This window comes from Streptomyces sp. 1331.2 (assembly GCF_900199205.1).
Lineage (GTDB): Bacteria > Actinomycetota > Actinomycetes > Streptomycetales > Streptomycetaceae > Kitasatospora.
In genome coordinates this window covers 4,063,957-4,121,627 of sequence record NZ_OBMJ01000001.1, presented here as the reverse complement: position 1 = coordinate 4,121,627, position 57,671 = coordinate 4,063,957, and the positions used below count along the sequence as shown (strand labels likewise).

Below are 57,671 nucleotides of genomic sequence, written 5' to 3'. Positions count from 1 at the left end.
GCGCTGGGCCTGGCCTGGTTCGCGGTGGCGGACCCGGGGCTGGCCCGGTTCGTGATCAGGGACCGGGGGCTGCGGTACTACCCGGCGTTCGTCGGCTACCACTTCCTGCTGCACAGCGCGCTGGTGGCGGGGGTCGCGCGGGGCGCGGTGCGGGCGCTCACCGACCGGGACTTCCGGCGACCGCGGCACGGGGCGTCATGACGGCTGCACCGGGGGCGGACGGTACGGAGGTGCCACCGGGTGTGCCCCAGGCGGCCCCACCGCGGCCCGCCCGGCCCGCCCGGCGTCGCCTGCTGACCGCCGTGCTCCTGCTGGCCGGCCTCGCGGGCCTGTTCGCGGTGGCCCGCAACGACGCCTGGAGCCTGCTGGCGACCATGGCCGACGGCCGCTCGCTGGCGCTGCTGGCGGTGGCCGTACTGGCGAACGTCGGCGGGCTGCTGCTCGGCCTGCTGTCCTGGCGGGCCGTCCTGGACGACCTCGGGCCGCCCGTCGGGCTGTTCGGCAGCGCCCGGATCTTCTTCTGCGGGCTGCTCGGCAAGTTCCTGCCGACCCCGGTCTTCGGGCTGCTCGCGCACATCCAGCTGGGCGCCGAGTACGGGGCCACGGCCGGGCGGATGGTCACCACCTACGTGGTCAGCCTGGGGATCACCCTGCTGACCGCCTGCCTGGCGGCGCTCGGCATCGCGCCCGCCGTGCTCGGCGGCAACACCTGGTGGCTCGCCCTGCCGGTGCTGGTGCTGCTCTGCTTCGTGGTCCGCCCCGGGCTGATCGGTGCGTCGGTGGAGTACGGTGCGCGGCTGTTCCGCCGCCCGCCGCCGACGGCCCGGGTCTCGGCCCGGGCGGTGCGGGTCTCGCTGGTCCTGGCGCTGCTGTCCTGGTTCTCGGCCGGGCTGCACCTGTGGCTGATCGTGCTGGCCCTGGACGGGCCGGCCGCCCGTTCGCTGCCGGCCTGTGTCGGGGGCTTCGCGCTCGCCACCGTCGCCGGGACCATGACGATCGTCCTGCCGGACGGCCTGGGGGCCCGGGAGATGGTGCTGGTGCTGTCGCTGTCCACGGTCGTCCCGGTCTCCACCGCGGGCGCCGCGGCGATCGTCTCCCGGCTGGTCTGCACGGTGGCCGAACTGGGCACCGCCGGGGTAATGATTCTGCTGACCCGGTCGCGGCGGGCCCGGCCCGCGGGCGCGGCCGGCTCCACCACCACCGATCCCCTGGGAGGGAAGACCGATGCACTACCGCAGCCTCGGCGTTGACGGACCGTCGGCGAGCGCGCTCTGTCTCGGCGCGATGACCTTCGGCACCACCGTCGACGAGGAGACCGCGACGGCGATCCTGGACCGGTTCACCGAGGCCGGCGGGACGTTCGTCGACACCTCGAACAACTACGCCTTCTGGGCGGACGGTGCGGACGGCTTCGAGAGCGAGGAACTGCTCGGGCGCTGGATCGCCCGCCGCGGCAACCGCGAGGAGCTGGTGCTCGCCACCAAGCTCGGCGCCCGCCCGGTGCCCGGACTCCCCTTCCCCGAGCACATGGAGGGCCTGTCCGCCCGCGCCGTGCGCGAGGCGGCTGAGGGCAGCCTGCGCCGGCTCGGCACCGACCGCCTGGACCTGTACTACGCGCACGTGACCGACCCGGCCACCCCGGTCGAGGAGACCATGGGCGCCTTCGCCGCCCTGGTGGCCGACGGCAAGGCCACCGCCCTCGGCTGCTCCAACCACAGCGCCGCCGAACTGGACGAGGCCAACCGCCTTGCCGCCGAGCGAGGTTGGCCCGGCTACCGGTGCATCCAGCAGCGCCACAGCTACCTGCGGCCGCGGCCCGGCGCGGACTTCGGCATCCAGAAGCACGCCGACGAGGCACTGCTGTCGCACCTCGCGCAGCGGCCGGAGCTGACGCTGCTCGCCTACTCGCCGCTGCTCGGCGGCTCGTACTGCCGCCCGGACCGGCCGCTGCGCGAGGAGTACGCGTGGCCGGAGGCGAAGGCCCGGCTGGCCGTGCTGGCGGAGGTGGCCGAGGAGAGCGGCGCCACCGTCAACCAGGTCGTGCTGGCCTGGCTGCTAGGGCACCCCGTCCCCACCGTCCCGGTGGTCGGGGCCAGTTCGGTGGCCCAGCTGGAGGAGAGCCTGGGGGCGCTGGACCTCGTGCTCGACGAGGAGCAGCGCCGACGGCTGGACGACGCGGCCTGACGAACCGCCCGACGAACCGCCCGACGAGCCGCCCGACGAGCGGCCTGACGAGCGGCCGGCCGTCGGGGCCTGTCGTGCGGGACAGGCCCCGGCCCACCGCGCACCCGCCTACCGGGGCCGGCTCACAGCCACCCCTCCTTCGCCGCCCGGACGCCCGCCTCGAAGCGGCTGCGCGCGCCCAGCCGGGTCATCAGCTGGGAGGCCATCCGGCGCACCGTACGAAGCGAGAGGCCGAGGCGCCGCGAGGCCACCTCGTCCGTGCAGCCGATGCCCAGCAGGAGCAGCAACTCCCGTTCCTGGGGCGTCAGATCGTTCTCGTCCCGGCGCGGGTCCTCGCCGAACGGCGTGCCCGCCGCCCAGAACTGCTCGAACAGCAGGGCCAGCGCGCTCACCACGCCCGGGGTCCTGACCTCCAGGGCGCCCGCCCGGGCGTCCGCCGGGTCGATCGGGACCAGCGCGGTCTCCCGGTCCACCACGACCAGCAGCAGCGGCAGGACGGGCACCGTCCGGGCCTCGCCGCCGAGCCGGGTGAACCAGCGGACGTACTCCAGCGTCGCCTGGTCGTTGCGGAAGCTCTCCTGGTAGATGCTCCTGATCCGCACGCCGCGCTCCAGCGCCTGCCGGTCCAGCGGCTCGCTGGCGTCCATGGTGTCCGGCAGCTGGGCGCCGCCCGGGACCAGGGACAGGCACTCCCGCTCGGCGGTCGAGGCCAGGTCCTCCAGCCGCTTGCGGACCATGTCCAGGCCGTCCAGCCGGTGGATGATCTCGTGCCGCGAGGCCCGGTTGGCGTTGAACCGGGCGCTCAGCGCGGTCACCGCCTGCTCGGCGGACTCGATCTGCCGCTGGCGCCGGCTGAGGTCCGCGGTGGCGCGGGAGAGCAGGAAGCCGAAGCCGACGTCCGGGTTGAACGGCACGACGTCCCGGCAACTGTCCTCCAGGTGCACCAGGTCGAGCTCGGCCAACCGGTTCAGTGCGGCCCGTACCCGCTCCTCGCTCCACCCCAGCCGCTCGGCCATGTCGCCGACCCGGAATCCCGGTTCGTCGACGAGCAGCCGGTACACGGCCTCGGCCTCCGGTTCGATGCCCAGAACTTCCAGCACAGCAATTCCCCCGTGTGATCACCGTCCGGTTCTCCATGGGAGGCTAGGCCAGGCTGCCAGGTAGGTCTATACCAATTCTCACGCCGGGCCCTCGGACCCGGCGGCTCCGACGGCCCCGGCTCCGTCAACAGGGTTGCCCACAGCCTGTGGACAACCCCGTCCCGTCAGTCGTCCGGGTTGTCCGCCGTCGCGTGGAGGGTGGTGAACAGGGCCGAGAGCCGGGCGTTCCAGTTGGCGTTGGTCAGCGGGTCGATGGAGTGCTTCTTCGCCAGGTCGCGGATCACCTTCTGGGCGCCCTTCAGGTCCTGCGCGGCCTCGTCCGGGTTGCCCTCGTTGAGGCGGGCGGCGCTGGTGTCGAGGATCCTCAGCAGCTCCGCCTGCTTGTCGCGGTCCTTGGCGACCTGGGCCTGGGCCACCGCCTGCCGGAAGGACTGCAGCTGCAGCGCGGCCGGCTGGTTGCGCGGGACGGCCTGGGTGGGCGCCGCCGGCCCGGACGGGGTGGCCGCGGTGGCGGCAGCGGTGGGCGTCGCGGCGTTGACGGAGGTCGCGCCCGGGGTGGCGGGCGCGCTGGCGGCCGGCTTGACGGGCTTGGCGGCGGCGTTGCCGGCCGGCTCGTCGAAGGCGGTGAGCGCCAGGGCGGTGACCCCGGCCAGCCCGGCCACCCCCAGCGCGCCGAGCACCAGGGGCTTGCGGCGGCTGCCCCGGGCCGGGGCAGGGACGGGCACGAACCCGGGCGCGGAGGTCGGCGCGAACCCGGACCCCGGCGCGGCGGGCACCGGCGCCATCACCGAGGTGGCGGCCGGGGGCTGCGGCGGGAGCAGCGTGGTGTGCTGCTGGTTCGGCGGCACGGCTCCGGGCTGCGCGGCGGACCCCGACGGCTGGACGGCGCCGGGCTGCGGAACCGGCGGCAGCAGCTGGGTGGCGGCCGCGGTGGCGAGCAGTTCGGCCGTCGGGTCGCCGACCACCAGCCCGGGGACGGTGGCGAGCAGTTCGGCCCGCGCGGCGGTGGCATCCGCCGGTCGGTCGGCCGGGTTCTTGGCGAGCAGCCGCAGCACCGCCGCGTCCAGGGCGGGCGGCAGGCCCGGGCGCCGCGCGGACGGCGGCAGGGGCTGCTCGCTGACGTGCTTGAAGGCGATCGCCACCGGCGTCTCGGCGGTGAACGGGGTCGCGCCGGTGAGCATCTCGGTCAGCACGCAGCCGACCGCGTACAGGTCGGTCCGGCCGTCCAGCTCCGAGGCGGTGGCCTGCTCGGGCGAGAGGTAGGCGGCCGTGCCGAGCACGCTCGCGGCCTGGGTCAGGTTGCTGGAGGAGCCGGCCCGGGCGATGCCGAAGTCGACGACCTTCACCCCGCCGTCGTCGGTGATCATGATGTTCCCGGGCTTGATGTCCCGGTGTACCAGCCCGGCCGCGTGCGCGACCGCCAGCGCCTCGCAGACCGCCGTCGCGACGCCCACGGCGCGCTCCACCGGCAGGGTCCGCTGCTCGGCCAGCAGGGCGGCCAGCGAACGGCCGTTGACCAGCTCCATCACGATGAACGGGGTGCCCTCGTCCACGCCCGAGTCGAAGACCATCACGATCCTCGGGTGCACCAGCATCGCCGCGTGCTGCGCCTCGCGGCTGAACCGCTCGGCGAAGCGCGGATCGTCGGCCAGACCCCCGTTGAGGACCTTCACGGCGACCTGACGGCCCAGCACCCGGTCCACCCCGCGCCAGACGGTGGCCATGCCGCCGACGCCGAGTATCCCGACGAGTTCGTAACGCCCGTTCAGCGCCCGTCCGATCACCTGGAGCTCCCCTCACGTGCCCTGCCCGGGGTTCCGGGCCGCCTCGTGCACCCGTGCACGATAGCCGTCGACGCCAACGGGCTCCGGCGGAGTTCCCGGCATCGCCGCGGGCTGCCCGCCGGCCGGCACCCGCAGGCTGCCGTAGCGCTGCATCCGCTGCCAGCGCAGCCGGGAGCCGGCCAGTGCGGTGAACACCGACTGGATCACCACCAGGTACATCAGCTGCCGGTACACGAACTGCTGCAGCGGCAGGCTCCACAGCGGCCCCGGCCGCTCCCTGTCCAGCCGGAACGCGTACGCCCCCATCAGCACCTGGACCAGCAGGAACGCCGCCCACAGGCCGACGATCCGGACCGGGTCGAGGAAGGCCAGCCCGTACAGCGCGAACACGTCCACGACCGGGGCGAGCAGCGGCAGCAGCACCTGGAACACCAGCAGGTAGAGCAGGCCGCGCCGGCCCAGCTTGCCCGCCTGCCCGCGCTGGGCGAGCGCCCCGCGGTGCTTCCACATCGCCTGCAGCGTGCCGTAGCACCAGCGGTAGCGCTGCCGCCACAGGGCGCTCAGCGAGGCGGGCGCCTCCGTCCAGGCCCTGGCCCGCTCCTCGTACACGACCCGCCAGCCGTCCCGGCACAGCGCCATGGTGAGGTCGGTGTCCTCGGCCAGGGTCTCCTCGCCGACGCCGCCGACGGCCAGCAGCGCGGAGCGGCGGAAGGCGCCGACCGCGCCGGGCACGGTGGGCATGCACTCGGCCAGGTCGAACAGCCGGCGGTCCAGGTTGAAGCCGACCACGTACTCGATGTGCTGCCAACGGCCCAGCAGACCACCGCGGTTGACCACCTTGGCGTTGCCGGATACGGCGCCGACGGCGGGGGCGGCGAACGGCTGCACCAGCATCCGGACGGCGTCCGGTTCGAAGACGGTGTCACCGTCGACCATCACCAGCAGTTCGGCCCGGGCGGCCGCGATGCCGGTGTTCAGCGCGGCCGGCTTGCCCGCGTTCTCCTGCCGGATCACCCGGACGTACGGCAGGTCCAGCGACTCCACCAGGTCGGCGGTGCCGTCCGTGGAGCCGTCGTCGACCACGATCACCTCGACCGGGTGGTCGGAGGCCAGCAGCGAGCGGACCGCCGCCTCGATCCCGGCGGACTCGTTGTACGCCGGGACGATCACGCTGACCGGCTCGGTGACCGGCGGGCCCCAGCCGCGGCGGCGCAGCCGCTTGTGCCGGCGGGCCGCGTACAGCACCACGACCGCGCGCAGCACGCTGACCGCGCCCGCCGCCCAGAGCAGCCAGCCCAGCACCGCGAGCACCAGGTCGCCGCCGCGCAGCAGCCAGACCAGGGCCAGGCCCTGCCAGTGGTCGCCGGCCCCGGCCGGGTGGACCGGATTCGGCAGGCCGACGGCCTCGCTGACGGTCGTGAAGCGCAAGCCCCGGCCCTTCAGGGCGGTCAGCACGCCGTCCAGGGCGGCGACGGTCTGCGAACGGTCACCGCCCGCGTCGTGCATCAGCAGGATCTGCCCCTGGTCGCCGGGCCCGGCGGTGGCCGCCTTGACGATCTCGGGCACGCCCGGGCGGCGCCAGTCCTCGCTGTCCCGGGTGGTGAGCACCGTCAGGTAGCCCTCCCGCCCGGCCTGCCGGACGGCGGACCAGCCCGGGTCGTCCACGGCCTCGGGGGTGGACGAGTACGGCGGCCGCAGCAGCGAACTGGTCACGTCGGCGGTGCCGGCCAGGGCCAGCTGGGCCTCGCGCAGCTCCAGGGTGCGGCGCCAGGCGGGCGCGGCACCGAGGTCGGTGTGGGTGAAGGTGTGGATGCCGATCTGGTGGCCCTCGGCGACGATCCGGCGGACCAGCTCGGGGTGGGCGGCGGCCTGGGTGCCGACCACGAAGAAGGTGGCGTGGACGCCGGCCCGGTGCAGCACGTCGAGGACCTGCGGGGTCCAGCGCGGGTCCGGGCCGTCGTCGAAGGTGAGCGCGATGGTGCCGGGCGCGGGCGCGGCCGTCCGGGGCTGCCCGCCCGCGCTGTCGATCACCGGGCCGCCGGTGCGGATCGCCTCCGGCACGGTGGCGGCGGAGGCCGGGGCGGCGGACTGGTCGGGACGGTCGTCGTACAGGTGCTGGGTGTAGCCCTGGAACAGCAGGGTGGCGGCCAGGGTGAGCAGCAGGGCGGTCAGCAGGAGCCAGTGTGTGCGCAACGGGCCCTGGCGGACCACGCCGCGCCGGCCCCGGCGGCTGTTCCGGACGGGCGGGGCGGCTCTTCGGCGGCGGGCGGTGCTCATGGGGGTGGCTTTCCGGGAGGCGGGCGAGAGGCGGCAGGGCACGGCGGAGGGACTCGGCGCGATCGGGTCGGCGGGTGCGTGACGGGCCCAGGGCGTCCGGCGGGGTCAGGGGGTCGGGGCGGGCTTGTTCGGCTTGTTGCCGGAGTTGCCCGGCGGCACGGTCGGGCGCCCGTGGCCGGGGGTCGGGGCGGCGGTGGGACCCCCGGCGCCGTTGCCGTTGCCGCCCGGGGACGGCGCGGACGCGGTGGGCTCGGGGGTCGGGGTGACGTTCACGGGGACGGGCGGAGCCGCCGTCCGGCCAGGGGCCGCCGAGGTGGCGGGGTGGGAGGCGGCCGTCGTCGGCTGGGCCCGGGCGGGCTGGACCGAGTCCGGGCGTTCCGTGCCCAGGTCCGAGGGTGTCGGCGCGGCCGGGGAGGGGGCCTGCGCGGGCGCGCCGGCCGCCGGGGCCTGCGGCAGCGGCAGGAACGGCGCGCTGACGGTGGGCCCGCCGAGCACGGTGCTCACCAGCAGGCAGAGGTAGCCGGCGGCGGGGACGGCGAGCAGCAGGCCGAGGTGGCGCACCCGCCGCTGGCGGCGGCCGGAAGAGTCCACGAACACGGGGGCGGCGGTGCTCCCGGCCGCTTCGGCGTGCTCCACGGGCACCTCAGCGGGCGCCAGGAGGCCGGGTGCGTCCACGGAGGTCTCGGGGTCCACGTACACCGGGAGGACGGCGGTCGCGGCCGTCGCGGCCGGCACCGCGTTCTCGGCCGGCGCGGCGGCCTCCGGGGCGCGGGGGCGGCCCACGGCCGCCATGTACGCCGGGACGAGGGCGGGCGCGGCGGCCTCCGGGGAAGGGGAGGCGGCCGGGGAACCGGGCAGCGGTTCCCCGACCGCCGGCTCGTGGTCGTGCAGATCGACGGTCACGATCGGGTCCACGTCCGTTCTGGTCGCACGGGGTGTGCGGCCCGCCCTGACTGCGGGCGGGCGGGCCGCACGGTTCCGGGCCCACCGGGCCGGCGGCGCGTCCGGGGTGACGCCTTGCCGGTCCGGCCGGGGCCGGCCGGGTGGACGGCGGGCACGGGGGAGCCGACCGGCCACCCGGAGTTTCGGGTGGTACTGCTTCCTGCTGTCCTGCTCCTGTCGTTCCTGCGTCCTGACAGGTCCTGCGGGTGGTCCGGTCCGGATGAGCGGCGAGCCCGGGGGGAGTCGCTCGCCGCCCATCCGGAGATCAGGGGGTTACCTCTCGGCGGCGGAACCGTCGGGATGGTCGGGCTTGCTCGGCCGTACGGCCGGCGGGGTGGGCACGGCCGGCACGGACGGGACCGTCACCCCGGGCTTGCCGGGCTTGGCGCCGCCGTTCGCGTTGCCGTCCCCGCCGCCCTTGGTGTCGTTCCCGGTGCCCTTGCCGTTGCCGGAGCCACTGCCGGAGCTGTTGCCGGAGCCGCTGCCCTGGGTGCTGCCGTCGGCCCGGCCGGGATCGTGCGACGGCGCGCCGGCGCCCGGACGGCTGTCGCCGCCCTGGGCGGCGAGCCCGTCGACGCAGTACCGCTCCACCTTGTCGGCGCCGCCCGCCGCGTCGACCAGCGGTCCGAACTGCGACTCGGCGGCCAGCTGGCCGGGGTGCTCGCCCTTGCCTTCCCGGTCGGTGAAACCGTGGCAGAGGGCGGCCAGTGCGGGCGCGAGCGGCTGACCGCCGTGCCCGTCCGCCGAGGGGGTGCCCTGCGTCGGGGACGCGGACGGTCCGACCGGCTGCGCACCGGCCCCGGACGGCTTGACGGAACCGTCCGGTGCGGCGCCTCCGGCCCGGAAGCCCGCGGTGGCACCGGGGCCCGAGGAACTGCCGAGGGCGCCGCCGGCCGAGAGCGTGTGCTCCGGCTCGGTGGAGCCGCCCACCGACAGGTTCCCCGTCCCGGCGGCGACCGCGACCCCGCACAGCGCCGTGGCCCCGAGCACGGCGGCAGCGGCCTTCGTGCTGAAGGCCCTGGCGAGGGCGGTGGTGGCCATCGGTCGTCTCCGGACGGGGTTGACATCGACTACGGGATCGGGCGTGAGACTCGCCTCCCGGAACGCGGCCAGGGCGGCCTCCTCCCCGGCCAGTTCCCCGGCCGTCGCGGGAGCGGCGGCCGCGGCCAGCACCCGGGCGAGCTGCCCGGGACCGTCCGGTCCGGTGAGCGAGGCGTCCTGCCCGGCCGACGTGCCGCCCACGGCACCGCCGAGCAGCTGCTCGGCAGTGTCACGGTCGATCCGACGGGATCGGTTGGTGCTCATCTCATGTCCTTCAGCGTCGCGGCCCGGCGTCCTGTCACACCTTGCGGAGAATTTTTTTTCGCGGACTTCCCCACGGGGTCCGCCGGGTCCGTCGCGGGGTCTCCGTCACCCGTCGCGGGGTTCCCCGCCGTGTCCGGGCCCGGCGCCCCGGCCCGGCGCGCGGCGGGGATCCCGACCGCGCCCGGCTGCTCCAGCAGCTTGGCCAGCCGCTTCAGCCCCCGGTGGGCGGCCATCCGGACGCTGCCCGCCCGTTTGCCGAGGACCCGGGCGGCGCTCTCCGCGTCCAGCTCCATGACCACCCGCAGCAGTACCGCCTCCGCCTGGTCGGGCGGCAGCCGGGAGATGAATGCCAGCGCGTCGGCGGTGCCGACCGCGGTCAGCGCCGCACCCGCGGTGTCGTCCCCGGCGGCCAGTTCGGCCAGGTACTCGAAGGGCAGGTCGGCCACCGGACGGCGACGGCGGGCCCGCAGGTGGTCGAGCGCCCGGTGGCGGGCGATCGTGGCCGCCCAGCCGCGGAAGCCGTCCCCGTCGCCGGAGAATCCGCGCAGGTCTCGGGCGATCTGCAGCCAGGTCTCGGAGGCGATGTCCTCGGCGTCCTGCATGTCCTCCGGCCGGCCGCCGACCAGCACCCGCAGGTAGCGCAGCAGCCCCGGCTGGACGGTCCGGAACAGCAGCCGGAACGCCTCCTCGTCCCCGCCCTGCGCGGCGCGGACCGCTTCGGCCAGGTCGGGGGGTGTGGGGGCCGGGCCCGGCGGCGGATCGGAGGGGGGTACTGGTCCGGGCCGTCCGACGGAACTGCCGGTGCCCGCTCCTGGGCGTTCTGCACTCTGCACCCGCCACATGATGCGCCATGCGGGGGCCCGGGTCGGCGCCCCCGGCAGCCGGTCGTACCCGTACGCGCCGCGCGCGCCGGGGCGCGAGCTGTCACCGCTCCCTCCGGAGCGCTGAAAGAAACCGCAGGTCAGAGGCGGTATCACGGCGCGCACCATGACAGCTGTCACACGGATCCCGCAACGGACGGCACTGCTCCGGCGCAGGGCCGGCCGGAAAAACTGGAGGCACGACGCGGGCAGGAGCCCGCGGCCACCAGCCGGGGAGGAACCCACCGTGAGCCAGACCGTCAGCGCCGCCGCCGTCACCGCCACCGCCGTCGCTCCCGTCACCGCTCCCGCGAAGGCCGCCGGCGCCGCCGCCCACGCCAAGTCCCCCAACCCGCTGGCCTCCGGTCTGCGCCCGCTGGCCCTGGACGTGGCCGCCCCGCTGGTCGGCTACTACCTGCTGCACTCGGCCTTCGGCCTGAGCGAGTTCGCCGCGCTGGCCTGGAGCAGCGCCTTCCCGGCCGGCCGGACCGTCCTCGGCCTGCTGCGCGAGCGCACGCTCAACCTGTGGGCCGCGCTGATGCTGACCGTCAACCTGGCGGGCCTGGCGCTGACCTTCGTCACCGGCGACGCCCGGCTGATGATCGCCAAGGACGGCGGGCTGAGCGGCACCGTCGCGATCGCGATCCTGGCCTCCGCACTGATCGGCCGTCCGGTGATGAGCCCGATGCTGATGCCCTTCGTCACCAAGGGCAAGCGGGACCGCGCCGCCGCCTGGCAGCGGCTGGCCGAGGGCCGAGCGGCGGGCTCGCGGGCCTTCCGCCGCCACGAGCGGATGTTCTCGGCGATCTGGGGCACCGCGCTGCTGACCGAGTGCGTGGCCCGGGTGGTCGGCGCCTTCACCCTGCCGGTCGCGACGATGGCCTGGCTGTCCACGGTCTTCCTGGTCGGCGCGATCGTGGCCGGTTCGATGCTCGGCCGGATCGCCGTCGAGCCGATGGAGAAGCTGGTCGGCGCCGAGGCCGAGGGCCCGACCGCCGCCTGAACACCGGTGGTCCACGGGTCGAACGGCCAGGAACCATCCCGATGCCCCGGGAGTCCTTACATAACGAGGGGGTAACGGGACTCCCTGCGAGGAAACGGGGAGCCCCATGAACCGGACGACGGACACGCTGACCGCCACCGAGGACCGCACGCTCGTCTGGGACGGCTGTCTCAACGTCCGCGACCTGGGCGGACTGCCCACCGCCTACGGCCGCCCCACCGCCCGCGGCGCGATAGTCCGGGCGGACAACCTGGACCGCCTCACCGCCGAGGGCTGGGACGCCCTCCTCGACCACGGCGTCCGCACCGTGGTCGACCTGCGCAACGCCGAGGAGTACAAGCCGCTCCTCCCGCTCCCCGAGGGCGTCGACCTGATCCGCGTCCCGCTGGACGAACTCGCCGGCCCCGCCTGGTGGGAGGCCCACGGCCACCTGGACGGCACCCCCTGGCGCTCCGCCCGTACCTGGACCACTGCCCGCACGCCGCCGCCGCGCTGATCGCCGCGATCGCCGGCGCCCGCCCCGGCGCAGTGGTGGTGCACTGCGGCGCCGGCCGTGACCGCACCGGCCTGGCCGCCCTGCTGCTGCTCGCCCTGGCCGGGGCCGACCGCGCCACGATCGCCGAGGACTACCTGCTGAGCGGCCCCAACGTCCGCCCGCTGTACGGGATGCTCGGCCTGCCGGACCCGTACCGCCGGATCGACGCGGTGCTCGCCGAGGCCGGGACCACCGCCGAGGCCGCCCTGGCCGCCGCGCTCGACGGGCTCGACCCGGTCGGCTACCTGCTCGGGGCCGGCGTGACGCCCGCCGTGATCACCGCCGTCCGGGACCGGCTGCTGACCGCCGCGTAGGACGGACCGGGCGCAGGAGCCCTCGAAGATCCACCGTCAACCGATGGTTGACGCCCCCCGGGGCGACAACCTACGGTTGACGCATGGAGAATCCCGTTGTTCCCAACAGCACTCCGCTGCGCCTCGACGACCTGATCGCGGCCATCAAGAAGGTCCACGCCGACGCGCTGGACCAGCTCTCCGACGCGGTCATCGCCGCCGACCACCTCGGCGACCTCGCCGACCACCTCATCGGCCACTTCGTCGACCAGGCCCGCCGCTCCGGCGCCTCCTGGACCGACATCGGCCGCAGCATGGGCGTCAGCAAGCAGGCCGCCCAGAAACGCTTCGTCCCCAAGGACCCGGGCACCCCGAACGACCTCGACCCCAGCCAGGGCTTCAGCCGGTTCACGCCCCGGGCCCGCAAGGTCGTGGTGGCCTCGCAGGAGGAGGCCCGCAAGGCGGGCAACGCCGAGATCAGCGCCCAACACATCCTGCTCGGCCTGCTCGCCGAGCCGGAGGGCATCGCGGTCAAGGCGCTCGCCGCCCAGGGCGTCACCCCGCACGCCGTCCGGACGGCGACCACCGCCGTCCTGCCGGCCGCCGTGGAGCAGACGCTGCCCGCGATGATCCCGTACGACGGGCTGGGCAAGAAGGTGCTGGAGCTGTCCTTCCGCGAGGCGCTCAAGCTCGGGCACAACTACGTCGGCACCGAACACATCCTGCTCGCCCTGCTGGAGCAGGAGCACGGCGAGGGCGTGCTCGCCGGGCTGAAGGTCGACAAGGCCGAGGCGGAGACCTTCATCTCGGAGGCCATCGCCGCCATCATCGCCGCCCGGAACACGGAGTCCGACCCGCAGCAGTGAAACCAGGCCGCCGTGCCCCGGGCGGAACTCCCGCCCGGGGCACGGCAGTCGGCCGCTAGAAGCCCGACACGTGGGTGGTGACGATCCGGACCCGGCCGTCCTCCGCCGCCTCCAGCGCCGCCCGCAGCCGGGCCGAACGGGCCGGGCCCAGCAGCTCCAGCGCCTCCTCGACGGGGGCCCAGCGGTAGTCGTCCAGCTCGCCGGCCGGGACGGTCACGGGGGTGCCGTCCGGGACGGTGCCGAAGTCGAACATGAAGTGCTCGGCCGGGTGGTCGAGTTCGCCCGACGGGTGGGTCCAGGAGATCGCCAGCAGCGCGCCGGCCGTGCCGACGAGACCGGTCTCCTCCGTCAACTCCCGTGCGGCGCACTCCACCGGGCCCTCGCCGAGGTCGATCGTGCCGCCCGGGAACTGCCAGTGCTCGCGGTACCCGGCCTTCACGATCAGCACCCGGCCGGACTCGTCCCGCAGCAGGCAGCCCGACGCCGCGTAGATCCTCGGCAGCGACGCCAACCATTCCTCGCGGGACTTCAAGGGCTCAGCCGTCACTGCGGTCCTCCTGGAGCAGGGTGGGGTTCGGTGGCCCCCACTCTGCCACCGCCGGCCCGGACCCGGCGCAGGCCACCGGCGGCCCGGCTCACCGCGCCCCGTACACCTGCCCGGAGCCGAAGGCGGTGGTCACCGTCTTCCACAGGGTGGGGAACTCCTCGCCGGAGATGCCGGTCGGGTTGAGCCCGACGACCAGGGTGCGGGACAGGTCGCGGGTGGCGAAGACGGCGCTGCTGTAGCCCGGCCGGGCACCGGTCTTGCCCCACACCTCGGTGCCGTTCGGCAGCACGGAGCGCAGCAGGCCGCCGGCGCTGAAGCAGGCGTGGCCGGTGGTCGGGCCGATGTCGCAGCTCCTGTTGTGGTCGTTCGGCAGGTCCGGGACGGCGAACACCTCGGCCTGCTGGGCGGGCGGCAGCAGCCGGCCGCGGAACAGGGCGTCGAAGAAGCGCTCCAGGTCGGCGGCGGAGGAGATCATGCCGCCCTCGGCCCACGGGTACGGGCTCTGCTCGGTGACGTCCACCCGGCCGGTGCTGCCGTCGGCGGCGCGGACGTCCACGTAGCCGTGCGCGTGCGGGCCGCGGATGGTCAGGTCGTCGGCGGCCGGGACGTAGGTGGCGTGCAGGCCGAGCGGGCCGGTGATCCGCCGGCGCACCTGGTCGGCGAAGGTGTCGCCGGTGACCTTCTCGATCACCATGGCGGCTACGAAGTAGTTGTTGCCGTTGTACTGCTGCGCGGTGCCGGGCGCGAAGCCCATCGGCTGGGTGAGCATGTCGGCGACGACCTGCTCGGGGCTGAAGTACTGCGCCTTGTGCGCGGCGAACCACGCGGTGCTGCCGTCCCCCGAGGTCATCCCGCCGCCGCCGGGCAGGCCGCTGGTGTGGTCCAGCAACTCCCGTACGGTGACCGGCGGGTAGCCGGCCGGCAGCAGCCCGGGCAGGTACTGCTGGACGGTGCCGTCCAGCTCGACCCTGCCCTCGGCGACGAGCTGCAGCATCACGGTCGCGGTGAAGACCTTGGAAATGCTGCCGATCCGGAACCGGCCGTTCGCCGGGACGTCCTCGCCGGAGGTGCCGCGCCAGCGCGCGCCCGGGCCGTCGACCCGGACCAGTGCGCCGGTGATGTCGGCGGGCAGGGTGTCGATGGTCTTCGCCAGCGCCGCCCGGTCCAGCGGGCCGGGCCGGGTGGTGGCGGCGGGGCTGCCCGTGGTGGCGGCGGTTCCGGTGCCGGCCTGCGGCGCATCGGCGGCCAGGGCCGGGGCCGCGCCGCCGACCGCGACGGCGGCGAGCAGCGCGCCGGCTGCCGCGAGCGTGGACCAACGACGGCTGCGCGTAAGGGTGTTCATGCGGCTTCTCTCCAACGGCGGTACTGACGGGAGAGAGTCTTCGGGAGTACGGTCCACCGCGGCATCCGGGAAGCCCCCGTAGGGGCCCGGAGATCGACCCCGAGCAACCCCGAGAACACCCGTGACCACACGTCAGGGGCGGGCACCCGCAGTTCGGTGCCCGCCCCCGGGGAGACGGCGCGGTGGACGGCCGCCCGGCGACAGCCGATCCGCCCGGTGGGGCCGCTCAGTGGGCGGAGTGCTTCTCCGCGCCGCGGTGCCGGTGCCCCTTGAGCTCGGCGTGCTGGGACGGTGCGGCGTGCAGCGCGGTGGTCGGCGCGTCGCGCCCGCCGTGCCGGAACGCCTCGCCCGCGCCGTACCCGGCCGCGGCGGAGGACGCCGTCGCGAAGCGCAGCTTCGGCCCGACCCGGGTCGGCGGGCTCGCCATGCCCCGGCGTTCCAGCAGCTCCTGGGTGCCCTGGCGGAGCTGGGCGGTACTGCCCGGTGTTCGCTTGGTCATCGTCGGCCTCCCTTCGGCGGCCGTCCGCCGACGGATGTCGGCCGGAGGGGCCGCACGGGCGTCATGTCCGGATTTTACCGGGATTGCGCCCCCGTGCCACAGCGCGGAGACCGGCTCCGGGGCCGCCGGACAGGCCCTGGCGGCTGCCGCTCAGCCCATGACCTCGTGGACGAAGCACCAGCGCCAGTCCTCCCCCGGCTCGTACGAGCGGATCACCGGGTGGGAGGTGTTGTGGAAGTGCGCGGTGGCGTGCCGCTGCGGCGAGAAGTCGCAGCAGCCGATGTGGCCGCAGTCCAGGCAGATCCGCAGGTGCACCCAGTCCCGGCGGCCCTGCGCCAGGCAGTCGGCGCAGCCGTCGGGAGGCGGAAGGGGCTCGATGTCCTGAGGGGCCAGAGCGAGGTCTTCGCAGGCACTCATGTCTGAAAGGCTATGCCGCCGCTGCCCCGCTCGCCCGCTCAGACCGCGCGGCGCCGCTCACGGCGCCTCCGGGGCTCCCGAGGCTTCCGCAGCCGCCTCGGGGGCCGCCCCCGGAGCCGTCCAACTCCCCAGCAGCGCCAGCTTCTGGGCCGTGGGCGAGCCCACCGGGGCGGTGTAGACGACCAGCAGCTGGTCCGGCGAGCCGTTGACGGCCAGGGTCTCGTAGCCGAGGTCGAGGTCGCCGACCAGCGGGTGCCGGACCTGCTTGGCCCCGTGGGTCTTCTCCCGCACCAGGTGGTCCGCCCAGAGCCGGCCGAACTCCTCGCTGCGCAGTGACAGTTCGCCCACCAGGGCGCCCAGCTCCGGATCTTCCGGGTGCAGCCCGGCGTCCCGGCGCAGATAGGAGACGGTCTCCGCGGCGACCGCGTCCCACTGCCGGTAGAACTCCCGGGCCGCCGGGTCCAGGAAGGCGTGCCGGGCCTGGTTGGGCAGGCCCTCCGGGCCGGCCGCGCGGCGCGCGGAGAAACCGTTCACCGCGTCGCCCAGCGCGTTCCAGGCCAGGACGTCCATCCGGCGGCCCAGCACGAAGGCCGGCACCCCGGTCATCAGGTCCAGCAGCAGCCGCGTCCCCGGGCGGACCGGCTGCCCGCCCCGGCCCCGGCCCCGCCCCTGCGCCCGGGCACCGGCGGCCGGCTCCTTCGGCGGACGGACCAGCGACCGCAGGTGCGCCGCCTCCACCTCGTCCAGCCGCAGCACCCGGGCCACCGCCGTCAGCACCGCGTCCGAGGCGCTGCCGCCCCGGCCCTGCTCCAGCCGGACGTAGTAGTCCACGCTGACGCCCGCGAGCTGCGCCACCTCCTCCCGGCGCAGGCCCTGCACCCGGCGGCGCCCGTGCGAGGGCAGGCCCACCTCCTCCGGCAGGATCCGGGCCCGACGCGAACGGAGGAAGTCCCCCAGGGTGTTCTCCATGCCCGGCAGGTTAACCGCGGGCCGGCCGTCCCAGGGTGGTACTGCCGTTCCCAGGAAACGCCGTCCCAGGATCGTCGTTCCCGGGAACGGCACAGCCCTGGGTCGGCGGTCGCGGACCGCGCACAGTGGTCGACGTCAGCCCGACCGGTCCGAACGGTCCGAGCCGTCCGACCGGTCCGAATCGTCCGACCGGTCCCGTCCGTCCCGACCCGGAACCCTGGAACCTGGAGCCCCCGATGAGCTACCCCGACCTCGCCACCCGCACCGCCGTCGTGACCGGAGCCGCCAGCGGCATGGGCGCCGCCACCGCCCGCGCCCTCGCCGCCCACGGCGCCCGGGTCGCCCTGCTCGCCCGCCGCACCGACCGGCTGGACGCCCTCGCCGCCGAGATCGCCGCCACCGGCGGGCAGGCACTGCCCGTCACCGCCGACATCACCGACCAGGCCTCCGTGGACGCCGCCGCGAAGACCGTCCACGACGCCTACGGCCGGGTCGACCTGGTGGTCAACAACGCCGGGGTGATGCTGCCCAACCCGCTCGCCGACGGCCGGATCGACGAGTGGACCCGCATGGTCGACACCAACCTCACCGGCGCACTGCGGATCGTGCGCGCCTTCACCGCCGACCTCACCTCGGCCGCCGCCGACGGCCGCACCGCCGACCTGGTCAACGTCTCCTCCATCGCCTCGCACGTCGTCTTCCCCGACTACGCCGTGTACGGCGCCACCAAGGCCGCGCTCACCCAGCTCTCCGCCGCCCTGCGCAGCGAACTGGGCCCGCGCGACGTCCGGGTCAGCGCGATCGAGCCCGGCCTGACCGACACCGAACTCGGCGAGCACATCGACAACCCGGTGCTGCGCGACCAGCTCGGCGGCATGTTCACCGCCATCCCGGCCCTCGGCGCCGAGGACGTCGCCGACCTGGTCGCGTACACCGTCAGCCGCCCCCGGCACGTCAACCTGCGCCACCTCGTCGTCCTCCCGACCCGCCAGGCGTAGGGCCTGTCCTCAAGCGCCCGACCCCCTGCCCGCGGGGTGGCATGGGAGCATGCCACCCGTGGCGATCGTGACGGGGAGAACGAGCGGCGACACCGACGGTGGCGACACCGGCGGTGTGCCCGCGCAGCGGGTGGGCGACGCGGGGGTGCCGGACAGCAGGGCAGCGGGCAGTGGCGGGCCGGGCGACACCGCCGGGATGCCGCCCCAGGCCCAGACCCAGGCCCAGACCCAGGCCCGGACCCAGGCCCGGACCCAGGCACCGGCCGGGCCCGGCCGGTTCCGGGCACGCCCGGTGCCCGCCGCCGGCCGGCTCCGGCAGCCCGTCGCCCTGATCCGGCTGCTCGGCGGCCTGTTCACCATCGCCCTCACCCTCCTGCTCGCCGACTACGCCCGGGCCACCACCAGCGGCATCGCCGCCGACGTCGCCGAGGCCGCCGCCCTGGTGCCGCGGCCGCTGGCGAGCCTCGCCGGAGGCCTCACCACCGCCGCCGTCCTGCTGCTGCCGGTCGCCCTCGCCGTGCGCCGCCTGCTCGGCCCCGACCGGCGACGCGCCCTCCAACAGGTCTCCGACGGGCTGCTCGCCGCCGTCCTCGCGTACGGGGCCACCCTCGGCGTCGACCTGTGGGCCGACAACCTCGCCCCCGGCTCGCTGCTCACCGCGCTCACCCAGCCCGTACCGGGCGACGTCCTCGGGCACACCGAGCCCGTCTACGGCTACCTCGCCCCCGTCCTCGCCTTCATGACCGCCTCCGGCAGCCGCGAACGCCGGCTGCCCTGGGCCGTCCTCGCGCTCTACGGCCTCGCCGGACTGGCCGGCGGCTTCGCCACCCCCACCGCACTGCTGCTCGGCCTGCTGCTCGGCTGGACCGGCGCCCACGGCACCCTGTACGCGGTCGGCACCCCCGACCCCTGCCCCCGACCCGGCGAGATCCTGCGCGCCCTGCGCGACAGCGGCCTGCGCCCCGTCGAGGCGCAGGCCGCCGGGCCCGAGCGCTACCGGGTCCGGCAGGCCGACGACCTCCCCGACCTGGACGTCCAACTGCTCGACCGGCAGGCCGTCACCGCCGCCGCGGTCCAGCGCGCCTGGCGCCGGCTGCGCCTGCGCACCGCCCCCGACCCCCGCGTCCTGCGCTCCCCGCGCACCGGGCTGGAACACGAGGCCCTGGTCACGTACGCGGCCCTGGCCGCCGGCGTCCGCACCCGCCGGATCGCCGCCACCGCCGGCGTCGGCCACGACACCGCCCTCATCGCGTACGAGCAGCTGGCCGGCCGCACCCTCGACCGGCTCGCCGACGAGGAGGTCACCGACGAACTGCTCACCGACGCGTGGCGCCAGCTCGCCCTCCTGCAGCGCCGCGAGATCGCCCACCGGGCCCTCGTCCCCTCCTCCCTGCTGATCGACGACTCGGGCGCGGTGCACCTGGTCGACTTCGCCGACGGCGACATCGCCGCCACCGAACTCGTCCTGCGCTGCGACATCGCCCAACTCCTCACCACCCTCGCCCTGCGCACCGGCGCCGCCCGCTCCGTCCGCACCGCCACCGCCGTCCTCGGCCCCGACCCCATCGGCGCCGCCCTCCCCCTCCTCCAACCCATCGCCCTCACCCACACCACCCGCCGCGCCCTCAGACTCCACGCCGAACCCGGCCGCACCACCCCCGACGCCCCCTCCCCCGGCGGGCTGCTGGAGGAGATCCGGGCCGAGGTGCTGCGGGCACGGCCGCAGGTGGTGGGGCGGCCGGTCCGGCTGGAGCGGCTGCGGCCGCGGACCCTGCTGGCCGTCGTGGGCGGGGTGGTGGCCGGGTGGCTGCTGATCCCGCAGTTGTTCGCGGCGGAGGACAATCCGGTCTCCGCCCTGGCGGACGCCGATCCGTGGTGGCTGCTGCTGGCGCTGGCCACCGCGGCGGCGAGCCACGTCGCGGCGGCGATGGGCTTCGTCGGCTTCGTGCCGGAGCGGTTGGACTTCCGCAACGCGGTGCTGGCGCAGGTGGCCGGATCGTTCGTGAAGCTGGTGTCGCCGGGCGGGGTCGGCGGGGTCGCGCTGAACACCCGCCTGTTGCAGCGGGCCGGGATCCCGACGGCGCAGGCGCTGTCCAGCGTCGGGGTCGGGACGATGATCGGTCTGGTGCTGCACCTGTTGCAGCTGGGGGCGTTCGTCTACCTGCTGGACATGCAGCCGGGTGGTTCCGAGCTGGACGCGCTGCCCGCCGTGGTGGGCGGGCTGGCGGGGGCGGCGGCGCTGCTGGCGGTGGTGTGGTCGGTCCCGGTGGCCCGGCGGTGGCTGGCGGCCCGGCTGCGGCCGTTGACGACCGAGGTGCTGCCGCGGCTGCTGGACCTGCTGCGCAGTCCGACCCGGCTGGCGGTGGGGGTGACGGGGCAGTTGCTGGTGTCGCTCTGCCTGATCGCCTGCCTGTACTGCTGTGCCCGGGCGATCGGCCGGGAGCCGTCCTTCGCCTCGGTCGCGGTGGTGTTCCTGGTGGGCAACGCGGCGGGCAGTGCGGCGCCGACCCCGGGCGGGGCCGGTGCGGTGGACGGGGCGCTGATCACGCTGCTGCAGCAGACCGCGTCGATGGAGAAGGGCGGTGCGCTGGCGGCGGTGGCGCTGTTCCGCCTGCTGACGCTGATCCTGCCGGTGCTGCCGGGCTGGGCGGCGCTGACCTGGCTGCAACGCCGTCGAGCGCTGTAGGCAGCGGCACCGCGTCCCCGCGGCGGCCCGGGCTACTGCTCCCGGTACTCGTCCTCGTCCAGCTGGACCACGCGGGTCTGCTCGGCGACGTCCGCGACGTCGGTGGCCGGGTCGGCGCCGAGGGCGCGGCGCTCGGCGACCTCGTCGTACTCGTCGTACTCGTCGGCCTCGGGCGTTTCCTCGCCGGGCTCGACGGTCTCGACGACCTCGTCGATCAGGTATTCCTCGTGATCCTGCGGCATGGCATCCGTCCTCACTGTTCGGAGGCTCCCACGGGCCCGGGTGGCGGTACTGCTGGCGGTACTGGCAGTATCCGCCGCCCGGCGTCCGGGCGCGACGTGCCGGGGCCGCCCCGGCGTGTTGCCCGGCCCCACCAAGACCCCCGGCAGCGCCCGACCCGGAACGCCGCGCAGGCCACCGGGGGTACGATCGGTGCCGAACAAGGGGCTTGCCCACACCCACCCGGTGGCCCCGCGGCCCGTCCGAACGACGGCCCACGACGAACGACGACCCTTACGAACGACGGGGATTCCATGTCCGGCTCGCACTACTTCAGCGGTGCACCCGAGGTCGCCAGCGAGCGTCGGCCGATCACGGTCTCCCTGCCGGACGTCACGTTGGAACTGACCACCGACACCGGGGTGTTCTCCCGCGGCCGGCTCGACCCGGGCACTCGGATCCTCCTGGAGCACGCCCCGCAGCCGCGGGTGCGCGGGCCGATCCTGGACGTCGGCTGCGGCTACGGCCCGATCGCGCTCACCTGGGCGACCCGACGCAAGCGCCTGCCGGTCTGGGCGGTGGACGTCAACGAGCGCGCCCTGGAGCTGGTCCGGCTGAACGCGCAGGCACTGGGGCTGGGCAACGTCCAGGCGGCGCTGCCCGACGACGTCCCCGAGGACCTCCGGTTCGCGACGATCTACTCCAACCCGCCGATCCGGATCGGCAAGGCGGCGCTGCGCCGTCTGCTGACGCACTGGCTCGGCCGGCTGACCCCGGACGGTTCGGCGTTCCTCGTGGTGCAGAAGCACCTGGGCTCGGACTCGCTGCAGAAGTGGCTGAACGACCAGGGCTACCCGACGACCCGGGTCACGTCGGTCAACGGGTTCCGGATTCTGGAAGCACGGCCCCGTCCCGAGGCGGGCGAGGGCTCGGAGAATGGACGAGGTACGACGTCGTGAAGCAGCTGCGCGGGACCGAACTGAAGCGTCTGCACCGCTCGTGGCGGCGCAGCAACGAGTTCCGGCTCGCGATGATCCTGGAGAACCTGCAGTCGCCGTTCAACGTCGGCTCGGTGGTCCGGACCGGTGCGGCGATGGGCGCCGAGAAGCTGTACCTGACCGGGGACACCCCGTCGGTGCGCTCCTCCGGCGCGCAGAAGGCCGCGATGGGCACCGACAAGTACCTGAAGGTGGAGCACTTCCCGACCGTCGCCGAGGCGGTGGCGGCGGCCAAGGCCGACGGCTTCAAGGTGGTCGGCCTGGAGCTGGCGGACGAGGCGGTGCCGATGTTCGCCGCCGACCTGACCCCGGCGGTGGCCTTCGTGCTCGGCCACGAGGACCGCGGGATCACGCCCGAGGCGCTGGCGCTCTGCGACCAGGTGGTGTTCGTGCCGCAGTTGGGCCGGGTCGGCTCGCTGAACGTGTCGGCGGCCGCGACGGTGGCCTGCTACGAGGCGCGCCGCCAGGGGTACGCGATCAGCGGCACCCCGGACGGTGCCCTCGCCGACGGCGACTTCGGGGCCGACGAGGACTGACCCGGGTCGGTGCCCGTCGCCGGGGAGGGTGTGCCGAAAGGCCCACCCCTCCCGGCATTTTCGCGCCTGCATATCTGCCGAACGGCAGATGTGGGAACGGCTTCCGCCCGGAAGCATTCGGTGCGTGACCGAACTCCGGATCCTCGACCTGACCAAGGAGTACCGCGGCGGCAAGCGCGCGGTGGACTCCTTCTCGCTGACCCTGCGGCCCGGCGTGCTCGGCCTGCTCGGTGCCAACGGCGCCGGCAAGTCGAGCCTGATGCGCATCCTGGCCACGGTGACCAGGCCCACCTCGGGGCGGGTGCTCTGGGAGGGCGAGGACGTCGCCCGCCGCCCCGGGCCGCTGCGCCGCGCCGTGGGGTACCTGCCACAGGACTTCGGCGTCTACCCGCAGCTCACGGCCCGTGAGTTCCTCGCCTACCTGGCCGCCGCCAAGGGGATGCGGCGGCGCGCCGCACGGGCCCGGATCGAGGAACTGCTCGACCTGGTCAACCTCTCGGGGGCGGGCGGGCAGCGGCTCGGTGCGATGTCCGGCGGGATGCGCCAGCGGGTCGGCATCGCCCAGGCGCTGCTCAACGACCCGGCGCTGCTGATCGTGGACGAGCCGACGGTCGGGCTGGATCCGGAGGAGCGGCTGCGCTTCGGCAGTCTGCTGAGCGGGCTCGGCGCGGACCGGATCGTCGTGCTGTCCACGCACATCGTCCCGGACGTCGCGGCCACCGCCGACCGGATCGCCGTCATGGGCGGCGGGCGGCTGCTGCACCACGGCAGCCCGGAGGAGTTGCTGCGCACGGCCGAGGGCGCGGTCTGGGAGCTGACCGTCGAGGCGGGGCAACTCGCCCTGCTGCGGTCGCGGTTCCTGCTCGGCGGCACCACCCGCACACCGCAGGGCGTCCGGGTGCGGGTGCTGTCCGGGCAGCGGCCGGCGCCGGAGGCACAGCCCGTCGCACCACGGCTGGACGACGCGTACCTGCTGCTCACCGCCCCCGCCCCGGCCGAGCGGGTGGCGGCATGGTGACGCGCATCGGGGCGCTCGCCCTGGCCGACTTCCGGGAGCGCCGGCGGCGGCCCGGCTACCTGGTCGTGCTGCTGGGCACGCTCGCCCTCGGGCTGCTGGCCGCGCCGGTCGGCGACTCCCGCTGGCAGGTGTTCCAGGTGACCGACCTGCACGGCCGCTACACCAGCGGGTACGTGGGGACGGTGACGGCGCTCGGCGGCGCGGTCTGGCTCTCGCTGGCGGGCTTCGGCATCGCGCGCGGGGCGATCGCCCGGGACGAGCAGGGCGGCGTCGGCCAGCTGCTCGCCGCCACGCCGCTCGGCCGGACGGCCTACCTGGCGGGCAAGTTCGTCAGCAACCTGCTGCTGTTCGGCTCGATGCTGCTCGCGCTGGCCGGGACGGCGCTCGCGGTGCAGCTGGTCAAGGGCGACTCGGGCCGGGTGGACGTGGTGCGGCTGCTGCTGCCGTACGTCCTGATCACGCTGCCGCTGCTGGCGGCGGTGGCCGGCTGCGCGGTGCTCTTCGACACCGTGCCCGGGTTGCGCGGCGGGGCGGGCACGATGGTCTGGTTCGCGGTCTGGCTGGTGCTGGTGCTGGGCGCGCAGACGGGCGGCGGGCTCGACCTGCTGGGCATGCGGCGGATCACGGCGTCGATCCGGGAGACGCTCGCGGCGGGCGGGCACCCGGTGGACGGCGTGGAGTTCGGGGTCGGGCTGACGGCGGACGACCGGGTGCTCGGCACCTTCGACTGGCCGGGCCTGGGGCCGGGCGAGGCGGGCGGGCCGGCCGCGACGGGGCTGCTGTCGGCCACGGCGGCGGTCGGGATCGCGACGCTCGGGGCGCTCTGGTTCCGGCGCTTCGACGGGGCGGAGCACCGCCCGGGCGTGACGGGGGTACGCCCGGGCGGACGGGCCCGCGGGGCCGGGCGCACGGAGCCCGGCGCGACGACGCCGGAGGCCGGGGCGGCCGTACCTGCCGGGCTTACCGGACCTGCCGGCTTCGACCTGGACCGGGCCCGGCTGACCCCGGCCCACCGGGGCGGCACGGTGCTCGCCGCGCTCACCGGTGAGCTGCGGATCCTGCTCCAGGGGCAGCGGTGGTGGTGGGCCGGGGCCGCCGTGTTCGCGGCGTCGGCGCTGAGCGTCGCACCGGACGGGCCGAGCCACGCGGTGCTGCCGTTCGCGATGCTCTGGCCGGTGCTGCTCTGGTCCCGGATGGGCCACCGAACCGGCGGCGGAAGCGTCGACGAACTGCTCGGCGCCTGCCCCTCCCCGCTGCGCCGGGGGCTGGCGGCCCTGCTCGCCGGGGTGATCCCGGCGCTGGCGGTGGTGGCCGGGTCGGTGGTCCGGCTGGTCGGCGCCGGGGAGCCCCGGGCGGCGGCGGGCGCCCTGGCCGGGGCGCTGCTGATCCCCGCCCTGGCCATGCTCTGCGGCACCGTCACGCGCGGTCCCCGACTGTTCCAGACCGTCTACCCGTTGCTCTGGTACGGGATGATCAACCACGTCGGCGGGCTGGACTTCCTAGGGGTCACCGGGGGCCGCGCCCCGGCCCCGGCGGCGGTCGCCGGCCTCGCCGCCGCCCTGGCCGTGGCCGCCCTCACCGTGGACGCGATACGCCACGCCACCCGCTGAGCCGCCCGGGTGCCGGGCCGCGGGGCCGGGGCCCGCCGGTGGCGCCAATCCGCCACGCTCCGGCGGCCTGGCAGGGCTGATGACCTGCTAGGAAATGGATCATCATGAATGACAACGATGTAGTACGCCTGGAACAGGTCACCCGTTCCTACGGATCCGGCCCGAACACCGTCACTGCCCTGGACTCGGTCACCGTCGGGTTCGCCCGCGGCAGCTTCACCGCAGTGATGGGCCCCTCCGGCTCCGGCAAGAGCACCCTGCTCCAGTGCGCCGCCGGGCTCGACCTCCCCGACTCCGGCAGCGTCGTCGTCGACGGCGTCGACCTCGGCGGCCTCGACGAGACCGCCCTGACCCGACTGCGCCGCGAGCGCCTGGGCTTCGTGTTCCAGGCCTTCAACCTGCTCGGCGCCCTGACCGCCGAGCAGAACGTCGGCCTGCCCCTGCGGCTGGCCGGCCGCAGACCCGACCCGGCCCGGGTCCGGGCCGCGCTGGCCCAGGTGGGCCTGGGCGAGCGGACCGGCCACCTGCCCTCGCAGATGTCCGGCGGCCAGCAGCAGCGGGTGGCGATCGCCCGGGCGCTGATCTCCGCCCCCCGGGTGCTCTTCGCGGACGAGCCCACCGGCGCCCTGGACAGCTCCAGCAGCCGCGAGGTGCTGACCCTGCTGCGCTCCCTGGTGGACGAGCAGGGCCAGAGCACCATCATGGTCACCCACGACCCGGTGGCCGCCTCCTACGCCGACACCGTCCTCTTCCTCGCCGACGGCCGGGTGGTCGACCAACTGGTCGAGCCCGACCCGCAGACCGTTGCCGGCCGGATGGCCGCACTGGAGGACGCCCGCGCGGGAGCCACCGCCCGTACGGCGCAGAGCACCCGCACAGCGCAGAGCACCCGCTCCGCGGAAGCCGCCCGCACGGACGGCGGCTCCCGATGAACGGCTTCCGGCTCCTGCTGCCGATCGCCGCCGTCTCGATGCGGCGGCGGTGGCCGGCCTTCGTCGGCTCCTTCGTCGCGCTCGCCCTCGGCGTCGCGGTGATGTCCGCCGCCGGCCTGCTGCTGAACACCACCATGGGCGAGGACTCGCTGCCCGGCGCGCCCTCGCTGCACAAGCTGGTGGGCTTCATGGCCGCGATGGCCGGCTTCGTCTCGGTGTTCGTGGTCTCCTCGACCTTCGCCTTCGCCGTCGCCCAGCGCCGCCAGGAGACGGCGATGCTGCGCGCCGTCGGCGCGACCCCGCGGCAGGTGCGCGCGCTGGTCCTCGGCGAGGCCCTGGTGGTGGCGCTGGCCGCCGCGGTCTCGGGCTGCGCGATCGGCCTGCTGGTCGCCCCGGCGATCGCCGCCTGGCTGGTCGACCAGGGCGCCGCGCCGAGCGGCTTCCACGCCGAGCCCGCCCCGCTGCCACTGCTGTTCGCCGCCTCGGGCGGCCTGGTGGTCGCCCTGCTCGGCGCCTACGCGGCCTCCCGCCGAGCGGGCCGGGTGCGGCCGGTGGAGGCGCTCAACGAGGTCGCCGTCGACAAGAAGGTGATGCCGGTCGCCCGTTGGGTGGCCGCGGTCCTCTTCCTCGGCGTCTTCGGCTACACCCTGTGGACCTTCATCGCGATGCCCGCGTCGATGCTGGCCGACCCGCAGTCCCGCGACCCGGAGACCACCCCGCAGTGGGCCCTGCTCTTCGACGTGATGGCGGTGCTCGCCATCGTGCTGATCGCCCCGGTGCTGGTGCCGCCGCTGGTGCGGCTGTTCACCGTGCTCGTCCCGCTGCTGCCCGGCGCCGCCGGGCTGATCGCCCGGCAGAACGCCCTCGCCGCGATCCGCCGCACCGTCTCCACGGCCACCCCGGTGTTCCTGGTGATCGGCCTGGCCGGCTCGGTGGTCGGCGGCACGGTGGCCTTCGCCGACGCGATGGCCGCTCAGGGCCGCGCCGCCCTCAAGGCCGGGTACGTGATCGAGCCCTCCGACGGCCGCGGCGTGCCCGCCGAGGCCCTGCGCGCCCTGGCCGCCCTGCCCGACGCCCGGCTGACCACGGCGACGACCGTACGGTTCGACGGACTGGCCACCCCGGACCAGCAGCCCGCCCCCGGCCGCCCGAACGACCTGCCGATCCCGGAGGACGGCCTGGCCGTCGACGGCGACCTGCGGACGGCCTGGAACCTCAGCACCGAGGGCGGCTCCCTGGAAGACCTGCACGGCCGGACGGTCGCCGTCTCCGACGACATGGCGCGGGTCTTCGGCTGGCACGTCGGCGACACCCTGAACGCCCGGCTCGCGGACGGCACCCAGGTGCAACTGCGGCTGGTCGCCCGGGTCCGCCACCTGCTGCCGCACCTGCCGGAGATCGTCGTCCCGCGCGAGGCCGTTCCCGGCCCGAGCACCGCCACCGGCCCGAGCGCCGTGTCGGTCGCCTACCTGGGCACCGGGGCGAGCCCCGAGCAGGTCACGGCCGCGCTGGGCGGCAGCGCGGCCCGGGCCACCACCGGCGCGCAGTGGATCGGGGCGCACAACGACCGGACCACGAAGAACGGCTGGATCGCGATGCTGGCGATCCTCGGCCCGGCCCTGCTCTACGCGCTGATCGCGATCGTCAACACGATGATGATGTCCACCGGGGACCGGCTGCGGGACTTCGCCACCCTGCGCCTGACCGGCGGCACCCGCCGCCAGGTCCTGCGGGTGGTCGCGGTCGAGACCCTGCTGGTGGTCGCCACCGCGGCGGCCCTCGGCCTGGTCGTCACCCTGCTGACCCAGTACGCGACCGTCCTGCTGATCGGGAACCGCATCCTCGACCCGGCGCAGTCCGCCGCCTTCGACCTGCCCTGGGGAGCGCTGGCCGGAGCCACCGCGGTCTGCCTGGTCCTCGCCATGGTCTCCAGCCTGGTCCCGGCCCGGCTGGCGCTGCGGATCCGCCCGCTCGACCTCGCGAGCGGCCGGCAGTAACGGCCCTGCGGCAGCGGCCCGAGCAGCTGCCGCACCGGCAACCGGCAGTGGCCGACCGGCCCGTCCGTCCTACCCGGCCTGCGCCCCCTGAGCGGGCGGCGCACCGGACAGGTCGGACGGGCCGAGCTGATGCAGCATCAGGTCGGTGGCCTTGCGGTTCATCGTGCGCTGCGAGACGCCGAGCGCCCGGGCGATCACCGGGCCAACCCGCTCCTTCCCCAAGTCCGGTGGTGCAGAAGGCTCAGAGCCAGCCGCGCCGGCCGGCCTGCAGGCCGGCCGCGAACCGGCTGCGGGCGTCGAGCCGCTCCATCAGATCGGCCATCATCCGGCGCACCGTGCGAAGCGAGAGCCCGAGCCGGGTGCTGGCGGCGGCGTCGGTGAGGCCGTCGGCGAGCAGGCGGAGCAGCTCCTGTTCCTGCGGGATCAGGCCGCGCTCGTCGCGCTCCGGGCAGACGCCGAACAAGGTGGCACTCTCCCAGACGTACTCGAAGAGCGAGACCAGGGCGGCCACCACACCGGCTCCGGTGAGCTGGACGGCGCCCTTGCGGGTGTTCTGTGGGTCGACCGGCACCAAGGCCACCCGGCGGTCGATGACGAGCATCCGTACGGGCAGGGCCGGCGCGGTGCGCACCTGGCCGCCGAGGTCGGTCAGCCAGCCCGCGTATTCGGCGGTGACCGAGTCGTTCCGGACGCTGTCGAGGTACACGGTACGCATCATGACGCCGCGTGAGATCACGGCCTGGTCCAGGGGCCGGCTCGCCTCCAGGCTGGTCGCCGACTGCGCGCCGCCGGGGTTGAGGGTGAGGCACTCGAAGGTCGCCTGGGCCGCCAGGTCCTCGATCCGGGCCTGGATGGCGTCGATGCCGATCAACTGCTCGGCCGGCTGCCTACTGCCGTCGGTGAAGAGGCTGCTGTACTCGTCCAGCACCGCGTTGGCGGCCATTCTGCACCGCTCGAACTCGTGCTGTCTTCGGTGGAGCGCGTCCTCTTCCCGGCGGAGCAGGGACTGCAGGCCGATCACCGGGTTCACCGGGGCCACTTCCCCCTGGGTCGACGAGTCGATCAGCAGCTTGAGGGAGGACAGTCGATCCAGGGCCGCCCGGAGCTCCTCCTCCGACATCTCCAGCTGGTGCGCCAGCTGCGCCACGCCCCAGCGGTGGTTGGTCAACATGACCCGGTAGACGGCCTCGGTGCGTTCATCGAGACCCAACATCTCCAACATGGTCTACCAGTCCCCCGTTCATGATCTGACCTGGCACATCATGCCGCGTTCCGGCCCCGGAGAGCTACACCTCGCCCCCCTCGGGGCCGTTTGGCACTGAGTTGCCAGTCAGCATTTGGTGCCAGGCTCACCCCCTTCCGTCCGGGGACGACGGTTGGCCAGACTGAGATCACCGCACTCCGGCGCCACGTAGTGATCCGGCGCCGATGAAAAGCAAACTCCGTCCAAAGTCAGTGTGAATCACATGGGGGAATTCATGTCTGCTTCCGCACGCCTCGTCAAGGTATCCGTCCTCTGTCTTCTGCTTTCCGTCGCCGCCCCGGCCGCGGTCGGGGCGGTCGACCTCCGGCTGCACAGCAGCGCGTCCGCCGAAACCCTGAACCTGGGCGGCGTGATGTCCACGGACAACCTGAATTGGGACATCGCCCCCGCCATCACGTCCAACCTCAACTGGGACTGAGGCCCGGCGGTGCAGATGACCACGGTAACGCTCCGGCCGCTGCGCGAAGGGTCCCAGGAGGAGCTCGACGGGCCCCTGCTGGCCGCCTGGCTCCGGGCGGTTGCCGCCGGCAGTGGCGGCATGGAGCACGTCAGCATCCAGTGCGAGCCGGGGCGCACCGAACTCGTCTTCTTCCACGCGGTGGAGAGTTCCGCCGAAGCCGCGGACGCCGGCCGGGCCCTCGGTCGACGGGCCCTCGACGAGGCTCGCCGGATCGGCGCCTGGACCGTCGCCACGCCCCTCCCGGAGCAGTCCGACAGGTGGCTCGGATGACCACTCGGTCCGTTGTCGAACATGTTCTGCGCACAACCGGTGAAATCCCCGTGGAGGAACTCGATGACCCTCGAAGACTCGCGGACGCCTACAACCTGCTGATCGGCCAACCCGGGCTCGGCCTGGAGGATTTCGCGGAAAGGCTCGGCTGCCCGCCCGAGGCGGCACGGGCCATTCTCAGCCGGCTCGGCGACCTCGGCCTGTTGTCTCGCTACGGCGCCGGAAACGACGCCCTGGTCGCCCTCGGCCCGCTCACCGCAATGCGGCAACTGCTCGTACGGGAACGGGATATTCTGCGCCAACGGCAGGAATTCCTGGAGGAGTCGGTCAGCACCTACTCCACCATCCTGTCCGCTTACGGAACCGGACCGGCCACCGCGGACGCCCAGGAGCGCACCGAGCTGCTTCCGGACGCGTCCGCCGTGTTCGCGCGGTTGTTGGAACTGACCGCGGCCGCCCGGAGCGAGGTGCTCACCTTCGACTCCGCGCCGGCCCCCTCGGGAGCCGCGCCCGCGGTCGGCCGCGCCCTCGGCCTCGACCCGCTCGACCCTGGGACACGGGTGCGGACGGTGTACCCGGAGGCGGTCCTCTTCGACGAGGATTGGCTGGGCCGTGCCCGGGCCGCCGCCGGGGCCGGGGCGGAGGTCCGACTGGTGCCGGACCTCCCGTTGAGCATGACCCTTGTCGACGGGCACACCGCCGTGCTGACGCACGACCCGTCCGGCACGGGCGGCGGTCTGATCGTCCGACAGCCCGCCGTGCTGCTGGCGCTGACCTCTCTGTTCGAGACGCGCTGGCAGCAGGGCCGGCGGCTGGAGTCGACCCGGCGGGAGGACGGCCGGACCCCGGCGGAGCTGGCGGTCCTGCGCGCACTCGCGACCGGCGCCAAGGACGACGCGGTTGCCCGTCAACTGGGCACCTCGGTACGGACGGTGCGCCGGATCGTGCACGCGCTGATGGAACAGGCGGGCACCGGCTCGCGGTTCGAGTTCGGCGCCTACGCCGCCAGCCGCGGCTGGGTGTGATCCCGGTCCAGCACCCGGGCGAGATCCTGCCGGACGGCGCCGAGCACGTCGTCGGGTTCGTCCTTGAGGTAGAAGTGGCCGCCGGACAGCACCCGCATGGTGAACTCGCCCGTGGTCTCCCCGCTCCAGGCCAGCAGTTCGGGTGCGCTCACCTCGGGGTCGTCGGCGCCCATGTACGCGGCGATCGGGCAGCGCAGCCGGGGCCCGGCCAGCGGCCGGTAGGTCTCGTTCAACTCGAAGTCGGCGCGCAGGGTCGGCAGCATCAGGTTCAGCAGCTGCGGCTCGCCGAGCACTTCGGGCGGCGTGCCGCCCAACCCGGCCATGGCGGCCAGGAATTCGGCGTCCGGGAGGGTGGAGAAGAGCCGCCGGTCGGTGGGCAGCCGAGGGGCCCGTCTCCCGGAGACCACCAACAGCTCCGGGCCGCGGCCCGGGCCGGCCGAGAACCGGCGGGCCACCTCGTAGGCCAGGAGCGAACCGAGGCTGTGCCCGAAGAAGGCGTACGGTCGGTCCAGGAAGGGCTCCAGCGCCTCGCAGAGCGGATCCAGCAGCTGTTCGACCCGGCGGAACGGCAGCTCCCGCACCCGCGACTCCCGCCCCGGCAGGACCACCGGGCGGACCTCGACTCCGGGCGGCGCCGCCGCGCGCCACGGCCGGTAGGCGGAGGCGCCGCCGCCCGCGTGCGCGAAGCAGAACAGCCGGACGGCCGCCCCCTCACCCGCCGCCCCGGCACCGCCGGGCAGCCAGGCCGACGCGACTGCTGAGTTCATCCCCGTGTTCTCCGTTCTCACCCGCGGTCCGGCGCCCCGAACACCACGCTGGTGCTGAAGCCGCCGAAACCGAAGCCGTTGGACATCGCATGGCCGATCGACGCGCTCTGCGCCCGCTCTCCCACCAGCCGGACGCCGGCGTCGAGCGGCCGGGCCAGGTTGGCGTTGGGGTGGACGAAACCGTCCCGCATCTGCAGCAGGCTCGCCACCGCCTCGACCACGCCGGCCGCGCACAGGCAGTGGCCGACCAGGCCCTTGGTGGAGTTGACCCACGGCTGCCCGGGACCCGACCCGAAGACGGTGCGCAGCGCCGTCAGCTCCACCTCGTCGCCCAGCGCCGAGCCGGTGCCGTGCGCGTTGACGTAGTCGATCCGGTCCGGGGTGAGCCCGGCGTGCCGGATCGCCCGGGCCATCACCTCGGCCTCGCCGGCCAGGCTGGGGTCGGCGAGGCCGTTCCCGTCCAACCGCAGCGCGTAGCCCGCCAGCCGGGCCCAGACCTCGGCCGCGCGGGCGCGCGCCGAGGCGGCCGACTCCAGGACCAGACAGGCCGCGCCCTGGCCCGGCACGAAGCCCTCCCGGTCGGCGTCGAACGGCCGGCTGGAGGCCTGCGGGGGCCTGCCCCGCGTCCCGGCCATCGCGCCGAGGTTGTAGAACGCCTGGCGTTCCATGTCGGACAGGTCCGTGAGCGCCCCCACCACCAGGCAGAGGTCCACCGCGCCGGTCTCGACCAGCCGGGCCGCGTTGATGATCGCGACGTTGCCGCTGGCCGACGCCCCGCCGACGGTGTAGCCCTCACCGGTGATGCCGAGCAGCTGGCTGACCGTGCCCACGTGGTCCGTGTCCATGAACTGGAGCGGGTAGCGGGCCGGCAGGTGGACCGGGCTGGTGGTGTAGCGCGGCCGCACCTCCTCGGCGTAGCGGCCGCCCAGGTTGTGGCCGGCCACGACCAGCCCGATCCGGTCGCCGGGCACCGCGGCCCCGGGCAGACCGGCCCGGCCCCACGCCTCCAGCGCCACCGTCACCGACGCCTGGACCGACAACGGCGAGCGGCCGGCGATCCGCAGCGCCGAGCGGCGCAGCGGCTGGTCGGCGTCGGCCACGACCGTCCGCAGGTCGAAGCCGGCCAGGTCGGCGCTGAGCCGCGGGCGCAGCTCGGAGTGGGCGCCGTCGACCGCGCGCGCCCCGATGCCGGACGCACCGGCGCGCAGCGCCCGGGCGAACGCCTCGGTGTCCGGGGCCGTGGCGCAGAGCACCCCGGCCCCGGTGACGACGACATCGGTCACCGGACGTGCTCGCGCAGCAGACGGGCCAGCGAGCCGATGTCGTGGACGTCCTGGAACTCGATCACGGACAGGCTGATGCCCAGCTCGTCCATGGTCATCGTGACCACGTCGATCCGGTCGATGCTGTTGGCGCCGAGATCGGTCAGCGAGACGTCCTCGGTGACCAGCCTGGGGTCGAGCTCCGGCAGCACCTCCGTGACGCTGCGCCGGATCGCGGTCAGCACCCTGTCGTCGGTCATGGTGTCTCCGTTCTGGTCATGGGTGGCCCGGTGTACGGGAATTCGGTGGACGGGGGCCCGGTGGACGGGGGCTCGGTGGCCGCGGACCCGGTAGCCGGGCGCGTGCACGGCGGCGCTCACGGCCGCGCTCCCTGCCACGCGTAGCCGCGGTGGTAGTCCTTGGTCCGGGTGTGCACCAGCAGGGGCCGATCGGTCGGCAGGTAGTCGGCCCAGCGGTCGAGGTCGATCTCCCGGTCGGCGACCGGTACGAGGGCGCGCAGGTTCTCCGGCAGCAGTCGGGCGTACTCGTCGAAGTCGAGCTCCCGCCGCCGGGCCAGCGCACCGCCGATGTCCATCGCCCGGACGGCCGCCGCCGAGCCATCGCCGACCACCCCGCTGAAGAACTCGGCCGAGCAGCCGGAGCCGTAGGAGTACAGGCCGACCCGGGCGGAGCCGGTGAGCGGCGCGGTGGACAGCAGGCTCGCCAGGGCCAGGTAGACCGAGCCCGAGCACAGGTTGCCGACCAGCGCGGGGTAGGTCAGGGACGGGCGCACCCGGCGGCCGAAGTCCGCGTCCGCCTCCGCGGCCGAGGCGCCCGACTCCCGCATCAGCTTGCGGTGCCCGGCGCGGACCAGACCGCTGAACGGCGTGTGCATCGCGAGCTGGTCGAAGGTCGAGCGGAAGTCGGCGCCCTCGACCCGGCTGCGGTAGTCGGCGAAACTCCCGCTCAGGCAGTCCAGGTAGGCGAACAGCGAGCGGTCGACGTCGGCGATGTCGAACTCGGGGGTGGGCCGGGCGGAGTCCAGCGTCTCGTAGCTGTAGAGCCCGAAGGCGCCGAGGTCCAGCTCCAGCACGGTCGGCCGGTCGCCGAGGAGGACGGCGGCCGCGCCGTGGCCGGTGGCCGGCTCCGCGTAGCCGGCCCGCTCGTCGACCAGCGCCACGTCGGTGGCGATGATCAGCGCCTTGGCGCCCGGTGAAGCGGCCGAGGCCAGATAGCCGGCGGCCAGCTGGACGGCTCCGGTCGCCGCGTAGCAGGCCTGTTTGACCTCCAGGAGGCGGCAGTTGCGGCTCAGCCCGAGGTACTCGTGGACGTAGGAGGCCACCGACTTGCTGAGGTCCAGGCCGGACTCGGTCGAGGTGATCAGCACCTCGATCGCGTCCCGGTCGGCCGGGTCGAGCGCGTCGATGATCGGCTTGGCCGCGTTGACCGCGTTGGTCACCGGATCCTCGAACGGCAGGCCGATCGAGCGGTTGTGCATGGCCAGGTTGTCCAGCCGTTCGATGTCCAGCCCGCGGCCCTCGAACAGGGTGGCCACCGGGATCTGCGCGATACCGGTGTAGACGTTGAGTGCCTCGATTCCCACGGCCATGTCAGCGCCCCCCGGCCCGGACGAGGAAGTCGATCAGCGCGTCGATGTCGCGCAGGTCGCTGAAGCTCGACATCGGCTCGTCCACGCGGAGTCGGTCCATCAGGCCGAGGATGATCTCGACCCGGTCCACCGAGTCGGCCCCGAGCTGCTTCAGGTGCTTGTCACCGGTGATCTCCTCCGGGCTCAGGCCCGGAAGGATCTGGCCGACCACCTCGCGGACGAGGGCGGCCGTACGAGCCCGGTTGTCGGTCGTTGTGGTCATTCGGAGGTCCCCGTTTCGAGTTGGAGCGAGCAGACGGCCAGGAGCCGGCCGGTGCCCTTGTCACGCAGCACCACGTCGAAGGCCTCGGAGCCGGCGTCGCCGGCCCGCAGCCACTGGCGCACGGTGAGGATGAGCGGGCTGCCCGCGTCGGCGTTGCCCAGGTAGCAGAGCTGCTGGTCGACCACCACGCGGTCGAGGAAGGAGCGGTCGTCCCGGCCCAGTCCGCGCCAGGCCAGCAGCAGTGCCCGGTCGACGATCGAGAAGTAGGACGCGAAGTAGAGCAGGCCGGCGCCGTTGAGGTCGCGGGACGGGTCCACCTCGTAGTCGACCGTCAGCTCGGCGCCGGGTCGGTCCCCGTGGTGGTCGAGGAAGGTCAGCTGCTGCCGGGCCCGGACGTAGGCGTGCCGGGGGAGTACTCCTCCGGCACGACCGGCAGGTGCCGGTACCGGAAGTCGGGCGGCGACGACCGGGCCAGGCCCTCGTTGGAACCCTCGGCCGTACGGGAGACCCAGCGGTTGAAGTTCTCCACGTAGAGGGAGTCCGGGTCGGCGAAGGCGTAGAACCCCTCGGGCTCGATCGGCTCCGCCGCCGCCTCGGGCGAGCGGGAGATCCGGTGCAGGGTGAGCACCGACTCGCTGCCGAAGCCGAACACCCGTGAGGCCACGTGGAGTTCGTCGCCGAAGGCGGGGCTGCGCAGGTGGAAGCGGCGGCTGCCGCGGACCCGGTAGTAGTAGAAGGACAGGTAGGCCGGGGTGCCCGCGGCGGAGCGGGCCCGCAGCACGTCGGTGCCGCAGGCCTCCCCGACCGCGTCCCAGGTCCAGTCACCGACCTGGCCGGCGAACAGCGAGTTGTGCCCGCACATGCCGGGGCGGATGAGTTCGGTGCGCACGGTCGTCGTCATCGCGCGTCCCCCGTGGCGCCGTGGGCGGCCAGGAACGGCAGCAGCAGCTCGTGCACCCGCCGGGGGTGGGTCAGGCACGGGAAGTGGCCGGCGTCCGCCAGCTCGGCGTACGTGACGTCCGGGATGGCCCCGTGCAGCAGGTGGGTGGCCTTCATCGGGATGACGGTGTCGTGCCGCCCCCAGATCACCAGCGTCGGAACGGCGATCTCCGGCAGCCGGGCGAACAGCGTCGGCTGGGCGGCGAACACGTCCAGGTAGCTCAGGCCGATCTGCGGGTCCATGCTCTCGCAGCGCAGCAGCAACCGCTCCAGCTCGGCCCGGCCCTCCTGGAGTTCCCCGCCGCCCGCCTCGATCCGGTCGAAGTCCTCGGCCGCCACGATCGACAGCCGGTTCACCTCGCCGCGGCGGTTGCCGACCTTGTACGAGCTGCCCACCAGGGTGAGCGAGGCGGTGTCCTGCGGGTGGCGCAGCGCGAAGCTCTGGGCCACCAGGCCGCCGAACGAGGAACCCAGGACGTGGACCGGGCCGGTGATCCCGAGCCGGTCGAGCACCGTCCGGTAGAGCGCGGCCAGACCGTCCAGGGTCAGGTCGGCGCTCACCGTGGTGGCCCCGACGCCGGGGTGGTGCACGGTGATCATCCGGTACCGGTCCGCCAGTTGGGCGAACTGACGGGCGAACACCCCGGCCCCGATGTTGAACGGGGTCATCAGCAGCAGGACCGGACCGCTCCCGGCGGTGAACACCTCGACCCGGCCCTCCGGCAGGTCGAGCAGCAGCCGCTCCACGCCCGGGGCGTGCTCGGCCAGCACCGCCGTGTTCTCGTCCACGGCCAGATGGCCCTCACGCATCGCGTCCTCGATGTCGGACGGCAGCTCGGCGCTCGGGTGGTAGCGGCGCGGGGCGGCCGCCGACCGGGCACCGCCGACCGGCAGGAGGTCCGGCACCGGACCGGCCGCCCGCCAGAGCGCGGCGAGGCGATCGGCCGCGGCGCCGGCGTGCTCCACGCCGAAGCCGACCGGGACGGCGAGCCGGATCAGGCGGTCGCCCGCCAGGTGCGGCGCGCCGCGCAGGCCGGTGCCGTGGTAGATCCAGGCCAGGCAGGACTCGACCGGCAGGTCCAGGCCGGCGAAGGCCGGCATCCGGGCCACGTCGAGCAGCACGCAGTGGGCACCGGCGGGAGCGGCGACCGGCAGGCCGGCCTCTTCGAGGCCGCCGTGCAGCGCCCGCACCGCGGCCATCCGCTCCTCGACCAGCGCGGCGACCTCGTCCCGGTCGGCCAGCGCCCGGGCCAGCAGGCGCCGGGTGGCGAGGCCGACTTCGGCGCCGCGCAGGGCGGTGTGCTCGGTCAGCCGGTCGACCAGACCGGGGTGCCGGGCGGCGACCAGGCCGCCGGAGGTGACCCCGAAGTCCTTGGAGAGGCTGAAGGTCACGGCGTCCGCCGCGACGAGCAGTTCCTCGACGGCCTTCCAGAGGTCCACGCCGCGCCAGCCGTCCTCGTGGGCGACGACGAAGGCGGCGTTCTCCACGATCCGGGTCGCGTCGAGCACCAGCGGCACCCCGTGGGCCCGGGTCACGTCCCGCACTGCACGCAGGTTGGCGACCGACACCGGCTGACCGCCGGAGGCGTTGCCGCTCAGCTCGACCGCGACGAAGCTCACCGGGGTGCGGGAGTCGGCGAGCCGGGCGCGCAGGGCGGCCAGGTCGAGGTCGCCGGCGAAGCCGGAGCCGCCGCCGGCGGCGGCCGTGGGGAGCTCGGCCGGGCCGAAGCCGGCGTCGGCCAGGCTCAGCATCCAGGTGAAGAACAGCCCGTTGTGGAGGACCGTGCCGCGCGGGCCGGGCCAGGCGCGGCAGAGCAGCGCCTCGGCCGCGCGCCCCGAGGCGGTGGGCACCGCGTGCGGGAAGGGCAGCCAGCCGGGCAGCTCGAAGTCGGCCGGCTCGCGGTCCCGTTCGACGAGGTCCTGGATCGCGCGGGTGCGGGCGGTGACCACCGGGCCGTCGACCTCGGCCCAGGAGTCGGTGACGAGGTCGAACTCGACGTCGGCGGGGCGCAGGGCGAGCGGGTTGTACCCGGCCTCGGCGAGCCGGGCGGCGCGCTCGGCCCGCCCCGGGACGGGGGCGGCCGCGGAGACGGGCACGGGCGCCGGTCGGACGGCGGCAGGCTGACGGGGCGCCGGGGCCGGGGCGACCGGGACGACGGGCGCCGCCTGGGCGACGGCCGGGAGGGCCTGGGCGACGCCGTCGACGGACATGTCCGGAACGTCGGCGTCGATGTCCGGGTTGGCGATCATCAGGATCACCTCCGACACCGGCGTCGGGTCCTGGTCCGCCGGCTGGCAGAGGTAGATCGGCCGGTTGACCGGGCGGAACTTGTTCTTGAACTGGAAGTTGCCCTCGCCGAAGACGCCGACCGAGCGCAGCTCGGCCATGCCCTGCTCGACCTCGGGCGAGGCGTTGGGCGAGTCGCCCAGCTTGATGCCGAAGCTGGCGCCGAAGCTGAACAGCTCGGAGCCCTCGTCACGGAGCTGACGCAGGATCTCGATGATCGCGTACTCCAGGCCGCCCCGGGGCGCCTCGGCCGGATAGAACTCCAGGTCCAGCAGGTAGCCGGGCTCGGACGGGATCCTGGTGACGATCACCGCGCTGGCCAGCTCGGAGTTGACCCGGGTGAGGAACATCCGGTGCCGCTCGGCCAGCCGGCCCTCCAGCAGCTCCTGACGGACGACGGCCACGTACGGGTTGACCATCTGCTTCTGGTCGCCCCAGCGGTCGATCATCCCGGCGATCTCGCGGTCGACGGCCCGGTCCGAGCCGACCCGGTACTCCTCGGTGGTGACCCGACCGGCCCGCTCGAACCGGGCGACCAGGTTGCGCAGCCGGCTCATCCGGCCCCCCGCGAGGCTGAACCCGGCAAGGTCCTCCAGCCGCTGCACCGCACCGAACGGCGTGGCGGTCAGCGGTCGGCCGCCGGCCTCCGCGAGCGGGATCATCGACAGGAAGTTCGGCCGCAGGCCGTGCCGGGCGCCGTAGGTCAGCCACTCGGCGGCCAGCGGTGCGAAGTCCTCCTCCGTGCCCGCGTAGCTCCAGGCGAAGAGGTGGTCGTCCCGCCGGGAGAAGTTGAAGTAGGCGCGGCCGGTCGAGCCGATGAAGGCCAGTGGCGCGATGTCGCGACCGGCCAGACCGCCCTCCTTGGCGTGCGCGCGGTCGATCTCGGCCAGCCGCGCGGCGATCTCCGGGAACTCGGCGAGACGGCGCTTGCGCACGATCAGCGGCCGCTCACCGGCCGCGACGGCAGCCGGGGCAGCAGCCGGGGCAGCAGCCGGGGCGGTGGCCCGGAACGTGGCCGCGGCGTCGGAGAGGACGACCGGACCCCCCTCCGCCGCCTCCGGCCCGGCGGCCAGCGCGGCGGCGAGCAGTCGCACGGTCGGCTCGGCGCCGAAGGCGTCGACCAGGTGACCGGCGAGCGCGTCCACCGTGGGGTGATCGAAGAGCAGCGTCTTGCGCAGGGCGCCGAACCCGCGCTCCAGCACGCTGACCGTGCGCAGCATGTCGAACGAGGTCAGGCCGTTGGCGGTGAAGTCGATCCGCCGGTCGACGGCGCGGTCGGTGATCCGCTCGATCAGGCGCGCCGTCAGGTCGGCGGCCGAGTCGCCGGTCGCGACGGCGGGCGCGGCGACGGGGGCGGCGACGGGCGCGGCGACGGGCGCGGCGACGGGGGTGACGGCCACCGCGACCGGGGCAGCCACCGCGACCGGCTCGACAGCCGGGACAGCGGCCGGAAGCGGGACCGCGGCGGCGGACGTCGGGGCGAGGCCCGCAATGTGGGCGGCCAGCCGTTCGACGCTGTCGTGGTCGTAGAGCTCGGCGGCCTGCAGTTCCAGGCCGAAGGTCGCGTTCAGCCGGCGGGCGAGGTCCATCCGGAAGATCGAGTCCAGGCCGAGGTCGGTGAACGCCTGCCCGGAGCCGACCTCGGCCGGCTCCAGCCCGAGGATGTCGGCCACCTGCGTGGTGATCTCGGCCGACGCCTCGCCCGGCGTGACGGTCACCGCGGTGACCGGCGACGGGGCGGCCGGGACCAGGGCGCCCGTCTCGCGCGGGGCGGGCGGCTCCGGGGTCACCGGTGCGGCCGGGGCCGGCGCGGCCGGGGCCGGCGCGGCCGGGGCCGGCGCGGCCGGGGCCGGTGCGGCCGGGGTGGGCGGGACCGACGCGCCGACCGGGGTCAGGCTGATCTTGGCGGCCTTGCGGCGCCTGGTGCCGGTCTCCCGCTCGCGCGGCTGCCGGGTGTCCTGGAGCACGTCTTCTTCCTTCCTGGATTGTGGCTTGCCGGGGTGGTCGGTCCGTCCGTCGAACCAGTGGGCGCGGCGGGTGAGCGGGGCGCCGGGCAGCGGCGTACGGCCCGGCTCGCGGCCGAGCCAGTGCCTGGTCCACGCGACCTCCGCGCCCTCGACCCAGTGCGCGGCGAGCTCGTCGAGCGTCAGGTCCGGCGTCACGGGCGGGAGACCGGCCGCGGCCAGTCCGCGGTACCCGGCGGGTTCACCGGCGGCCACCCGGCGCAGGACGGCCACCGCCTCGGCCACCGACTCGGCGGTCAGGGCCAGCCGGTGCGGGTAAGGCGTCCGGCCGACCTGGAGGGTGTAGGCGACCCGGGCCAGGTCGGGTTCCGGAGCGTCGGCCAGGGTGTCGGCCAGCCGTCCGGCGTACTCGTGCAGGGCCTCCTCGCTGCGGGCGGAGAGCACCAGCAGCTGCCGCCCGGTCGAGCGGACCGCCGGGCGCGGGTGCGAGGCCAGCACGACGTGGGCGTTGGTGCCCCCGAAGCCGAAGGAGCTGACCCCGGCCGTCCGCGGTCCGGACCACGGGCGGGCCGCGTCGTTGACGAAGAACGGGGTTCCGTCCAGCCGCAGGTACGGGTTGGGCTCGTCGAAGTGAATGCTCGGCGGCAGCACCTCGTGCCGCAGGGCGAGCAGCATCTTGAGCATCCCGGCGATCCCGGCGGCGGCCTCAAGGTGGCCGATGTTGGTCTTCACCGATCCGAGCGCCACCCGGGGATCGGACGGTACGGGCCGGCCGGCGTCGGCGTACAGCGCGGCGAACGCCTTCTTCAGGCCCTCGGCCTCGACCGGATCGCCGAGCCGGGTGCCGGTGCCGTGCAGCTCGACGGCGCCGACCTCGGCCGGGTCCACACCCGCGTCCCGGTAGGCGCGCAGCAGCACCTGGGCCTGGGCCTCCGGGTTGGGTGCGGTCAGCGACGTGGACCGGCCGCCGTGGTTGACCGCGCTGCCCCGGATGACGGCGTAGACGTGGTCGCCGTCGGCCTCGGCGGCGGCGAGCGGCTTGAGCACCAGCGCACCGACGCCCTCGCCACGGACGTAGCCGTCGGCCTTCCGGTCGAAGGTCCGGCAGGCGCCGTCCGGGCTGAGCATGCCCGACTGCTGGAAGGCGGTGAACAGGCCGGGGCTCAGCAGGACGTTGACCCCGCCGACCAGGGCGAGCGAGCAGTCGCCCGCCCGGATCGCCTGCACGGCCCGGTGGACCGCCACCAGCGAACTGGAGCAGGCGGTGTCCACCGCCTCGCTCGGCCCCCGCAGGTCCAGCACGTGCGAGACCCGGTTGGCCAGGATCGAGTGGGCGACGCCGCTGGCCGTGTGGGCCTGCACGGGCGTGCCGCTCAGCCGGAGCAGGTCGGCGTAGTCGGTGGTGGAGACGCCGACGAACAGACCGGTGTCGGTGCCCGCGAGGGAGTCCGGGCGGTGGCCGCTGTCCTCGACCGCCTGCCAGACGGCCTGGAGGAAGAGCCGCTGCTGCGGGTCCATCAGCGCAGCCTCGGCCGGCGAGATCCGGAACAGCTCGGCGTCGAACTCGCCGACGCCCTCGATGAAGCCGCCGCGCAGGGCAGCGGTGTCGGGGTGGGCGTGCAGTTCCCGCCGGTCGGCCGGGGCCGGGCCGACCAGGTCCTCGCCGGCCGCCAGGCGCCGCCAGAAACCGGCGAGGTCGCGGGCGCCGGGCAGGGTGCCGGCGATCCCGACGACGGCGACGGCGTCCTCGGCGGTCGTCGAAGGGCCCGCTGCCGTCGACGCCGCCGCCGCGGCGGTCGGTGCGGCCTGCTCGGCCACCGGCGCCACGGCCAGGACGGCCCCGTGCTCGCGCAGCAGGTACCGGGCGAACGCCTCCAGGCTGGCGCACTCGAACAGCACGGTGGGCAGCAGATCGAGGTCGTACTCCAGGTTGACCTGGTTGATCAGCTCGGTGAGCGAGATCGAGTCGAACCCGCTGTCCATCAGGTCCTCGTCGAGGTCGACCTCCGCCTCCTCGACGAGCAGGAAGCCCGAGGCCATCCGCCGCAGCCGGTCCCGCACGTCGGGCCGGACGGGTCCGCCGGCGGTGACCGCACGGTCGGCCGCGGGCTCCTCCGCCGAGGGCCGGTCGAGCAGCTGCTCGACCACGGTGAGGGACGGCGGCACGGACGGGCCGCCGGTGAGCACGCGCTCCAGGACGTCCAGCCCGGCCGCGGTCCGCATCGGCACCATCTGCCAGCGACGGGCGAACAGGGTGCGGGTGGCGTCGTCGACGGTCATCCCGCCGTCCGCCCAGAGCGGCCAGCCGATCGAGACCGAGCGGCCAGGGCGCTCACCGCGCTCCCGGCGCTCCTCGCGCTCGGCGGCGAAGGCGTCCAGGAAGGCGTTGGCGGCGGCGTAGTCGGCCTGACCCGGGTTCCCCGTCCCGCCGACCACCGAGGAGAACAGCACGAAGAAGTCCAGCGGCTGGTCCGCCGTGGCCACGTCGAGCAGCCGGGTGCCGGTCACCTTGGGGGCCAGCACCTCGGCCGTCTCGGCGCGGGTCTTGCGGACGGCCAGCGCGTCCCGGGTCACCCCGGCCGTGTGCACGACGCCGTGCACGGGCGCGGCCGCCGCGACCAGTCGCTCGACGTCGGCTGCCCGGGTCACGTCGGCCCGGTGGAACTCGACGGTGCTGCCGGCGGCGTTCAGCGCGGCGATCCGCGCCGCCGCCTGCGGGCCGGGCTCCGTCCGGCCGGCCAGCACCAGCCGGACCGGCCCCCGGGCCGCCAGGAACTCGGCGACGTGCAGCCCGAGGGCACCGGCGCCGCCGGTGACCAGGTAGCCGCCGCCGGGCCGGACCACGGCCGCCCCGCCCTCCGGCAGGGCGAACTCGACGGTTTCCCGGACCTCGCGCCGACCGTCCCGGTGGCGGACCTCCGGGTCGGCGCAGGCCAGCTCGTCCAGCAGGAGCACGGCCCGCAGCCGGGCGTCCGTGCCGGGCTCGAACTCCACCCGGGAGCCGGTGAAGCCGCTGTGCTCCAGGCCGATCGTGCGCAGCGCGCCGGTGACGGCGACCTGCTCGGGGTCGGGCGAGGCGTGGGTGTGGACCATCCGCAGCACCGCGCCGGGCCGGTCCCGGAGCAGGGCGGCCGCCAGTTCGACGGCGTCGGCGACGTCACCGGTGTGCACCACCGCGTCGGGCAGCACGGAGGGGGTCTCGCCGGGCCGGATCGCCACCGACCGGACGCCCTCGGCGCCGGCCGCGCGGCCGATCGCCGCGGCCAGCCCGGCCTCCTCGGTCACCACCAGCAGCAGCTTCGGCCGGACGCCGACGGGCTCGGCCGGGCGGTCCTGCCAGACCGGGCGGCGCTGGACCACCCGGGTGCGCGGCTCGGACGGGGTCGCCGCCGGGGCGGAGGGGGCCGCCGTGACGGCCGCCGTGCCCTCCGGCAGCCAGTACCGGCGGCGCTCGAAGGGGTAACCGGGCAGGGCGGCCCGGCGTGGGCGCGGGTGCGGCCAGCGGGCCTCCCAGTCGACGGCCGCGCCGCGCACCCAGCCGGCCGCGGGCTCGTCCGGGTCGACCGCGATCGCGCCGCCGCCCGCGGTGCCGAGCCGGACGCCGTCCGGCACGGTGCCCGCCGCCACCGCGGCCAGCCGGGCGGCCAGCTCGGCGACACCGGTGGCCGTGACGGCCAGGCGCTCGGTGAACTCCCGGCGGCCGACCTGGCTGGTGAAGCAGAGCGCGGCGAGGTCCGCGGCCGCCCCCGGACCGGTCAGGTGGTCCGCCACCAGGCCGGCGTAGCGGAGCAGCTGCTCGCGGGTCCGGGCGGAGAGGACGAAAAGCTGCTCGTCGGCCTGCCGGACGGGGCCCTGCGGCACCACGTGCCCGCGCGGGTCCCGGTACTCCTCCACCACCAGGTGGACGTTGGCACCGCCGGCGCCGAACGAGCTGACCCCGGCCCGGAGCGGGGCGGAGTCGACACCCTCCCACTGCTCCAGCGCGGTCGGCAGAGCGAACCGCTCCGGGTCGAGCGCGATCTTGGGGTTGACGGTCTCCAGGTTGGCGCAGGGCGCGATCCGCCGGTGCCTGAGCTGGAGCAGCACCTTGGTGAGCCCGGCGATGCCCGCCGCGCCCTCCAGGTGGCCGATGTTGGCCTTCACCGAGCCGATCCGGCACGGCACGCCGCCCGCGGCGACCGGCCCGAGCGCCCGGCCCAGCCCGGCGACCTCGATCGGGTCGCCCAGCTCGGTGCCGGTGCCGTGGGCCTCGACGTAGCCGATGGTGGCCGGGTCCACGCCCGCCCGGCGGACCGCCTCGGCGATCAGCGCCGCCTGCGCGTTCGGGTTCGGCACGGTGTACCCGCCGGTCTTGCCGCCGGCGTTGGCGAGGCCGGACTTGATGACACCCCAGATCTCGTCGCCGTCCGCGACGGCCTCGCGCAGCGGCTTCAGCAGCACCGCCCCCACGCCCTCCCCGGGCACGAAGCCGTCGGCCGCGGCGTCGAAGACCTTGCAGCGCTCGTCGGCGGAGAGCATGTTCATCGCGCTCAGCGACACGTGGTGGGCCGGGTGCAGGATCAGGTTGACCCCGCCGGCGATCGCGGTGCGGCACTCGCCGCGCCGGATGCTCTCGCAGGCCAGGTGGACGGCGAGCAGCGAGGACGAACAGGCCGAGTCCACGGCGAAGCTGGGCCCGTGCAGGTCCAGGAAGTAGGAGACCCGGTTGGCGATGGACCAGTACGCGGAGTGCGCGCCGGAAAGCCGGCCCTCGGCCCACCCGGTGGCGGCGAGCTGGCCGTACGAGCCGTACATGGTGCCGACGAAGACGCCGGTGTCGCGCTCGCGGGTGGTCTCGCCGAGTCGGCCGGTCCGCTCCAGCAGATTCCAGGCCGCCTCCAGGAAAAGCCGCTCCTGCGGATCGATGGCGGCGGCGTCGCGCGGGAGGATGCCGAAGAAGCCGGGGTCGAAGAGGTCGATGCCGTCCAGGAAGCCGCCCCAACGGCTGTAGGTGCGCTGCGGCCGCCCCTTCTCGGGGTCGAAGTGGGTGCGCCAGTCCCAGCGGTCGGCCGGCACCTCGGTGATACCGCTGCGGCCGTCGGCGAGCAGCTCCCAGAAGGCGTCCACGTCGGGCGCGCCGGGGTAGCGGCCGACCAAGCCGATCACCGCGATGTCCTGGTCGTCGACGGCCGCGGGGGTTACGGGCGGGGCGGTTACGGCCACGGCGGTGACGGGCGCGGCAGTGACGGGCGCGGCGGTGACGGGCGCCGCGGTGACCGGCTGCGCGGTGACCGGCTGCGCGGGCTGGGTCAGGGCGGCCAGCTGCTCCGGGAAGGTCTCGCCGAAGTGGTCCGCCAGGTCGGCGATGGTCAGGTACTCGAAGAGCAGCGTCGCCGGCAGGGTGCCGAGGTCGCGCTCGAAGCGGCCCAGGATGTCCAGGCTCACCAGCGAGTCCACGCCGTAGTTCTCGAAGGTCACCCGGTCGTCCAGGTCGGCCTCGGCGAAGCGAAGCACCTCGGCGAAGACGCCGCGGACGTAGTCGCGGACGGCGGGGCGGGTGGCCGGGGCGGCCGGGGCGGCGGCGGGGGCGGCGGACGACTCCGCCGCCCGCGCGACGAAGAGGCACTGCTCCAGCTCCTCCGGGGCGGTGTCCGCGAAACCGCGGACCCGCACCGGCCCGTAGCCGGCGTCGGCCAGCATCCGCTGCCAGCCGGCCGGGCCGATCAGCGGGGCGTTGGGCAGTCGCAGCCCGGCGTCCTCGTACCGCCACCAGCCCGGGGTGAGCCCGAAGGTGAGGGTGAGGAAGTTCGCCGCCCTGGTCACCTCGTTGACCAGCAGCAGGCCGCCGGGGCGCAGCAGGTCGCGGGTGTGGCCGAGGGTGCGGTCCATCCGGGCGGTGGCGTGCAGCACGTTGGTGGCGAGCAGCACGTCGAAGCCGTGCCGCTCGAAGCCCTGCCCGGTCGGGTCCTTCTCGATGTCCAGGGCCTCGAAGCGGACGAACGGGTAGCGGGCGCCGAAGGCGTCCTCGCCGCGGCGCAGGAACGCGGTGGAGATGTCGGTGTAGCGGTAGTCGACCGGCAGACCGGTGCGGGCGCAGGCCTCCAGGACGAAGGCGCTGCTGGAGCCGGTGCCGGCCCCGATCTCGGCGATCCGCACCGTCCGGCCGGTCTCCCGGTGGACGTCGGTCACCGCGCGGGCGACCTCCTCGGCGAGCAGCGCGTGGTAGTGGTCGGCCGAGGCCTGGCCGCGGTACACCCGCTCGACCAGGTCGGCGGAGCCGCCGGGGAACAGCACCTCCGTGGCGCTGCGCGTGCCGTCGAGCACCTGCGGCAGCGCCTCGACGCAGCGGTCGAGCAGTTCGACGTGCGGGGCGAGGTCCGGGTAGCGGGCGGTGAGCCCGCCGTCCGGCTCCGGGGCACCGGGGACGGACGCGACCGCGCCGTCGGCCGTCCGTCGGAGGCGACCGTCCGCGACCAGGAGGTCGAGCACCGCGTCGAGCAGCCGGCGCTGGCCGGGGCGGACACCCAGTCGGGTGGCCAGCTCGGCGGGGTGGCCGTCCAGGGTGCCGAGCTGCCGGCGCAGGCGGCGCTCCAGCAGGGCGGGGGCCAGCCGGTCCAGGGCCGCGAACGCCGCGCGGGCCCGGGTGACCGGGTCGGCCTGCTGGGCCTGTTCTGCACCGGCGGCACCGGCGGCACCGGCGGCACCGGCGGGACCGGCGGGCCGGGCGCCCGCGGCCGGGTGGCTGTCCGCGCCGAGCCGGGCCAGCCCGGCCCCGTCCGCGCGGACCACGACGGCCTGCGGCACTCCGTGCGCGAGCAGGGCGTCCAGGGCCGCCATGCCCTCGGCGGGCGCGATCGAGCCGACGCCGAAGGAGGCCAGCCGCTCGGCGTAGCGGTCGTCCGCCACCACACCGACGCTGCCCCAGTAGCCCCAGTTGACGACCGTCACCGGGAACCGGCAGCGCCGGCGCAGCTCGGCGGCGTAGGCGTCCTCGAAGGTGGAGGCCGCGGCGTAACCGCCCTGGCCGGCCGACTCGGTGAAGGAGACGGCGGAGGAGAAGAAGCTCAGGAAGTCCAGCCGCTCGGTGGCCAGCGCCTCGCCGAAGGCGACCGCCCCGGCCACCTTGGGCGCCAGCACCTCGGCCAGGTCGGTCTCGTCCATCCGGGCGAGGGTGCGGTCACGCAGCACCAGGGCGGCGTGGAAGGCGCCGTGCAGGGCGCCGAACTCGCGGCGGGTCTCCCGCACCGCGGCCCGCAGCGCCGCCGGGTCGGCCGCGTCGGCCTGCAGGTACCGGGCTCGGCCGCCGAGCCGCTCGACGTCGGCGATCAGCTCGGCCACCCGCTCGTCGGCCGGGCGCCGGCCCACGACGGCGATGTTGGCACCGACCGTGCGGGCGAGGTGCCGGGCGAGGACCTGGCCGATGCCGCCGGCGCCGCCGACGACCAGGTAGGTGCCGCCGGCGCGGTAGGGGTGGGCGGCCTCCGCCAGTTCGGCCGGGCAGATCGTGCGGGTCAGCCTCCGGTCGCCGCGCAGGGCGACCAGCCGGTCGGTGCCCGGCTCCCGGCGCAGCGCCGCAGCCAGCTCGGCGGCGGGGGTCGGGCGGGTGCCGACGTCGACGCAGCCGACGGTCCAGCCCGGGTACTCGGCGGCGACCGAGTTGGCCAGGCCGATCAGCCCGGCGGCGTGCGGGCGGACCGGGCCGCCGTCGGCGTCGACCGCGCCGGCCAGCACCACCTTGAGGGCGACCGGGCGACCGGCTGCGATCAGGGTCTGCACGGTGCGCAGCAGCTCGGCCGGGGCCGAGTCGCGGTCGGGGGCGCCGCCGCGGGTGTCGGTGGCGAGGACGTAGACCAGGTCGGGGGTGTCGCCGGGCACCAGGGTCTCGGCCGAGGCGACCGCGTCCCCGGCCGCCCGGTGCTCCGCGACCAGCGCGGCGGCCAGCTCGGCGGAGCCCGCCCGGTGCAGCACCCGGACGGTGGCGCCCGGGCGGTGGCCGTCGCCGGCGGCGGGCAGTGGCGCGTCCCGCCAGACCGGCAGGTGGATCAGCCCACCGGCCGCGGGCTCGGCGGCCGCGCTCGGGGCCGGTCGCTGCGCGGGGCGGGCGCCGGCCGCGGCGCGCAGCGCCAGGCCGGTGAACCGGACCGCGACCCGGCCGGCCCGGTCGGCGAGCCGGACGGTGATCCCGCCGTTCTCGCGCCGGACGTGGGTGTACCCCGTGGCCGGGACCGGCCCGTACACGGCGAGCTCGGCCAGGGCGAACGGCAGCTGCGGCCCGGTCCCGCCGTCGGCGGCGGCGAGCAGCGCCACGGCCTGCAGAGCGGCGTCCAGCGGCACGGGGTGCAGCGGGCGGTCGGCCAGCTCACCGGCCCGGTCGGCCGGCACGGTCAGCCGGGCGAGCACGTCGTCGGCGCCGTAGTGGACCTCGTCGAGGGCCCGGAAGGACGGCCCGTAGGCGATGCCGGCCGCCGCGAAGTCCGCGTACAGGTCGGCGGCGGGGCGCCGGGACGGGCAGCGGGCGGTGATCGCGTCCAGGTCGAGCAGTTCGGGCTCGTCGATGGGGCCGGCGGCCAGCCGGCCGCGGGCGCACACCGTGCCGTCCGGATCGGCGGCCAGGGTGAAGCGATCACCGTCCAGGGTCAGCCGGGGGCTGCACGGTCCGGTCACTGCGAACGGCCGCAGCCACTGGACCCCGCTGATCCGGAGCGGGCCCGAGCGTCCGGCCGCGGCGGCGGCCAGTTCGAACGCGGCGACTCCGGGGAGCAGCGGCGTGCCGCCGATCACGTGGTCGGCGACGACCCAGTCGGACCGGTCCAGGGCGGCCGCGCCGACCGGGGCGGCGGGGGAAGCCGGGGAAGCCGGGGCGGCGGGGGAAGCCGGGGCCGAGACGGGGGCCGGGGTGACCCAGTACGGCCGGTTGTCGAAGCGGTGGCGGGCCGCGCCGCGGACCGGGCCGGCCCCGGCGGCACGACGCGGCGGCTCCCCCACGATGAGGTGCGCGTTGGTCCCGCTGAACCCGAAGCTGCTGACCGCGCCGAGGAGTTCACCGGACGGGCCGGCCCGCCACGGCTCCAGCGCGGTGACCGGGCGCAGCCGGCTCCGCCCGAAGTCGATCTCCGGGTTCGGGTCCGAGAAGTTGATCGACGGCGGCAGCTGACGGTGCTTCAGTGCGAGCAGGACCTTGATCAGCCCGGCGACGCCCGCCGACATGGTGGTGTGGCCGATGTTGCCCTTCACCGATCCCAGACCGCAGGAGCCCACCGCCCCGGCGCCCCGGCCCAGCACCTGGTCGAGGGCCTTGACCTCGATCGGGTCGCCGAGCGGCGTGCCGGTCCCGTGCGCCTCGACGTACGTCACGTCCTCCGGGCGGACGCCCGCCTGGCGCTGGACCCGCTCGATCAGGTCGGCCTGGCTGGCCGCACTCGGCGCGGTGATGCCGTTGGTACGGCCGTCGCCGTTGATCCCGCCGGCCCGGATCACCCCGTGGATCGGGTCGCCGTCGGCCAGCGCCCGGTCCAGGCGCTTGAGCACGACCGCCCCGACGCCCTCGCCCAGCACGATCCCGTCGGCCGAGGCGTCGAACGGGGCGCTGCGCCCGGTCGGCGACAGCATCCCGGTCTTGCTGGTGAGCACGTGCATCCGCGGGGTCAGCATCAGCGCGACACCGCCGGCGACGGCACCGTCGCACTCGCCCGAGCGGATGCTCTCGCAGGCCAGGTGGACGGCGACCAGCGAGGAGGAACAGGCCGTGTCGATCGCCAGCGTCGGGCCGGTCAGGTCGAGGTGGTAAGCGATCCGGGCGGCCAGGACGGACCCGGAGTTGCCGAGGAAGGCGTGCGCCGTCTCGTCCAGGCCCTCCGCCCGCAGCAGGTCGAGGTACTCACCGGTGGCGCAGCCGACGAAGACGCCCCAGCGGCGCTTCTCCGCCCCGTCCGCGTAGCCGGCGTCGGCCAGGCCCTCCCAGGCGGTCTGCAGGAAGAGGCGCTGCTGCGGGTCCATCGACTCCGCCTCCAGCGGAGACATCCGGAAGAACTGCGGGTCGAACCCGTCGATGTCGTCGAGCAGCGCGGCCCACTTGCTGTAGGTGCGGCCGACGGCCCGGCGGTCGGGGTCGTAGAACCGGCCGGTGTCCCAGCGCTCGGCGGGCACCTCGCGGATGCTGTCGCGACCGGCGGCGAGGTTGGCCCAGAAGGCGTCGAGGTCCGGCGCGTCCGGGAAGCGGCCGGCCATGCCGATCACCGCGATGTCCCCGGCCCGCGGGTCCTCGGCCGGCGCCGGCTGCGCGGGGGCGGCCGGAGCGGGGGCGGCGGTCGGGACGACCGGGGGAAGGCTGACGTGCGCGGGCGCGGCCGGGGTCGGTACGACGGGGGCGGGTGCGACGGGCGCGAGCGTGACGGGCGCCGGGTCGGCCGGGGGCCCGACCACGGCGGACAGCGGACTCAGCACCACCTCGCCGGGAGCAGCCGGGGGTGCGGCCGGCGGCTCCGGCCGGACAACCGTCTCCGGCTGGGCGACCGGCTCCGGCTGGGCCGCCGGCTCGGCGGTGGCGGACGCGAGCAGGCTGACGTCCCGCTCGATCACCTCGCGGACGTACGCCACCAGCCTGGGCAGGGTGGGGTGGTCGTAGACCGCGACCGAGTCGATGTCCAGGTCGAACGCCTTGTTCAGCGCCCGGACCAGCTCCACCGCGCCGATCGAGTCGAGGCCCATGTCGCTGAAGCTGAGCGCCTCGTCGATCTCGCCGCGGGTCAGGTAGAGGCTCTCGCAGAGGACGTCCTGCACCACCTCGGTGATGCGGGAGGTGTCCGGTCCGACGACGGGAGCCGTCGGCGCGACTGCCACGACGGGGGCCGGAGCGCTCACCGGGGCCGGGGCCGGCACGACGGCCGGCGTCGGCGTCGGGGTCGGCACCGGGGCCGGAGTCGGCGCGGCCGCGACCGTCCCGGCGCGGTAGCCGTCCACCTTGGCGAAGTGCGCGCGGATCCGGCCCACCGACTCCGTGCCGAACACCCGGTCGTGCATGGCCGACTCCCGCTCGATCACCGGGGCGAGCCGGGCGAGCGCCCGGTCCGCGAGGTCCTGCTTGAGGACGCGGACGGCCTCGACCGGCTTCTCCGCGATCGACCGGGCCAGCCCGAGCGCGGTGGCGAGCACGTCCGCGCGGTCCGCGAAGCAGACGTTCGCGCCCCGGCGCTCCAGCTCCTCACCGCGGAAGGCCTTGCCCGTGTACATCAGTTCGGCGGCCAGCACGCGGCCGAGCCGTTCGTCGAGGATGTGTGTGGCGCCCATCCCCGGGGTGAAGCCGTACTTCAGGAAGTTGGCGCTGTAGACGCTCTCCCGGGCCATCACCACGAGGTCCGCGTACAGGCCGAAGGCCAGGCCGCCGCCGGAGGCGTGCCCGCGCAGCGCGCCGACCACCGGGCGGCTGCAGCGCAGCAGGCCCTCGTAGACGAAGGGGACGTCGGTGAACCGGCTGCCGCCGCCGGCCAGCGTCTCCAGGCCCTGCGGGGTCGCCCCCATGCTGAACACCGTCTCGGTGCCGGTCAGGACGACCGCGCGCACCGTGTCGTCGCGCTCGATGCGGTCGAAGGCCTCCTGGAGGCCACGCATCATGGCGTCGGTGAACATGTTGGTGCCGCCCTGGTCGCGCATCTCCAGCAGCGCGATGCCCGGTTCGAGTAGCCGGAACCTAACCTCCTCGCCGCCGGCCTCGACCGGCTCGGGAAGCAGCTCGGCCGGGTCGGGGAGCGCCACGGGCGCGGTCGGCACGGGCACCGACGCCGTCGGGACGGCCGCCGGCACTGCGGGGGCCGCGACCGGCGCCGGCTCCCCGGCACGGTTGCCGCCCTTCCAGCGGCCGACCCAGACGGCCTCCTCCTGGAACGGGTAGCCGGGCATCGGGCGGCGCCGCACCGAGGTGTCGCCGGCCCGGCAGGCCGCCCAGTCGACGTCGCCGCCGGCGGCCCAGTACCGCGCCACCTCGTCGAGTCGGCCGGCCCGGAACGCGGCGACCGCGTCCAGGGCGGCCGGCGCTCCGGGGCTCCCCCAGTGGCCCGCGCCGCCGGCCGGCCCGCCGTCCGCGTAGCGCCGCAGTTCCGCCCGCAGCACCGCCGGGTCGGAGGCGACCACCGCCAGCCGGTGGGCCATCGCGGCCCGGCCGGTCTGCGAGGTGTGGGCGAGGTCGGCGAGCAGGTACGGGTCGCCGGCACCGGCCAGCTCGGCGATGGTGGACTCCGGCGCGGGCCGGGTGCCCAGGGCTTCGCCCAGCTCCGCGAGGGAGAGGGCGTCGAAGCCGAGGTCGGCCAGCGAGTCGTCGGCGCCGATCGCCTCGGCCGGGATGCCGAGCAGTGCGGCGGCCTGTTCGGCCACGGCCTCGACCGACCGGCCGGCTCCGGCCAGGAAGTCCAGCTGGCGCAGGGCGTACTCGCGCAGTTCGGCCGGGGTCCGCGCGGACAGCACGAAAAGGTGCTCGGCGGCCGGAGGGGTCGGACGCTGCACGGGCTGGATCTCCTCTTCGACCAGGACGTGGGCATTGGCCCCGCCGGCGCCGAAGGCGCTGACGCCGGCCCGGCGCGGGGTGGACCCGGCCGGCCAGGGGCTCCGCTCCTGCTGGACCCGGAACGGCGAGCCGTCGAACTCGATGTGGGGGTTGGTGCGGGCCGAGTGCAGCGACGGCACCAGCTGGCCGTGCCTCAGCTGCAGCAGGACCTTGGTGAGGCCGGCGATGCCCGCCGCGCTCTCCAGGTGGCCGATGTTGGACTTGACCGACCCGAGCGCCACGGAGCCCGGCTCCAGGCCGGCGCCGGCGAAGGCCTTGCGCAGCCCCTCGACCTCGATCGGGTCGCCCAGCGACGTCCCGGTGCCGTGTGCCTCGATGCAGCCGAGGGTGGCCGGGTCCCAGCCCGCGCGCTCCAGGGCGGAGCGGATCAGCTCGCCCTGGGCGGTCGGGCTCGGCACGGTGAACCCGCTGGTCTGCCCGGTGTGGTTGAGGACGGTCGCCCGGATGACGCCGTGGATGTGGTCGCCGTCGGCGCGCGCCCGGTCGAGCGGCTTGAGCAGCACCGCGCCCACGCCCTCGCCGGGGACGTAGCCGTCGCCGTCCTCGCCGAAGCTGCGGCAGCGGCCGTCGCTGGAGAGGAACTGTCCCTGGGCGAGCTGAAGGTACTTCTGCGGATGGACGGACAGGTTCACGCCGCCGGCGAGGGCCAGTTCGCACTCGCCGCGGCGGATGCTCTCGCAGGCCAGGTGGAGGGCGGTCAGCGAGGACGAACAGGCGGTGTCCACCGCCATGCTGGGGCCGTGCAGGTCGAGGGCGTAGGAGACCCGGTTCGCGACCGAGGCGTGCATCGCGGTCGGCGCGACGCCGCCGTCCTGGTCGGCGAACAGCTGGTAGTGGTTCCACATCACCCCGACGAACACGCCGGTGTTGCGCGTGGCGGCGCTCCTCGGCGCGTAGCCGGCGTCCTCGAAGGCGTGCCAGCCGGTGGCCAGGAAAAGGCGCTCCTGCGGGTCCATCCGCTCGGCGTCCCGGCGGGAGATCCCGAAGAACGCCGGGTGGAAGCGGTCCACCCCGTCCAGGAAGCCTCCCCAGCGGCCGTAGGTGCGGCCCTCGGCGTTGCGGTCGGGGTCGAAGTAGGCGGAGTGGTCCCAGCGGTCGGCCGGGACCTCGGTGACGCTGTCGACGCCCTCGGCCAGGTTGCGCCAGAAGCCGTCGAGGTCGGTGGCGCCCGGGTAGCGGCCGGCGACGCCGATGATGGCGATCGCGGTGCCCTCGTCAACGGGGACGACGGCCGGGACGACGGCCGGTGCAGCCGCCCGGGCGGTTGCCGGTGCGGCGACGGCGCTCCGGGGCTCGGACGCGGCGGGCAGCAGCTGCGGGACACGGGCCGGGTCGCCGTGCAGGACGGCGAAGGAGGCCGGGCCCCCGGCGGTGGCGCGGACGAGGACGTCCAGGCCGGCGGCGGTGGGCAGCGGCGTCATCCCGGTGCGGGTGGCGGACTGGCGCAGCGACGCCTCGGAGACCCGCATGCCGCCGGACTCCCACAGCGGCCACGCCACCGCGAGGGTGCGGCCCGGCCGCTCGACGGACCGGCGTTCGGCGAAGTGCAGCTGGAACGCGTTGGCGTACGCGTAATCGGCCTGCCCGGCGTTGGGCAGCACGCCGGAGAGCGAGGAGAAGAGCACGAAGAGGCGCAGGTCGTCGTCGGCGGTCGCGGCGTCGAGGTGACGGGTGCCGTCGATCTTGGCGGCCCAGACCTCGGCCAGGTCGGCCGGGTCCTTCCGGAAGAAGAGACCGTCGCGGACGGTGCCGGCGCAGTGCAGCACGCCGTCGATCCGGCCGAACGCCGACCGGGCGGCGGCCGCGGCGGCCGCGGCGCCCTCGGCCCGCGAGACGTCCGCCCGCAGGTAGCGGACGTCGCCGCCGCGCTCCCGCCAGGCGGCCATCCGCTCCTCCAGGGCCCGGTCGGCCGGTCGGCGGCCGACGAGCAGCAATCGGGCCGCGTGGTTCTCGACCAGGTGGTCGGCCACCAGGGCGGCCAGGCCGCCCGCCCCGCCGGTGACCAGGTAGGCGCCGCCGTCGGTGAAGCCGGTGCCCTCCGGACCGGAGTCCGCCTCGCCCCAGCGGCGCACCTGCCGCAGGCCGGAGCGGTAGCGCACCCAGTGCTCGCCGTCCGTGGCCGACTCGGCCAGCAGGACCTCGGCGGACGGGGCGTCGGACTCCACCAGACGGCAGCGCAGGATCGGCGCCTCGGCCGAGACGGTGGCCGCCAACGCGGCCAGCGCGGCATGCTCCGGGGCGACGGGGGCGTCGGCGGCCACCAGCAGGGCGACCGGCTCGGTGGGCCGGGCGTCGACCAGGGCGGCAGCCAGGGCCCAGAGCTCGGTGGCGGCGGCGGTGCCGGCCGACGGGCACAGCACGTGGGCGGCCGGGTGGACCCGGTCGGCGGTGAGCGCGGCGAGCAGGCGGCCGAGCTGCGCGCGGTCGGCGGGGTCGACCCGGAACGCGTCCGGGCCCAGCCGGGCGAAGCCCTCGCCGCGGGTGACGGCGACGATCCGCCGGCCGGTGGCGCGCAGCGCGGCGACCAGCGGCTCGGACCCGCCGAAGACGATCAGGTCACCGGCGACGGCGACGGCGCCCGGGTCGGCCGGCAGCGGTGCGGCGGTCCAGCACTCGGTGCGGCGGACGGCCACGCCCGCGGGGGCGGCGGCGGAACCGGCGGCGGTCCGGGGGGCGGCCTGGGGGGCGGGACCGGCCTCGGGGCGGGCGGCGGTCAGCGCCTGCGGGTGGGTGTCGGCCAGGTGCCGGGCCAGGCTGGAGACCGAGCCGAACTCGAAGAGCAGGGTGGGGTACAGCGTCGTCCCGACCAGCTCCTCCAGCTGCTCGCCCATCCGCAGCAGGGTCACCGAGTCCAGCCCGAGGTCGTAGAAGCCCACGTCGGTGGGCACCTCGGCGGCCGGCCGGTCCAGCGCCGCACCCACCAGCGCGCGCAGCCGGTCGGTGGCCACGGTGAGCGGGTCCTGCGGGGCCGTGGCCGGCGCGGGCGCCTCGACGGCGGGAACGGGCACGGGAACGACGGCGGCGGGGACGGGAACGGCGGGGGCGTCGTCCGCCACCTCGTCCAGCAACCGGGTGATCAGTTCGGGATGGCGGATCCGCTTGCAGGACATGTCCCGGAACTCCGCCAGCAGGTTCCCCCGCCCGTCGAGCAGGGTGTAGTCGTTGCGGACGAGGTCGCCCGAGACCGAGGGACGCTCCGGCCGCGGCACGTGCACCAGGAAGCTCTCGCCGACCGGCTCGGGGGCGCGGAACCAGCCGATGTGGAACGGGATGAACGGCTCCTCGCCGACCTCCTCGTTCTGACCGAACGCCAGCAGGGTGGAGGCGTCCGCCTTCCCGGGGTGCAGATGGAACCCGTCCTCGTGCTCCCGGCCGGACGGGTCGAGCCGCAGCTCGGCGAGCAGCCACGGCTCACCGTGGTGCAGCCGGCCGAGGCAGCTCATCGGGCCGCCGTGCCGGATCCCCTCACGGCGGGTGCGGGAGTACAGCACGTCCATGTCGGCGGTGCGGACCGCGCCGGCCCGCAGCGCCTCGACGTCCAGCGGCGCGGGCACCGGCTCGTCGGTGGTGACCAGCTCGCCCCGGGCGTTCTCGCGCCAGGGCGCGCAGGGCTCGCCGTCGCGCAGCCAGCGGCTGTCGACCCGGACCCGGCGCTCCGGCCCGCCCGCGGCGACGGTGACCCGCAGCTCGCGCTCGTACCCCTCGCGGGTGACGACCGGCTCCGAGAACAGGACGTCCCGCAGCGCCAGTCGGCGGTGGTCGAGGCCCTGCGCGATCAGGACCCGGAAGACCAGGTCCAGGAAGGTGACGCCGGGCATCACCGAGACACCGTGGACCCGGTGGTTGGTCATGATGAAGTCGTCGTGCGTCAGCCGGATCCGACAGTCGATCTCGTGCTCGGTCATGCCGTAGTCCCCCTCGTGCGGATGCTGCGGGCGGGTGGGTTTCACGCCTCAGGCGTCGAGGGAGTCCCACTCAGGAAGTCGGTCAGAAGCCGGCGAAGGCGCGGCCCCGCGCCGAAGACGGAGATGTGGTCCCCGTGCGGCTCCACGTGCAGGCGGGAGTCCGGCAGCCCGGCGGCCACCCGGTGCGACCCGTCCGGGTGCGCGGTGTGGTCGTCCTCGCTGGTGACCACCAGCACCGGCGGGCGGATCCCGGCCAGCGCCGGCGTGCAGTCCTCGGTCATCGTCGGGAGGGTCAGCACGCTGTAGCGGTAGAAGAGTTCGTCGGTCGAGTACGGGTACACGACCAGGTCGGCCACGTCCGCCGGGACACCGGCCCGGGCGGTCTCGGCCAGCGCGCCGTTGATCATCGCGGCGTCCTCGCGGCCCTGGGCGGCCATCCCGAGCAGCGCCCGAAGGTTCTCCTGGTGATCCGTCACCGGGCCCGGGGTGCCGGAGAAGTCGCCGTGCCAGAGGCTGAGGGAGTCGAAGCGCCGGGGCTGCGCCTCGGCCGCGCGGACGGCGACCACGGCACCACCGCACAGGCCCATCACATGGGCCCGCTCGATCCCGTAGTGGTCCATCACGGCCAGCAGGTCGGCGGCCTGCGCGGCGACGTCGTGCCCGAGGGCGTCGAAGCCGGCCTGATCGGCCGGGGTGCCGAACATGCCCCTGGTCTCCCAGGTGACCACCCGGTGGTCCGGTGCCAGCGCGCGGATCCAGGCCTCGGTCAGGCCCACCGGCATCCCGCACGCCGAGGCGATCACCACGGCGGGGTGGTCCGGGTCCCCGGCGGCGTAGCCGCGCAGCGTCGTCCCGGGAACGGCGATCTCGTCCATCACTGCGAACATCGTCAGTAGTCCTCATGTGCCCCGGTGCCACGCGGACCCGGGGAGGTCGCGCGCAGCACCGGTGCGGGCCGGGTCAGCGGGTGGTGAACTTGTGACCGGTGGTGGTCTCGGTCGCCATGACGTTGTGGTCGTAGGCGTTCTCGCCGGAGACCAGGACGGAGCCGAAGCGCTCCAGGCTCACCTGGCCGCCGTACTCGATGACGTGGGTGGTGTCCGGGTAGACCTTCACCGAGGTCGGCACGTAGCGGTTGGCGAAGCCGAGGCGCATCTCGTCGGTCTTGCCGTTGTGCGGCAGCGACGCGTGCATCAGCGTCGACC

Annotated in this window: 40 protein-coding genes and 1 pseudogene (2 of these 41 only partly in view); 18 read left to right on the top strand and 23 right to left on the bottom strand. The window is 75.2% G+C overall.

Going from position 1 to position 57,671, the window contains the following annotated elements:
- The 3 genes in view from CRP52_RS17470 to CRP52_RS17460 are tightly spaced (at most 41 nt apart) and all read left to right on the top strand, a layout consistent with a single transcriptional unit that may run on beyond the window.
- Positions 1-201: the final stretch of a glycosyltransferase family 2 protein gene (locus tag CRP52_RS17470; protein ID WP_097237265.1), read on the top strand. The gene continues 816 nt to the left of window position 1, outside the view; 201 of the gene's 1,017 nt are visible here — the last part of the coding sequence; the start codon falls outside the window, past its left edge; its stop codon occupies positions 199-201.
- 41 nt (positions 202-242) lie between these two features.
- On the top strand, positions 243-1,250 hold the full coding sequence (locus CRP52_RS17465) for a lysylphosphatidylglycerol synthase domain-containing protein (protein WP_179852829.1): 1,008 nt from the start codon (positions 243-245) through the stop codon (positions 1,248-1,250).
- On the top strand, positions 1,225-2,184 hold the full coding sequence (locus CRP52_RS17460; protein ID WP_097237263.1) for an aldo/keto reductase: 960 nt from the start codon (positions 1,225-1,227) through the stop codon (positions 2,182-2,184). Before CRP52_RS17465 ends, CRP52_RS17460 begins: the two co-directional genes overlap by 26 nt.
- 122 nt (positions 2,185-2,306) lie before the next feature.
- Here the strand turns inward: CRP52_RS17460 and CRP52_RS17455 are convergent, their stop codons facing one another.
- From CRP52_RS17455 to CRP52_RS17430, 6 genes are all read right to left on the bottom strand, one after another.
- Positions 2,307-3,284, bottom strand: coding sequence for a LuxR C-terminal-related transcriptional regulator (locus CRP52_RS17455; protein WP_097237262.1), 978 nt, complete (start codon positions 3,282-3,284; stop codon positions 2,307-2,309).
- Positions 3,285-3,448: 164 nt separating this feature from the next.
- Positions 3,449-5,068, bottom strand: coding sequence for a protein kinase domain-containing protein (locus CRP52_RS17450; RefSeq protein ID WP_097237261.1), 1,620 nt, complete (start codon positions 5,066-5,068; stop codon positions 3,449-3,451).
- Positions 5,069-5,080: 12 nt separating this feature from the next.
- Positions 5,081-7,345, bottom strand: a complete 2,265-nt coding sequence (locus tag CRP52_RS17445; RefSeq protein WP_097237260.1) for a bifunctional polysaccharide deacetylase/glycosyltransferase family 2 protein — start codon at positions 7,343-7,345, stop codon at positions 5,081-5,083.
- Between the two features lie 105 nt (positions 7,346-7,450).
- Complete coding sequence (locus CRP52_RS17440; RefSeq protein WP_143685770.1) at positions 7,451-8,248, bottom strand: hypothetical protein; 798 nt, start codon at positions 8,246-8,248, stop codon at positions 7,451-7,453.
- A gap of 312 nt (positions 8,249-8,560) precedes the next feature.
- Entirely contained in the window at positions 8,561-9,592 is a 1,032-nt protein-coding gene (locus CRP52_RS17435) for a hypothetical protein (RefSeq protein WP_097237258.1), read from the bottom strand.
- On the bottom strand, positions 9,589-10,434 hold the full coding sequence (locus CRP52_RS17430) for an RNA polymerase sigma factor (protein ID WP_097237257.1): 846 nt from the start codon (positions 10,432-10,434) through the stop codon (positions 9,589-9,591). The genes CRP52_RS17435 and CRP52_RS17430 overlap by 4 nt, the downstream gene beginning before the upstream one ends.
- Positions 10,435-10,699: 265 nt before the next feature.
- Between CRP52_RS17430 and CRP52_RS17425 the strand changes: the two genes are divergently transcribed.
- The 4 genes from CRP52_RS17425 to CRP52_RS17415 all read left to right on the top strand — a co-directional run bounded on the left by CRP52_RS17425 (position 10,700) and on the right by CRP52_RS17415 (position 13,149).
- On the top strand, positions 10,700-11,455 hold the full coding sequence (locus CRP52_RS17425; protein ID WP_257032540.1) for a VC0807 family protein: 756 nt from the start codon (positions 10,700-10,702) through the stop codon (positions 11,453-11,455).
- Positions 11,456-11,561: 106 nt separating this feature from the next.
- Entirely contained in the window at positions 11,562-11,951 is a 390-nt protein-coding gene (locus CRP52_RS39620; protein ID WP_257032539.1) for a tyrosine-protein phosphatase, read from the top strand.
- Positions 11,867-12,304 (top strand): tyrosine-protein phosphatase, encoded by a 438-nt coding sequence (locus CRP52_RS39615; protein WP_257032538.1) that lies wholly within the window; start codon positions 11,867-11,869, stop codon positions 12,302-12,304. Before CRP52_RS39620 ends, CRP52_RS39615 begins: the two co-directional genes overlap by 85 nt.
- 83 nt (positions 12,305-12,387) lie before the next feature.
- A complete protein-coding gene (locus CRP52_RS17415; protein ID WP_097237256.1) occupies positions 12,388-13,149 on the top strand; it encodes a Clp protease N-terminal domain-containing protein in 762 nt (253 codons plus the stop codon).
- Between the two features lie 55 nt (positions 13,150-13,204).
- On the opposite strand, the gene CRP52_RS17410 is transcribed toward CRP52_RS17415, so the two are convergent.
- The 5 genes from CRP52_RS17410 to CRP52_RS17390 all read right to left on the bottom strand — a co-directional run bounded on the left by CRP52_RS17410 (position 13,205) and on the right by CRP52_RS17390 (position 16,923).
- Entirely contained in the window at positions 13,205-13,696 is a 492-nt protein-coding gene (locus CRP52_RS17410) for an NUDIX domain-containing protein (RefSeq protein ID WP_097237255.1), read from the bottom strand.
- 88 nt (positions 13,697-13,784) lie between these two features.
- Positions 13,785-15,038, bottom strand: a complete 1,254-nt coding sequence (locus CRP52_RS17405) for a serine hydrolase domain-containing protein (RefSeq protein WP_097237254.1) — start codon at positions 15,036-15,038, stop codon at positions 13,785-13,787.
- Positions 15,039-15,264: 226 nt separating this feature from the next.
- A complete protein-coding gene (locus CRP52_RS17400; protein ID WP_097237253.1) occupies positions 15,265-15,537 on the bottom strand; it encodes a hypothetical protein in 273 nt (90 codons plus the stop codon).
- A 150-nt stretch (positions 15,538-15,687) separates the two neighbouring features.
- Positions 15,688-15,954: a UBP-type zinc finger domain-containing protein gene (locus CRP52_RS17395; protein WP_097237252.1), complete on the bottom strand. Its 267-nt coding sequence runs from the start codon at positions 15,952-15,954 to the stop codon at positions 15,688-15,690.
- A gap of 57 nt (positions 15,955-16,011) precedes the next feature.
- Positions 16,012-16,923: a helix-turn-helix transcriptional regulator gene (locus tag CRP52_RS17390; protein WP_097237251.1), complete on the bottom strand. Its 912-nt coding sequence runs from the start codon at positions 16,921-16,923 to the stop codon at positions 16,012-16,014.
- A gap of 236 nt (positions 16,924-17,159) precedes the next feature.
- On the opposite strand from CRP52_RS17390, the gene CRP52_RS17385 reads away from it, so the two are divergent.
- Positions 17,160-17,921: an SDR family oxidoreductase gene (locus CRP52_RS17385; RefSeq protein WP_097240141.1), complete on the top strand. Its 762-nt coding sequence runs from the start codon at positions 17,160-17,162 to the stop codon at positions 17,919-17,921.
- A gap of 58 nt (positions 17,922-17,979) precedes the next feature.
- Entirely contained in the window at positions 17,980-20,607 is a 2,628-nt protein-coding gene (locus tag CRP52_RS17380; RefSeq protein ID WP_097237250.1) for a lysylphosphatidylglycerol synthase transmembrane domain-containing protein, read from the top strand.
- A gap of 32 nt (positions 20,608-20,639) precedes the next feature.
- On the opposite strand, the gene CRP52_RS17375 is transcribed toward CRP52_RS17380, so the two are convergent.
- Positions 20,640-20,849: a hypothetical protein gene (locus CRP52_RS17375; RefSeq protein ID WP_097237249.1), complete on the bottom strand. Its 210-nt coding sequence runs from the start codon at positions 20,847-20,849 to the stop codon at positions 20,640-20,642.
- Between the two features lie 291 nt (positions 20,850-21,140).
- Here CRP52_RS17375 and CRP52_RS17370 point away from each other — a divergent pair, with 291 nt between their 5' ends.
- From CRP52_RS17370 to CRP52_RS17345, 6 genes are all read left to right on the top strand, one after another.
- Positions 21,141-21,785, top strand: a complete 645-nt coding sequence (locus CRP52_RS17370) for a class I SAM-dependent methyltransferase (RefSeq protein ID WP_097237248.1) — start codon at positions 21,141-21,143, stop codon at positions 21,783-21,785.
- Positions 21,782-22,360 (top strand): TrmH family RNA methyltransferase, encoded by a 579-nt coding sequence (locus CRP52_RS17365; RefSeq protein ID WP_097237247.1) that lies wholly within the window; start codon positions 21,782-21,784, stop codon positions 22,358-22,360. Before CRP52_RS17370 ends, CRP52_RS17365 begins: the two co-directional genes overlap by 4 nt.
- A gap of 124 nt (positions 22,361-22,484) precedes the next feature.
- Complete coding sequence (locus CRP52_RS17360; RefSeq protein WP_373560501.1) at positions 22,485-23,378, top strand: ABC transporter ATP-binding protein; 894 nt, start codon at positions 22,485-22,487, stop codon at positions 23,376-23,378.
- Complete coding sequence (locus tag CRP52_RS17355) at positions 23,372-24,988, top strand: ABC transporter permease subunit (RefSeq protein ID WP_097237245.1); 1,617 nt, start codon at positions 23,372-23,374, stop codon at positions 24,986-24,988. The genes CRP52_RS17360 and CRP52_RS17355 overlap by 7 nt, the downstream gene beginning before the upstream one ends.
- Before the next feature lie 104 nt (positions 24,989-25,092).
- Positions 25,093-25,920, top strand: a complete 828-nt coding sequence (locus CRP52_RS17350) for an ABC transporter ATP-binding protein (RefSeq protein ID WP_097237244.1) — start codon at positions 25,093-25,095, stop codon at positions 25,918-25,920.
- Positions 25,917-27,917 carry an FtsX-like permease family protein gene (locus tag CRP52_RS17345; protein ID WP_097237243.1) on the top strand — a complete coding sequence of 667 codons (2,001 nt, stop codon included), beginning with the start codon at positions 25,917-25,919 and terminating at the stop codon, positions 27,915-27,917. The genes CRP52_RS17350 and CRP52_RS17345 overlap by 4 nt, the downstream gene beginning before the upstream one ends.
- A 69-nt stretch (positions 27,918-27,986) precedes the next feature.
- Here the strand turns inward: CRP52_RS17345 and CRP52_RS39610 are convergent, their stop codons facing one another.
- Positions 27,987-28,115: a hypothetical protein gene (locus CRP52_RS39610; RefSeq protein WP_257032537.1), complete on the bottom strand. Its 129-nt coding sequence runs from the start codon at positions 28,113-28,115 to the stop codon at positions 27,987-27,989.
- 43 nt (positions 28,116-28,158) lie between these two features.
- Positions 28,159-29,130: a helix-turn-helix domain-containing protein gene (locus CRP52_RS17340; protein ID WP_306458869.1), complete on the bottom strand. Its 972-nt coding sequence runs from the start codon at positions 29,128-29,130 to the stop codon at positions 28,159-28,161.
- Between the two features lie 265 nt (positions 29,131-29,395).
- Between CRP52_RS17340 and CRP52_RS17335 the strand changes: the two genes are divergently transcribed.
- From CRP52_RS17335 to CRP52_RS17325, 3 genes are read left to right on the top strand one after another with little or no spacing between them, the layout of a single operon-like run.
- A complete protein-coding gene (locus CRP52_RS17335; RefSeq protein ID WP_143685769.1) occupies positions 29,396-29,599 on the top strand; it encodes a hypothetical protein in 204 nt (67 codons plus the stop codon).
- 15 nt (positions 29,600-29,614) lie between these two features.
- Complete coding sequence (locus CRP52_RS17330) at positions 29,615-29,911, top strand: hypothetical protein (protein ID WP_143685768.1); 297 nt, start codon at positions 29,615-29,617, stop codon at positions 29,909-29,911.
- A gap of 50 nt (positions 29,912-29,961) precedes the next feature.
- Positions 29,962-30,936 (top strand): helix-turn-helix transcriptional regulator, encoded by a 975-nt coding sequence (locus CRP52_RS17325; RefSeq protein WP_097237239.1) that lies wholly within the window; start codon positions 29,962-29,964, stop codon positions 30,934-30,936.
- Here CRP52_RS17325 and CRP52_RS17320 read toward each other — a convergent pair.
- The 9 genes and pseudogenes from CRP52_RS17320 to CRP52_RS17280 form a co-directional block, all read right to left on the bottom strand.
- Positions 30,909-31,703 carry a thioesterase II family protein gene (locus tag CRP52_RS17320; protein WP_097237237.1) on the bottom strand — a complete coding sequence of 265 codons (795 nt, stop codon included), beginning with the start codon at positions 31,701-31,703 and terminating at the stop codon, positions 30,909-30,911. The two genes, CRP52_RS17325 and CRP52_RS17320, sit on opposite strands and share 28 nt — an antisense overlap.
- 17 nt (positions 31,704-31,720) lie before the next feature.
- Positions 31,721-32,986 carry a beta-ketoacyl synthase N-terminal-like domain-containing protein gene (locus tag CRP52_RS17315; protein WP_097237236.1) on the bottom strand — a complete coding sequence of 422 codons (1,266 nt, stop codon included), beginning with the start codon at positions 32,984-32,986 and terminating at the stop codon, positions 31,721-31,723.
- Entirely contained in the window at positions 32,983-33,225 is a 243-nt protein-coding gene (locus CRP52_RS17310; RefSeq protein WP_097240140.1) for a phosphopantetheine-binding protein, read from the bottom strand. Before CRP52_RS17310 ends, CRP52_RS17315 begins: the two co-directional genes overlap by 4 nt.
- 116 nt (positions 33,226-33,341) lie before the next feature.
- Complete coding sequence (locus tag CRP52_RS17305; RefSeq protein WP_097237235.1) at positions 33,342-34,574, bottom strand: hydroxymethylglutaryl-CoA synthase family protein; 1,233 nt, start codon at positions 34,572-34,574, stop codon at positions 33,342-33,344.
- Between the two features lies 1 nt (position 34,575).
- Positions 34,576-34,836 (bottom strand): acyl carrier protein, encoded by a 261-nt coding sequence (locus CRP52_RS17300; RefSeq protein ID WP_097237234.1) that lies wholly within the window; start codon positions 34,834-34,836, stop codon positions 34,576-34,578.
- Positions 34,833-35,698, bottom strand: a pseudogene (locus tag CRP52_RS40815) (LnmK family bifunctional acyltransferase/decarboxylase). The gene CRP52_RS17300 and the pseudogene CRP52_RS40815 overlap by 4 nt, the downstream one beginning before the upstream one ends.
- Before the next feature lie 35 nt (positions 35,699-35,733).
- Positions 35,734-56,466 carry an SDR family NAD(P)-dependent oxidoreductase gene (locus CRP52_RS17290; RefSeq protein ID WP_097237232.1) on the bottom strand — a complete coding sequence of 6,911 codons (20,733 nt, stop codon included), beginning with the start codon at positions 56,464-56,466 and terminating at the stop codon, positions 35,734-35,736.
- Between the two features lie 41 nt (positions 56,467-56,507).
- Complete coding sequence (locus CRP52_RS17285; protein WP_097237230.1) at positions 56,508-57,353, bottom strand: alpha/beta fold hydrolase; 846 nt, start codon at positions 57,351-57,353, stop codon at positions 56,508-56,510.
- Between the two features lie 73 nt (positions 57,354-57,426).
- Positions 57,427-57,671: the final stretch of a chlorinating enzyme gene (locus tag CRP52_RS17280; protein ID WP_097237228.1), read on the bottom strand. The gene runs 712 nt beyond the window's last position; only the last 245 of its 957 coding nucleotides appear in the window; its start codon lies off the right edge, out of view; it ends in the stop codon at positions 57,427-57,429.

Excerpts from the sequence above, each read along its gene's own strand:
- CRP52_RS17335 (WP_143685769.1), top strand. The coding sequence starts at position 29,396 with ATGTCTGCTTCCGCACGCCTCGTCAAGGTATCCGTCCTCTGTCTTCTG.
- CRP52_RS17285 (WP_097237230.1), bottom strand. The coding sequence starts at position 57,353 with ATGTTCGCAGTGATGGACGAGATCGCCGTTCCCGGGACGACGCTGCGC.
- CRP52_RS17400 (WP_097237253.1), bottom strand. The coding sequence starts at position 15,537 with ATGACCAAGCGAACACCGGGCAGTACCGCCCAGCTCCGCCAGGGCACC.
- CRP52_RS17460 (WP_097237263.1), top strand. The coding sequence starts at position 1,225 with ATGCACTACCGCAGCCTCGGCGTTGACGGACCGTCGGCGAGCGCGCTC.
- CRP52_RS17340 (WP_306458869.1), bottom strand. The coding sequence starts at position 29,130 with ATGTTGGGTCTCGATGAACGCACCGAGGCCGTCTACCGGGTCATGTTG.
- CRP52_RS17395 (WP_097237252.1), bottom strand. The coding sequence starts at position 15,954 with ATGAGTGCCTGCGAAGACCTCGCTCTGGCCCCTCAGGACATCGAGCCC.
- CRP52_RS17385 (WP_097240141.1), top strand. The coding sequence starts at position 17,160 with ATGAGCTACCCCGACCTCGCCACCCGCACCGCCGTCGTGACCGGAGCC.
- CRP52_RS17415 (WP_097237256.1), top strand. The coding sequence starts at position 12,388 with ATGGAGAATCCCGTTGTTCCCAACAGCACTCCGCTGCGCCTCGACGAC.
- CRP52_RS39620 (WP_257032539.1), top strand. The coding sequence starts at position 11,562 with ATGAACCGGACGACGGACACGCTGACCGCCACCGAGGACCGCACGCTC.
- CRP52_RS17290 (WP_097237232.1), bottom strand. The coding sequence starts at position 56,466 with ATGACCGAGCACGAGATCGACTGTCGGATCCGGCTGACGCACGACGAC.
- CRP52_RS17430 (WP_097237257.1), bottom strand. The coding sequence starts at position 10,434 with ATGTGGCGGGTGCAGAGTGCAGAACGCCCAGGAGCGGGCACCGGCAGT.
- CRP52_RS17300 (WP_097237234.1), bottom strand. The coding sequence starts at position 34,836 with ATGACCACAACGACCGACAACCGGGCTCGTACGGCCGCCCTCGTCCGC.
- CRP52_RS17445 (WP_097237260.1), bottom strand. The coding sequence starts at position 7,345 with ATGAGCACCGCCCGCCGCCGAAGAGCCGCCCCGCCCGTCCGGAACAGC.
- CRP52_RS17345 (WP_097237243.1), top strand. The coding sequence starts at position 25,917 with ATGAACGGCTTCCGGCTCCTGCTGCCGATCGCCGCCGTCTCGATGCGG.
- CRP52_RS17350 (WP_097237244.1), top strand. The coding sequence starts at position 25,093 with ATGAATGACAACGATGTAGTACGCCTGGAACAGGTCACCCGTTCCTAC.
- CRP52_RS17435 (WP_097237258.1), bottom strand. The coding sequence starts at position 9,592 with ATGAGCACCAACCGATCCCGTCGGATCGACCGTGACACTGCCGAGCAG.
- CRP52_RS17405 (WP_097237254.1), bottom strand. The coding sequence starts at position 15,038 with ATGAACACCCTTACGCGCAGCCGTCGTTGGTCCACGCTCGCGGCAGCC.
- CRP52_RS17390 (WP_097237251.1), bottom strand. The coding sequence starts at position 16,923 with ATGGAGAACACCCTGGGGGACTTCCTCCGTTCGCGTCGGGCCCGGATC.
- CRP52_RS17330 (WP_143685768.1), top strand. The coding sequence starts at position 29,615 with ATGACCACGGTAACGCTCCGGCCGCTGCGCGAAGGGTCCCAGGAGGAG.
- CRP52_RS17310 (WP_097240140.1), bottom strand. The coding sequence starts at position 33,225 with ATGACCGACGACAGGGTGCTGACCGCGATCCGGCGCAGCGTCACGGAG.
- CRP52_RS17320 (WP_097237237.1), bottom strand. The coding sequence starts at position 31,703 with ATGAACTCAGCAGTCGCGTCGGCCTGGCTGCCCGGCGGTGCCGGGGCG.
- CRP52_RS17370 (WP_097237248.1), top strand. The coding sequence starts at position 21,141 with ATGTCCGGCTCGCACTACTTCAGCGGTGCACCCGAGGTCGCCAGCGAG.
- CRP52_RS17375 (WP_097237249.1), bottom strand. The coding sequence starts at position 20,849 with ATGCCGCAGGATCACGAGGAATACCTGATCGACGAGGTCGTCGAGACC.
- CRP52_RS17305 (WP_097237235.1), bottom strand. The coding sequence starts at position 34,574 with ATGGCCGTGGGAATCGAGGCACTCAACGTCTACACCGGTATCGCGCAG.
- CRP52_RS17355 (WP_097237245.1), top strand. The coding sequence starts at position 23,372 with ATGGTGACGCGCATCGGGGCGCTCGCCCTGGCCGACTTCCGGGAGCGC.